Consider the following 52,661-nt stretch of genomic DNA (forward strand, 5'->3'; position numbering starts at 1 on the left):
ATATTATTTAATATAAGCTTTAAACTATAATTACTTTTAAGTTTTAACACTCAAAGTATATTAACGTTGGCTTGCTGTTTAATTTTCAAGGTTCATATTTTGCCGCATTTATTTATCAGCGACATTTAATATCTTATCAACTGTGCCTCACTTTGTCAAGAACTTTTTAGAAAAAAATTTAAAAGCCTTGATTTTTATGTTCTATAAAAGAACTTACTTTCTGTGCGACGTTTATTATCTTATCAAGGCTTAATCTCTTTGTCAAGAGTTTCAAAAACTTTTTTTAATGATTCCGCCCCCAAGAACTAAATCATCTAAATAAAAAACAACTGACTGTCCTGGAGTTACCGCTCTTTGAGCTTCTTCAAACTCAACTTTCAACTCATCTTTATCTGTTTTTTCAATATAAGCTTTTACTGGATAACTATTATATCTGATTTGTGCTTCTACTTCCATCCGTCCCTCAATATTTTCAAAGGGAATAAAATTAATATCTTCCGCAATTAACCCATCACTAAATACTGACTCATCTTGACCAACTATTACAGCATTATTTTTATAGTCTAAAGCTGTAACATAAATTGGATAACCCATAGAGATACCCAGACCTCTTCGCTGGCCAATAGTATAATGAGAAAGTCCTTCGTGTGTACCTACCTGATTACCTTCACTATCTAAGATAGGACCTGATTTAGAAATTTCAGGATAGTTTGTATCTAAAAATCTTACATAATCATCATCAGGCACAAAACAAATTTCCTGGCTTTCTGCTTTATTATGCACAGCAAAGCCCAATTCTTTAGCTTTAGCTCGAATTTCATCTTTAGTATATTCACTTAAGGGAAATAATGTCTGGCTTAACTGTTCTTGATTAAGAACATATAACATATAGCTTTGATCTTTATTTTCATCTGAACCCTTTTTTAAAATATATCGTCCATTTTCTGCTTCTATTTTCGCATAATGACCACTGGCTATATAATCACAACCAATTTCAATCGCTTTTCTGTGAAGTGCCTCAAATTTTATTTCTTTATTACACATTACACAGGGGTTAGGAGTTCTCCCCTGCCTATACTCATCCACGAAATAGTCGATGACTTTTTCCTGAAACTCTTCCTGCAGATTAAATACAAAATGAGGTATCTCAAGCTTTTGAGCCACTCTCTTTGCATCTCTAACAGCAGAATAGGAACAGCAGTGATCTTCCCTATCAGTTGCCTCTTCATAATCAGGGAAAATATGCATTGTTCCACCGATAACTTCATAACCTTCTTCTTTTAACAGAGCGGCAGCAACAGAACTATCCACACCACCACTCATTGCAATCATCACTTTTTTCATTATTTACACCCTTATAAAATTTATTCTTATTTTAATGAATTCAATCTAACAATAATTTCTTTTAATTTTTTAATTACATAATCTATTTCCTCTTTATTATTACCCTTACCAAGAGAAAATCTAATTGAACCTTTAGCATATTTATCTTCTAATCCTATAGCTTTTAATACATGTGACACACTTAATGAACCTGATGCACAGGCAGAACCTGCAGCTGCAGCAATATTATTTAGACTTAAATTAAATAATATAGATTCCCCATCCAGATCTTTAAATGCAATATTTATATTAGCAGGTAAACGATTCTCACTTTCAGGAGCAGGTCCATTGATTTTAAAATTATCAAAATTTGATCTAAGTTGAGAAACAAAATAATCTCTAAGTAAATTTAATTCTTTTCTTTTTTTAGTTAAATTAACAGCAGCAATTTCTGCTGCTTTCCCCATTCCTACAGCAGCAGCCAGATTAGCTGTGCCAGCTCTTCTTTTCCTTTCCTGACTTCCTCCTGACATCTGGGGAGTTAACTCAACACCTTTACGCACAAAAAGAGCTCCAATTCCTTTGGGGCCATTAAATTTATGAGCTGAAAGTGAAAGCAGGTCTACTCCCAAATCATTAACATCTATTTTGAGCTGTCCCACTGCCTGCACCGCATCTGTATGGAATAAAATATCATTTTCAGCCGCAATAGCGGCCAGTTCTTTAATTGGCTGAATACTCCCTATCTCATTATTAGCAAACATAATTGAAATTAAAATTGTGTCTTTGCGAATATTATTACGCAGTTTTTGAGGATCTAACAGACCATCCTGATCTACTCCCAGGTATGTTATTTCAAAATCAAGATGTTTTTCCAGGTACTCACAGCTTTTTAAAACAGCATGGTGCTCAATCGCCGAAGTTATAATATGTTTTCCCTGATCAGAAAGAGCCATTGCTGCACCTTTTAGTGCCAGATTATCAGCCTCAGTTCCTCCAGCTGTAAAAACAATTTCCTCAGCTTTTTTAGTTCCCAATAGTTCTGCAACTGCTTCTCGAGCATCTTCTAGAGCTGCAGCTGATTTTTGACCTGGAAGGTGTGAACTGGCTGGATTAGCAAAAATTTTGCTGTGAAATGGTTTCATTGCTTCCCTTACCTCCTGATTCACAGGAGTAGTTGCTGCATGATCCAGATATATGTCATTCATTTTATTTAACCTCTATTTTCTCTTTTTCTGTTTTTTCTTCTCTTTTTTTCTCTTCTATAGCTTTATCCCGCAGATCTGCAAGAGTCATATTCTCTATCACACCATTAATTGCATCTGCAAGTTCAGACCAGAGACCATGAATTACACATTTATCAATATAATTACAAAAATCATCTTCAATTACACAATCTACAGGAGCAATTGGACCTTCCAAAGTTGTTATTATATCAGCAACACTAATATCTTCTGGTTCATGATTTAGCATATAGCCACCATGAGCTCCTCGAACACTCTTTACTAATTTCGCTTTTCTTAACGTTGCAAATAATTGTTCTAAATACTGCTCAGAAATGTTCTGTCTTTCAGAAATTTCCCGAATTGGAATAGCTTTTCCCTCTTCATGTTCTGCTAAGTCCACCATTGCCCGTAGTCCATATCTTCCTTTAGTTGATACTCTCATATTTTCACCTCATATAAACTTGACATTAATTATCAACTTTCAACTAATTTTAACATATGACTAAAACAGTGTCAATACTGATTCTTCAAATATCTTATATTATTTAAAAACACTCTTTATTATCTTTAAATCATAATCTGCAGCTGTTTTTTCCTGGAGAATATTTTTAAGTTTCTCCTTAATATCTGTTGGAATTATTGCTGTTACAACTGCCCCCTGATTACTATATTCAGTATTTTTTATATCAGATTTTAAAGCTTCTAGTTGCCCTAAAACAATACCAATTTTATCAAAAGAAGTTTTAACTTCAATTAAATAAAATTCTTTTAAGGTTTCAACTCCTGCCTCACTGATAGCCAATCTTGCTGTATCACCATAAGCTCTGATCAAGCCACCAATTCCCAATTTTGTACCTCCAAAATATCTGGTTACAACTATTACTGTATTAAGAAGAGCTTCACCTCTAATGGCTTCTAAAATAGGTGGGCCCGATGAACCCGAAGGTTCACCATCATCATCAAAATACTCAACCGGATCCCGGTCTAATTCTGTACTTTCCACCCGGAACGCCGAAACGTTATGGCTGGCATCAGAATATTTTTCTTTAATTTCGCCAATTCGTTTTTCAGCCTCTTCTCTACCTTCAACTGCAAAAATGCTGCCGTAAAACTTGCTATCCTTAACCTGGTTTCTAACTTCCATATTTTTAGCTGGTCTTTTTTTAAGCATAGACATTAGTTTTCATCCTCTGTTTTACCACTGTTTTTTAAATAATCTAAAAATTTAGCAGTCTTTTTTTCTCTGCCCATCTCTCCTGGTTCATAAAAAGAAACATTTTTCATTTCTTCTGGCAGATAATTCTGTTCTACGTAATTTTTAGAATAACTGTGAGGATATTTATAATCCAGACCATGACCGAGATCCGAAGCTCCAGCATAATGGCTATCCTTAAGGTGAGGTGGAACATCTCCAGCTTTATTGTTTTCTACATATTCTACAGCACTGCTGATGGCTTTAACTACCGAATTACTCTTTGGGGCAGTAGCAATATAAATAACTGCTTCAGCAAGCGGAATTTTTGCTTCTGGAAAACCAATCTGTTCTACTGCTCTGGCTGCAGATTCAGCAATTATTAAAGCAGTTGGATCTGCCATTCCGACATCTTCAGCTGCATGAATTACGACTCTACGGGCAATAAATTTAGGATCTTCACCACTAACAATCATTCTGGCCAGCCAGTAAATAGCTGCATCTGGGTCAGAACCCCTCATACTTTTAATAAAAGCAGAAATAATATCATAGTGGTTATCTCCAGAGCGGTCATAATTTAATATTTTTTTCTGCATTGAATCTTCAATTATTTCTTTGTTAAGTTTTATAGTTCCATTTTTATCAGCTGGGGTGGTTAAGACCGCTAATTCCAGAGTATTTAAAGCTACCCTGGCATCCCCATCGGCAAGTTCAGCAATAAATTCCAGGTCTTTATTCGAAATATCAACATTTAATTTTCCCAGTCCCCGCTCCTGATCACTGAGAGCTTTTTTTAGAATTGAATATACCTGTTTACTATTTAATTTTTCTAATCTAAAAATTCTGGATCGTGACAGCAGAGGAGAATTCACTTCGAAATATGGATTTTCAGTTGTTGCACCAATCATAATTACTGTTCCATTTTCTACAGACGGTAATAATGCATCCTGCTGTGATTTATTAAAACGATGAATTTCATCAATAAAAAGAATAGTCTTATTGTTATACAAATTACGATTAGATTTAGCTTTTTTTATAACTTCCCTAATATCTTTAACCCCAGAAGTAACTGCATTTAATTTTATAAATTCCGCTTCAGTCTGGTTGGCAATTACCTGAGCCAGACTTGTTTTTCCCGTGCCGGGTGGTCCATAAAAAATTAGAGACTGGAGCCGGTCAGCTTTAATAGCCCTACTCAAAAGCTTATTTTCTCCCACAATTTCTTCCTGTCCATAAAATTCTTCCAGACTGCGGGGTCTCATTCTATAAGCCAGAGGACGGTCATTTTTATTTTCTTGAGTGTTCTTGTTTTCAAAAAGGTTCACAATTTCACCTCAATTAATTTGTCTTAATTGTTTCTTTTTCGGTAATTATAATATCAACTGATACATCGTGGTCTTCAACAGGAATAGAATCTACCAGAAAACGATCATAACAAAAACCAACTTTGAGTGCCTTGTTTGCATGTTTGCTTAAAAAACTATCATAATAGCCACCACCATAACCAATTCTATAACCACAATGAGTAAAACAGGCTCCCGGAACAATTATTAGATCAAGATCTTCTGGAACTTCTTCATCTCTAATTTTAGGAACAGGTTCCTGCACTCCATAAACTCCCTCTTTTAAATCAGAATCAAGATCGTTTATCTTTGCTGTTCCGAGATCAATAACATCTTTTTTAGTATATGGTAAATATAATAGAAAACCCTGGTCTAATAATTCTTCCATCAAATCAAAGGTTTCAATTTCTTTGCGCATTGAAGCATAAGCCATAATTTTTTTTACATTTTTTAAATGATTTAGCTCTAAAAAACGATTATTAATTTTTTTGCTCCAGCTGCTGATCTTATTTTGAGAAATTTGTGATCTCTCTTTTAAATATTTTTCTCTTAATTCTTTTTTTTCCTGCATAAAATTCACCTCAATTTTAGTATTAAATTCTAAATCTATAATAGCAGAAAACCAATTTTTCTGCAAAATAAAAATTATCCAGGCCTATAATTAAAATTCTATCAAAAAATATACTAGATAAGAAAAAAGCTAACCTAAAATAGGTTAGCTGAATACTCATCCGCCGTGCCGGTTGATTTGGAATTTTGATCCCTGTCTGCCAAGTGGGTGCCCTCCTACCTGGTTTATAGGTCCATTGAAGGCTTCTACGCCGCAGGTAGAGCTCAGGCTCCCTATGTCTAAGTGTTGGTCAAAATGTTTAATCATTATCGAACACGGCAGATGATATTTACTTTTCTATAAATAATATTAACATATATCGCTAAAATCTGCAAGCAAAAAATTGCTGCAGTAACGCTAAGAACGAATAGAAATCCCAAGTTCCTGCAGCTGTTTTTTATCAACTTTAGAAGGCGCATTTGTCAGCGGTGAAGTTGCCTTCTGAGTTTTAGGAAAAGCGATTACATCTCTAATTGAATCAGTTCGGCCAATAATCATCATTAAACGATCAAGCCCAAAAGCAATTCCACCATGGGGTGGGGTACCATAATCAAAAGCTTCCAGCAGATAACCAAATTTCTCCTGCTGCTCCTCCTCGCTGATAGATAGTACAGAAAATACTTTTTCCTGCAGCTTGTGATTATTTATTCTAATACTTCCTCCACCTAATTCTTCTCCATTTAAAACAAGGTCATAAGCTTTAGATTTTACGGAAGCAGGATCACTATCTAATTTTTCAACATCCGCTTCTGCAGGAGCAGTAAATGGATGGTGAAGTGCAGCCAGACGATCCTCAGTTTCATCATATTCAAACAATGGAAAATCTACAATCCAGACAAATTTATAAACTTCAGCTGGTATTAGATTATTTTCCTTTGCAATCTTTAAGCGTAAATTACCTAAAGCTGCAGCAGCAACAGAAGGTTTATCAGCTACAATTAATAATAAATCTCCTTTTTCAGCGTTCATAACTTTCTTGATTGCTTCAATTTCTTCCTCAGCTAAAAACTTAGCTATCGGTGACTTAAGTTCATCCTCTCTTAAGGCCATCCAGGCTAGACCTTTAGCCTTAAACATTTTTACATATTCCTCAAAACCATCAATGGTACTCCGGGGAGAATCAGCGCCACCTTTAAAGTTAATCCCTTTTACCTGACCACCACTACTGACAGTACCGCTAAAGATATTAAAGTCACTATCCTTAACAACTTCAGATAAATTTTTAAGTTCCATGCCAAAACGCAGATCAGGTTTGTCAGAGCCAAAACGATCTATTGCTTCCTGATAGGTCATTCTCTTAATTTTAGCCGGAACTTCAATATCACCAACTGCAAATAATTCTTTCATTAAACCTTCAGTGACTTCCATTACCTCTTCCTGATTTACAAATGACATTTCCATATCAATTTGAGTAAATTCTGGCTGGCGGTTGGCTCTCAAATCTTCATCTCTAAAACAGCGAGCTATCTGAAAATACCTTTCCATACCTGAAACCATTAATAACTGTTTAAAAATTTGAGGAGACTGAGGTAAAGCAAAAAATTGTCCCTGATTTACTCTACTTGGCACCAGATAGTCTCTAGCTCCTTCGGGGGAACTCTTAGTTAAAATTGGAGTTTCGATTTCCCAGAAATCCTTTTGATCTAGAAAATCTCTGGTAGTTTTAGTAACCTGATGTCTTAGACCCATCAATTTTGTCATTTTAGGTCTTCTTAAATCCAAATATCTATACTTCAGTCTTACATCTTCACCAGTATCTATGTTATCTTCAATCTGAATCGGAGGAGTTTCGGCAGCATCTAAAACCCTCAATTCTTCGGCTTTAATTTCAATTTCACCTGTTGGAAGCTCCGGATTTATATTCCCTTCAGGTCTTGGTTCGACTTCACCTGTAATCGCAACAACATATTCAGAACGAAGAGAGTCAGCTTTTTCGAATAACTCTTCTCCAGCATCAGGATTAAAAACTACCTGTATTATCCCGGAACGATCTCTGATATCAGTAAAGATAACTCCACCATGATCTCTTCTTTTCTGGACCCAGCCCATGATTGTTACTTTAGTTTCGTTATCTCCCTTACTTACTTCTCCACAAAGGTGGGTTCTCTTTAAATCTTTAATTGTTTCACCCATCTTAAATTTCCTCCTTATCTACTAGCTTCTTCATTTCTTCTAATAAATTACTTAATTGAATTTCTTTTTCATCTCCACTTTTCATGTTTCTGATTGTAGCAGAGTTGTTATTTAGTTCATCTTCTCCAATAATTATAGTAAATTCGGCATTCATACGATCAGCTGATTTCATCTGAGAACCAACACCACGATCAAGATAATCCATTTCAGTTCTAAAATTTTGATTTCTTAATTGATCAAGTAGTTTAAAAGATTCCTTTTTGGCTTTATCTCCAATTACTGTTATGTATAGATCAACACCTGATTCTACAGGCAGCTGAATATCTTTTGCTTCCAGAGAAAGTAATAATCTCTCAATCCCTAAAGCAAAACCAATACCCGGCAGATCTCTTTTTCCGATTTCTTCAGCCAGACCATTATAACGCCCTCCACCAAAGACAGTATTCTGGGCTCCCAGAGCATTGTCTTTAATTTCAAAAGCTGTATTAGTATAATAATCTAAACCTCTTACCAGCAGAGGATTAATTATATAATCAAGATTCAGGATATCAAGATACTCCTGCACCTCATCAAAGTGATCAGTACAACTCTCACAGAGATTATCGGTAATTTTAGGTGCTTCTTTGATTACAGACTGACAGTTTTCATTTTTGCAGTCTAAAACCCGCAGTGGATTTCTATCAATTCTACTTTTACAGTTATCACATAATTGATCTTTGCGTTGATTTAAGTAATCTTTTAATTTATCTACATAAGATGGTCGGCACTCACCACAGCCAACACTATTTAAATGAAGCTCTAAGTCATCAAGTCCAAATCCCTGCAGTAAACGCATACCCAGAGAAATAATTTCTGCATCAAGAGCCGGGTCATTAGAAGCTATTGCTTCAACCCCGAGCTGATGAAACTGTCTAAATCTGCCGGACTGAGGTCTTTCATATCTAAACATCGGTCCAATATAATAATATTTTGTAGGCTGAGCCTGACCATAAATTTTATTTTCTAAAAATGACCTGATTACAGAAGCTGTTCCTTCTGGTCTTAAGGTAATACTTCTACCACCCTTATCTTCGAAAGTGTACATTTCTTTTTCAACAATATCGGTAACCTCACCAATACCCCGCTGAAAAAGTTCTGTATATTCGAAAATAGGAGTTCTTATTTCTTGATAATTATAGTTTGAAAATATCTCATGTGTTTTCTTTTCAATATACTGCCACTTTAATGTATCAGGGGGAAGTATATCATTAGTACCTCTTGGAGCATTAAACTTCATTTTATTTCACCTACTATTTTATTTATTAAAATTTTTAACTATTTTTAGAAAATCTACCAGTTAAAGTCATTTAGAACTAAAACTGGTAGATTGTAATCTTGATTATTAAATTAAAAACTAATTTTATTTACTGTTTCCCTGACTACTTTCTTCTATCTTATTATTGGATTCTTCTGCCGCATCTTTGACATCTGTATTATTAGTATTTTCTTCATCATTCTCACCAGGGACTGAAGGTACATTTTTAGATTGCATTTGCTTACTTAAACGCTGGATTTCTTCCATTTCAGCTTTAGCTTTTTCTTCAGCTCCTAATCTGCTGTACATCATATACAGCTGATAATGAGTCATAAAATCATCTTTTGCTGCTGCAGCAACCTTATCCAGCTGGGTAATAGCTGCTTCGTTGTTATTTTGATCAGCCAGGAATTGAGCATAATTAATCCTTAAATTATTGTTTTCAGGAAAAGCTTTAATTGCATTCTCATATACTTCTTTTGCCTGGTCAAATTTATCCTGCTGCTTATAGGACCGGGCTAGATAAGTGTAAAATATGGGATCTGTTTCTTCCTGTTTCACCAGCTCAGAGAACTTTTCTACAGCAGTAGTATAATTTTCATTTTGCAAGGCATGATAAGCACTTAACACAGGATTGTTAATAGTTATTTCAGCAGAGGCTTTTAAATCCTTTAACCATTTATTTATAGCCTCATTTCTTTTTTTATTTTTAATTTCACTTTTTAAATCAGACCTTACATCTGACAGAGCAGGACGTTGACTGGATTCTGAGTCTGTATTATTTTCTGCCGCTTTAGTTTCTGATTCAGGTTCAGGATATTTTTTATTATATAAATCTTTTATCTCCTGTTCACTTACTTTAATTTCTCCAACTGATTTATCAATGGTTTTAGTTATAGTCTTACTTTCTTTCAAATTAGACTTAATATCGCTTCTTAATTCCCCAAGAGTATAACCCTGTTTAGATAAAGCCGCGGTTAACTCTTCCTCAGTCATTTTGTTTTGATCTAAAATATTCTTGTAGTTTTCATCTATTTCAGATTTTGAAACCTCGACATTAATATCAAGTGTTTCTGCCTGAGCCATAATTAATTTTCTTTCAATCAAAGCATTTAAAACATTGTATCTAAAAGGTATAATCTGGCTGCTGCTCAGATTAGATTGTGGTGCCTGCTGCTGTAAAAGTGAATAGTATTCCTGCTGCGAAATTTCCATACCATTTACTTCTGCAATTACAGCCGGCGTCTGATTTGAAGCCTGGCCGCCGCCCCCACTCTGTCTATTCAAATAAGCACCAAAACCCATAAAACCTCCGGAAATGACAAAAATAATCACAACTATATAAACAATAATTTTACTGTTATCGCGTAAAGTATCAAACAAAACCTTACACTCCCCTCTCTTAAATATAATATTTTTTAAAATAAAAATTACTACTTAGAAATTAGTCCCTTATTAAAATATAATCTTTAATAATTTTAACCTATTAAAATTTAGATGTCAAACCTCAACTCATAGCAGGCCAGACTCTATTTCTGAAAACACTTAGAGTACTTTTCGGGCCATGGCCGGGATAAAATGTGCAGTCCTCTGGAAGCTTAAACAATTTCTTTTCAATAGAATTTTTAAGCTGAGCCGGATTACTATCTTCCAGATCAGTTCTGCCAACACCATTTGCAAAGATACAATCTCCGGAAAAAAGCACTTTCTTTTCGGGAAGATAAATTGATATTCCATCCTGACTGTGGCCTGGAGTATAAAAAACCTTTAATTTTAAACCTTCAAAAATAATTTCTTCATTTTCAGTCAATGATCTATCCAGAGGTCTTGAAATAATCTTTTGATTCATAAATAATTGAGATAAATTCAATTTTGGATCCTTAAATTTTAAGTCAGCATCAGGATGAGCCAGGATATCTGCACCTGTTTTATTCTTCAAAAAGTCATTAGCAGCTATATGATCAAAATGTCCGTGAGTATTAATTATATATTTGAGTTCTAAATTGTGATTCTTAAGATAGTCATATAATCTTTTTCCCTCTGCTCCCGGATCAATTATAAAAGCTTTATTATTTTTTGAAACCAGGTAACTTTTAACCATTAATTCACCAACAGTAAATTCTTTTAATTCCATATTCTCACCTATTTCAATAATTAAAAATTCTTTTTGCTATCTACTAAAATTGTAACTGGACCGTCATTCACTAAACTAACATCCATCATTGCCTGAAACTGACCAGTTTCAATTTTAAGCTCTGACTTTTTTGCTTCTTCAACAAAATAATTATAAATTTTCTCTGCTTCGGCCGGCGGTGCAGCTTTAAAAAAACTGGGTCTTCTGCCCTGTCTGCAGTCTCCAAATAAAGTGAATTGTGAAACCAGCATCAAATTTTTATTTAAATCAAGAGCGGATAAATTTAATTTTTCATCTTCATCTTCAAAAATTCTGAGATTAATTATTTTTTCTAAAAGATAATCTGCATCATTCTGAGTATCTTCTTTACCAATTCCCAAGAACACCAATAAACCGGAGTCAATTTCTCCGGTTATCTCAGACTCTACTTCAACTTTAGCACTTTTAACGCGCTGTACCACAGCTCGCATCTGATTCACTCCTCGATTAAGCAGGTTTAGCTCGACTTACATTAAGCACTCCTGATATTGATTCTATTTTTCTCATTATGTCATACATTTGCTCTGTAGAACTTAGTTCCAGTGATAAATTAATAACTGCTCGATTATGCTCACTGGTCCTGGCCATAACTGATAATAAATTAATTTTTTCCTCTTTAATTATATGAGTAATATCATTTAGCAGAGCACTCTTATTAACTGCATCAATTCGGAGATCAACCTGATAGGACTCTGTACGTCCACGCTCCCAGCTGACCTCAATTATTCTTTCAGGCTCACTTTCAGCAAGATTTTTTAGATTTTTGCAGTCTTCTCTATGAACAGAAACTCCTCGCCCTCTGGTAATATAACCAACTATGTCATCACCAGGAACCGGATTGCAGCATTTTGCCATCCTGACAAGCATATCATCCATACCCTTGACTGAAACACCTTTATCAACTGAAGATGATTTATGCTGGCCGTGACCTGGTTTTTTCTCAAAATCTGGTTCAGGCTCATAGTCTTCAAACTTACTTACTACCTGCTTGGGACTAATATTGCTGTAACCCAGTTCTTCTAATAAATCATCAATATCTTTTCTTCCCAGCTCTTTAGTGATTTCTTTCAGTTCTTTTTCTTTTTCTTTTTCACTTAATTCAATATTATGCTTTTCGAGATGCTCATCTAAAATTCGATGACCTTTTTTTATAATCTCATCCCGGCGCTGTTTTTTAAACCAGTGCTTAATTTTACTTCTAGCTTTAGAAGTTTTAACAAAGTTTAACCAATCACGGGAAGGGCCATTACTATTTTTAGATGTTAAAATCTCAACAATGTCACTGTTTTTTAGCTTATATTCCAGGGGAACAATTTTCCCATTCACCTTTGCTCCTACACAGCGGTGACCAACCTCAGTATGAATATGATAGGCAAAATCAACAGGGGTTCCACCTTTGGGAAGTGACACAACATCACCTTCAGGGGTGAATACAAAAACTTCGTCCTCAAAAAGATCAATTTTTAAAGTTTCCATAAATTCCTGTGGTTCCTGTAAGTCTTTCTGCCACTCTAAAAGTCTCCTTAACCAGGATAACTTTTCTTCAAACTTATCATCCCCTACTTTACCTTCTTTATATCTCCAGTGAGCAGCAATTCCATATTCAGCAGTTTTATGCATTTCATAAGTTCTGATCTGGACTTCAAGTGGATCCCCATTAGGGGCAATAACAGTTGTATGCAGGGACTGATACATATTAGATTTAGGCATAGCAATATAATCTTTAAACCTACCCGGCATTGGCTTCCAGATCTCATGAATTATTCCCAGCACCTCATAGCAGTCTTTTACATTCTCTACTAAAACACGGACCGCTGTTAAATCATATATTTCATTAAATTCTACTTCTTTACGTTTCATTTTATTGTAGATACTATAGAGATGTTTGGGACGGCCATAAATTTCAGCATCTATATCATGTTCTTCTAAAGTTGATTTTAGCTTCTCTATAGCCTCTTGAATATCTTTTTCTCTCTGTTTCCGGTTTGCCTGCACTTTATGAGAAACCTCATAATACATATCTGGTTTTAAATACCTAAAAGATAAATCTTCCAGCTCCCACTTTATCTTCGACATTCCCAGACGGTGGGCAAGAGGAGCATATATTTCCAGAGTTTCTCTTGACTTTTCCTTGCGTTTTTCTTTTTTCATATAATTTAATGTCCTCATATTATGAAGACGATCTGCAAGTTTAATTAAAACAACTCTTATATCTTCGGCCATTGCAACAAACATTTTGCGCAAACTTTCTGCCTGCTGATCTGCTTTTGTTTTAAACTGCATTCTTGTTAGTTTTGTGACTCCATCCACAATATGGGCTACTTCAGCTCCAAACTCTTTTTCTATTTCTTCACTGCTGATACCTGTATCTTCTACCACATCATGTAATAAAGAAGCTACAATTGAAACTATATCAAGCTCTAGATCAGCAAGAATAATTGAGACACCCAGTGGATGTTCAACAAAAGGCTCTCCAGAAACCCGGTATTGCTCAGCATGAGCACTTTCGGCATACTGATAGGCCTTTTTAACCATTTCTAAATCTGGATCATCCATATAAGATTGTATTTTATCTAATAAGGTATCTAATTCCATCTATATTTATACTCCTTTATTTATCCAGAAATCAAATAAATATATTACTCAATCAAAAGTGATTTTACTTCATAATCTTTTAGAACTTCTCTCCCGGTAAGTGCATCCAATTCTAATAAAAATGCACAACCAACAACTTCCCCACCCAATTCTTCTATCATTTCTGTGGCAGCAAGAGTGGTTCCACCAGTAGCAAGTAGATCATCTACCAGTAAGATTTTATCTCCTCTGGTAACTGCATCTTTATGTATTTCAATCTCATTTTTACCATACTCTAATTCATAAGATTTTCTTAGTACTTCATGTGGAAGTTTACCAGGTTTTCTGATAGGTATAAAACCTTTATCAAGTTCAATAGCTAAAGGAGTTCCTACCAAAAACCCTCTGGCTTCAATTCCTACCACATAATCAATATCATAATCTCTAAACATATCAGCCATTTTTTCTATGGCTTCCTTGAGTGTGTCCTTATCTCTCAAAAGTGGAGTTATATCTTTAAATAAGATTCCTTCTTTTGGGAAATCAGGTATATTTCTTATTTTGTCACTAAGATTCATTTTTATCCTCCTTAAAATTAGATACATCTGCAATCAGGTCAAATAGATTTTCTTTAAAGATCAAATCTTTAAATACCATAAAATTTTCCATTCGCCTGGATAATCTATTATATCGTACTGAGCCTTTAAAGTCCAATTCGTTTTCATTATTTGCTGCTATTTCTTTCTGCTTCAGATGTTCAATTAATTTACTATTATATTCAATGTCTGACCCAGAAAATAAAAGTATTACCTTAATAGACTGAGCTTCAATATTTTTTTCAAACCCCTGCAGAATCTCATAAAAATGTTCCCACGAAAAGGGTAGTGAATAAAATATCAGATGTGAAAAATCATTTTGCAGTTCGAATTGGTTAGCAAAAAAATAATGTTCTGAATAGTTCTGAGTAAAATCACTATTTTCCTTTTTATGATTAACATATACAGCAGCCTTTTTGAGCCATTTTTTACTAAGTAATTTCTTTAAAGTCCATTTTTTATCTTTGGTATTTCTGTAATCATAAAAAGAATAATTATCCTCTTCAAATACTAAGGCAGTAGAAATATCATTTTGAGGACGATAATCGTCTACTTTTAGCTGAATATTTTCCTGGCCCCGCCAGCGGTTAATTTCTGGCTGAGCTATTAAATCAATTCTGGCAGCAGAAATATTTTCAAATTGATCCCCCATGTTAAAAGCCACAGCCTGAATTCCATTTTCTAAATATATTTTAAGATGTTTATTTTCTTTTCCCATCTGATAACATTTTTTAGATTTTAAGTTTCTAAATAAGAATTTAGGAGCCGGATTTGCAATCCCAAAAGGTCTGAACTTTTCTAAACCCCGTATAAATTCCTTATTCACCCTTGATAGATCAAGATTAATATCAACTTTTCTAGTTTTTAAAAAATCTTCTCTTTCCAAATTTTTAAAAAGGTATTTTTCAAATACATCTTTAAATTCATTTATCTTATCCACCTTAATACTTAATCCAGCCGCTGCTTTATGGCCGCCAAAATTCAGAAGTACAGACTGACAGTGTTTTAAAGCCTGATAAATATTAAGCGCTGAAATGCTGCGGGCAGAACCTTTAGCAGTATTACTTTCTTGATCAACAGCAAATAAGATTACAGGTAAATTATATTTTTCCAACAATCTGGAAGCAACAATCCCAATGATTCCAGAATGCCATTCTGAATCAGCTAAAATAATAGACCTTTTATTTTCTAAATCAATATTTGCAATCTTTTTTTCAGCAGCTTGATAAATTCTTTCTTCCTGCTGCTGTCGCTGTTTATTAATCTCAATTAATTTTTTTGCGATTACTCTCAGTTTTACTTCGTCTTCACCAATTAAAAGTTTTAATGCTTCTTCAGCATCATGGATTCTTCCGGCTGCATTCAATGGAGGTCCAATGATATATCCTATCTGACCCGCGCTTATTTTAGTTTTATCCAGTTTTAATTCTTCAATTAATATTTTAAGGCCAGGGACTTTATCATTCTGAATCAATTTTAAGCCATTTTTAACCAGTATCCTGTTTTCATCTTTTAAAGGCGCGATGTCCGCTACTGTTCCCAAAGCAGCAATCGGTAAAAGCTCAGCTTTCATTTCCTTAACCACTCCGGAATTTAAAGCCTGAGCAAGTTTAAAAGCAGTCCCTACCCCTGCAATTTCCTCTGCAAAATAATTTTCTTCCTGCACCAGGTGATGATTAATAACTGCTGCTGCAGACGGTAATTTTCCCGCAGGAGTATGGTGATCAGTAATAATCAAATCTATCCCAATTTCTTTTAAATATTCAGCCTCTTTAAAAGCTGTTATTCCGCAGTCTACAGTAATAATTAGATCAATTTCTCTTGCTGAAATTTCTTTTAAAGAATTAATATTTAAACCATATCCATCTTTAATTCTATCGGGGAGAAAATAATTAACTTTAATCTTATAGGCATTATAAAAAAATCTATATAAAAGCGAGGTTGAAGTTATTCCATCAACATCATAGTCTCCATAGATCAAAATATTCTCCCTGTTTGCAATCGCCTTATTTATTCTCTTAACCGCTTTATCCATTTCAGGCAGCAGAAATGGATCACTTAAATACTCTAAATCTGAATTCAAATATATATCTCTATCCTGTTGTGACTTAATACCACGCTCAGCCATTAATTTATCTAGAAAACCTATACTTGCGTTTTCTTGATAAGAAAGTATTTTCCAAATTTTATTCATTAATTATCACCAAAACTTATTATTTATTGTTATTTTTAATATTTACCAGACCGGAAAATTGAAATCACTAGCAGCAGACCGAGAATTCCTGCAAAAGAATAGCCAATAAACCCCAGAAGGGGTATATTAAAAACAGTCGGTTCCATATTTGTCTGAATTAATAAAGTAGAACCAATTATCAAGGAGGCAATGATTAAACTCATAGAAAGCCGATTGGAAATTATGTCAATTCTTGAAATGAGATTTTCCAGATTAGTATGTCTAAAATTAATAGTAAAATCATCTTCCACAAGTTTGCTTAAAACAGTTTTTAATTGATTATTTAACTCATGTTTCTTACGCCCAAACTTCCAGATTTCAGAGCCTACTCTGGAGAGAATTTTATTCACCTGCATCCGATCATCTAAAATATCGGAAATAAAACTTTTTCCGACTTCAACTACATTAAAATCTGGATCCAGATCCTGTCCAACCCCTTCACTAACTGCAATTGCTCTAAATAATAAAAAGAAGTCTTGAGGCATTCGAATCTGATGTTCATAAATAAAATACTGCAGATCTTCAAAAACAGCCTTAATTTCAATATTAGCTAAATCACTACCATAATATCGATCAAGAATTTTTTCCATGTCAAGCTGAAATCTTCTGCGGTTGAAATCATCTGGCTTACTACCCAGAATTAAGATTACATCCATCAAAACATTTATTTTTTTATTTATCAGGGCATAAAAAAGCAGTGCCATTAGATCTCTATCTTCTTCTGTGATCCGGCCTACCATTCCAAAATCAACATAAGCAATAGTTTTCTCCCCGGTTATAAAAATATTACCAGGATGAGGATCAGCATGAAAAAAACCATTAATCAAAACCTGTCTCATTAAAGCTTTAGCTCCAAGTTCAGCAATAAATTTGTTATGAGGGTGACTCTGGTCAACTTCCCTAAGTTTCATCCCTTTGATTTCTTCCATAATTAAAACATTAACAGTTGAAATTTCGGAATATACTTCTGGAGCTGTGATATAGGGATTATCAGCAAAATCACTGCGGAAACGAATAATGTTGGCCATTTCCCCTTTAAAGTTTAACTCATCTTTAATTGTCCTTTTAAATTCCTGTATAATTTCTAATGGTCTAATTACTGAGTTAAATAAATTTCTTTCATCAGCCTGTCTGGCCAGATTTTCCATGATCTCTACATCGACACTAATTTTTTTATCAATCCCTGGTCTTTTAACCTTCATAATAGCATTTCTGTTATCTTTTAGAACAACTTTATGTGTTTGAGCAATTGAAGCAGCTGCTGCTGCCTCTTTTTCAATTTTAATTATTTCATTTTCAAATTTATCTTTAAGTTCAATTTTTAAGAATTTTTCTATTTCTTCAAAATCTTCTGGAGGCACTTTATCCTGGAGTTTTCTCATTTCTGCTATAAATACTGGAGGAAAAACATCAGCTCTGGTACTCAAGAGCTGACCCAATTTAATATACGCTGGACCTAACTCCTGTAAAACTTCTCTAATCCTGACAGCAAGCATTTTACCAGTTGGTCTTTCTGCAGTATTTATTCTTTTTCTAAAGGGTAAATATTTATTTAAATCTAGCTGAGAAATTATAAAACCAAGCCCATTTTTAACAAGTATCTGTGCGATTTCACTATAACGTTGAAAATGCCGGTAATGTTTGGGTAAGTTCATATCCATATTATCACAGCCTTTTTTAAAGTTAGAAACCCCTCCATGATTAAGGAGGGGTTATAGTCTTGAGTATTTTCTAGTTATTATCTGCTGATTTTTTCCTGCCAGGTCACTAATAAAGGACTGGCTACAAAGATTGAGGAATAAGTACCAGCAAACATTCCAATAAAGAGAGCCAACATAAATGTCTGAATTGAAGCTCCTCCAAAGAAATAAATAGCTAAAATAGTAATCAAGGTAGTAATAGATGTATTAATTGACCTTGGTAAGGTATCAACAACTGCTGTATTAGCCTGTTTTATAAATGGAACTTTATGCATCAGCTTCATATTTTCTCGAATTCTATCAAAAATAACAATTGTATCATTAATAGAATAACCTATAATTGTTAAAATAGCTGCTACAAAGGGAGTATTTATTTCTCTACCTAAAATAGCAAAAATACCAATAGTAATTAAAACATCATGCATTAAAGCAATTATAGATACAGCTGCAAATCTAAACTCAAAACGGAAAGAAATATAGGCAACTATTGCAATAGAAGCTGCAATTATAGCCAGTAAAGCATTGATTCTTAACTCTCTCCCAATAGTCGGACCAACCATCTCGGATCTAAGCATTTCAGCTGACTTAAATTTATCTTTAATTGCATTATCAATAGCTACAATTTCTTCCGACTCCAGAGTTTTAGTTCTGATTATTACACCATGTTCACCAGCGGATTCAGCCTGTTGAATTTTGCTATCTGCTGCTATTTCAATTCTTTCGAGTACATCTCTGACTTGTTCGGCAGTCACATTTTCGGAAAAACTAAATTCTATTAATGTTCCTCCATTAAAATCAATACCTAAATTTAAACCATTTATTAATAAAAACAATAATCCAATCACAATTACAATAATCGAAATTGTATACCAAATTTTTCTTTTTCCTAAAATATCCACTTTATTACCCCTTTCTGACCCCGAAAGATTTATTTTCACGTAATAATTTACTGCCAGCAAAAATATCAATTATATTTCTGGTAACAAAAAAGGCAGTAAACATACTGACAATAATACCTATACCCAGAGTAACAGCAAAACCTCTAACTGTACCACTGGTAAAATAGGCCAGAATAAGAGCAGTCATAATTGTTGTTACATTAGCATCAATAATAGTTGTATAAGCTCTTTTAAACCCAGCATCAATAGCTGCTCTAAGTGTTTTACCTGATTTCAACTCGTCTTTTATTCGTTCAAAAATGATAATATTCGCATCAACTGCCATACCAATAGAAAGAATTAAACCTGCAATACCAGGTAAAGTTAGTGTTGCCTGTAAGCCTGCCATTGTTCCCATTAAAATCAGACCATAAATTGCAAGAATTACAGCAGCTAAAACTCCCGGGAACCTATAGTAGAATATCATGTAAATAGCTACTAATAATAATCCCAGAAGCCCAGCTCTAATACTTTTCTGAATTGAAATTTCTCCAAGAGTAGGCCCAACTGTTCTGGTTTCAATAACTTCAACCGGAACTGGAAGTGCACCTTCTCTAATCAGTACAGCATCTTCTCGCGCTTCCTGAATTGATTCATAACCTGTAATTTGACCTCTTTCCTCAATTACAGCCTGAACAGTAGGATTAGTAAGCTGCTCATTATCAAGATAAATACCGATTTTTTTACCAATATATTGTCTTGTAATATCAGCAAATTTTTCGGATCCCTCTTCAGTTAAAGTAAAAGAAACTACAGGTCTACCATACTGATCATGATCAGCTCGAGCATCCTTGATAGCCTCCCCGGTCATTAAAACCTCACCTTGAGAATTTTTAAAAGTTAGCATAGCAGTCCTACCAATGGTATTAATTGCTTCATTGGGGTTATCCACTGCCGGTAGTTCAACAATTATTCGGTTACTCCCCTGGCGCTGGATCAATGGTTCAGTTAATCCAAGCTGATTAACCCGCCGCTCAATAACATTTACAATTCCACTCATAACAGTGTCATTTATTTCTCTTTCTTCTGTAGGTTGAGCCTGTAAAACTATATGGGCTCCTCCCTGTAGATCAAGTCCTAAATTTATGCCGTGCTGAAGATATAAAAAGGCAGCAAAGGCAATTATAGCTAAAATAATAATTAATTTAATTCTTCTTTTTTGTTTATACCTCATTAAATAAATGTCCTCCTAACAATAAGCAATTAATTTTCGAATGATAAATTATAATTCTGATGATCAATGATTCTCATTTCAGTCAAAGGCCAGTAAACCCAGAAAGCTTTGCCTGAAATATCTTCATATTCAACAAACCCCACAATACTGGAAAATCTGCTGTCAGCACTATGGTTCCTATTATCCCCTAAAACAAAAACACTTTTTTTGGGCACTTCATACGGACCAAAATCTCCAATCATCTTTTCTGGCAGATAGTTTTCCTTGATGGCTTCTCCATTGATATAAGTGGTCCCATTTTTAATATAGACAGTATCACCCGGGATACCTATAACTCTTTTAATATATTTCTTATCAGGAGCCCCATCAGGTGTAAATACTATTATATCTCCTCTTTCAGGTGGATGAAATCTGTAAATAAATTTATTAACAAATAATCTTTCTCCATCCTGAAGTGTATTAGCCATTGACCTTCCATCTACTACAAATGACTGGGCCACAAATGTAATAATAAAGAAGGCCAGTATTCCTGCTATTACTAAAGATTGCAAAAACTCTTTAATTGCATTTTTCACATTATTTCCCCCAGTTCTCAACTAAATAAATTATTCCTTTTCTTTTTCTGTTTCTGTTTCATCAGTATTTTCTATCTTTTTACTGCTGTCACTTTTTTCTTCGACTCTTGAAATAGCACTTTTAACAAAATCAATATCAACATTGGAAGAAACTCTGACTCTAATATTGTTTTCTTTAAGCTTAATTATTTTACCTTTAATTCCACCTATAGTAACAATCTTATCACCAACACTAAGGTTCTCCAACATGTTCTGATGTTCTTTTTTCTGTTTTTGTTGAGGTCTGATTAAAAAGAACCAAAAAATACCGAAAATTAAGACCCATGGTAAAATCGCGTATAAATATTCCATTAAATATCCTCCTAATTAATTTTTTGCTCTCATAACTAATTCAACAATAATTACAATATTCCTGCTAAATGAGAAATATTATTTTAAAAAGAATGAAAATCTTTTATTTTAATTCATATTTATAATAAAATTCTTCTTTCAAGCTAATAAAATTATCATTTTTAATAGCTTCTCTTATTTCTTCAGCAAGATTGAGCATGAAATACAGATTATGGTAAGTTGTTAATCTAACTCCAAGAATTTCATTTCTTTTGAGTAAATGTCTAATATAACCACGACTATAATTCTGACAGACATGACAGTTACACTCAGAATCAAGTGGAGAAAAATCCTCTTTGTAAGTTGCATTTCTAATAGTTTTTCGACCCTGATGAGTAAAAACCTGTCCGTGACGGGCAATCCTGGTTGGCATTACACAGTCAAACATATCTATCCCATGGTAAATCCCTTCGATTAAATCTTCCGGAGTACCGACACCCATTAAGTATCTTGGTTTATTTTTAGGCATCAAAGGAGTTGTATAATCAAGCATTTTATACATTTCTTCCTTTGGCTCACCAACACTTAAACCACCAATAGAATAACCAGGGAAATCTAACTTTGCTGTTTCTTCTACACTCTGCTTTCTTAGTTCCGGATAAACTCCCCCCTGGATAATCCCAAATAGCGCCTGTCCTTCCGCCCCTTCCATTTCTTTTTTACATCTTTCTGCCCAGCGCAGGGTTCTGTTTAATGAATTTTCAACATATTCCTGCTCAGCTGGATATGGAGGGCACTCATCAAAAGCCATTACTATATCAGAACCTAAATTCTGCTGAATCTGCATCGATTTTTCGGGAGAAATAAAATGTTTAGAACCATCCAGATGAGACTGAAAATAGACTCCCTCTTCTTCGATTTCTCTTAGATCAGCCAGAGAAAAAACCTGATAACCACCACTATCAGTTAAAATTGGACGATCCCAGTTCATAAATTGATGCAGTCCACCAGCTTTAGCAATTAGCTCATCACCGGGCCTTAAATAAAGATGATAGGTGTTTCCCAATATGATTTGTGATCCAATTTCTTTTAATTCTCGGGAGGTCATTGCTTTAACAGTTGCCTGAGTTCCTACAGGCATAAAAATTGGTGTTTCAATTTTGCCATGATCTGTAGTTATCTCACCCAATCTGGCCTGTGATTTCTTGTCTTCCTTAAGTAATTTAAAATCGAACAAACTAATCTTCCTTCCTATTTAATATCAGCATTGCATCTCCCAGACTAAAAAATCTAAATTCCTCTTCCACAGCTCTCTGATAGGCTTTTAAAATAAATTCTTTACCTGCGAGAGCAGAAACGAGCATCAATAAAGTCGATTTAGGAAGATGAAAATTAGTAATTAAAGAATCAATTACTTTAAATTCATAACCGGGATAGATAAAAATATCAGTCCAGCCTTGATATGCACTTAATTGACCATCCCGGGCAGCAGATTCTAAAGTTCTGGTAACTGTTGTTCCAACTGCAGCAACTTTATTACCCTTTTCCTTAACCTCTTTGATTTTTTCTACAGTTTCAGCAGAAATTTCTGCATATTCCTCATGCATTTCATGGTCTTCAATATCTTCACTTTTAACCGGTCTAAAAGTACCTAGACCAACATGGAGAGTAATATAATCCAAGATTATACCATAATTCTGAAGCTCTTCTAAAAGACGATCTGTAAAATGCAGACCTGCTGTAGGGGCAGCTGCCGATCCTCTTTTCTGGCTGTATACTGTTTGATAGCGCTCCGGATCATCTAACTTCTCATTAATATATGGTGGTAAAGGCATTTCTCCCAGCTTATTTAGCACTTCTTCAAAATCATAATTTTCCTGATCCCAGCTAAATTCTACAATTCTGCCGCCAAAATCAGTATATTCTACAACTTCAGCTTTCAGAATATCTTCAAAGTTGATTTTGACACCTTTTTTAGCTCTCCGGCCTGGACGCACTAAAACTTCCCAGCGTCCTTCAGCAAGTTCATTTAACAATAAGAGTTCAATTTCTGTTCCAGTTGGAATTTTTGCTCCATACAACCTGGCAGGTATTACCCTGCTGTTATTCATAATAATCATATCTCCAGGTTCCAGATACTCTTTTAAATTTTTGAAGATGTCTTCTTCAATTGTATTTTCCTGTGGATTTAAAACCATTAATCTCGACTCATCTCTCTCAGGAAGAGGTTTTTGGGCAATTAACTCCTCCGGTAGATGATAATCAAATTCTTCTACTTTCATTTAAAAATTACCTCCAAAATCATTTAACTAAATCAAATAATTAATTATTGATTATTCTGTTGGATATTTAGATGTTGATAGGCCTTTGCTGTTGCAACTCTACCTCTGGGAGTTCTTTCTAAAAACCCGAGCTGCAGGAGATAGGGCTCATAAACATCTTCGATCGTTTCAGTTTCTTCACTAATCGCAGCTGCCAGTGTATTTAATCCAACCGGGCCACCACTAAACTTAAGCATAATTGTTTTCAACAACTTATGATCAATTCTATCCAGCCCCAGTTCATCGATCTCAAGCAGTTTTAAAGCAGCATCCACAACTTCCCTGTTAATTATACCATCTGCTTTTACTTCTGCAAAATCTCTTACTCGTTTTAAGAGACGATTGGCAATTCTGGGAGTTCCCCGGGAACGACGAGCTATCTCCAGTGCTCCATGATCAACAATTTCTATATTCAAAATATCTGCTGATCTAATGACAATTTCCTGCAGCTCATTTTGATCATAAAATTCTAATCTATTGATCACACCAAATCTATCTCTCAAAGGAGAACTAAGTCTGCCAGCTTTAGTAGTAGCTCCTACCAGAGTAAATGGTGCCAGATCAAGCCTGACTGAACGAGCACTTGGCCCCTTACCAATAATTATATCCAGACAGTAATCCTCCATAGCAGGATATAAGACCTCTTCTACAATCTTATTTAAACGGTGAATCTCATCAATAAACAGGACATCACTGGGCTGTAAATTTGTCAGGATAGAGGCCAGGTCTCCAGGTCGCTCAATCGCCGGGCCTGATGTCTGATGAATATTTACATGTAATTCATTTGCTATAATATTGGCCAGGGTAGTTTTCCCCAGACCAGGTGGCCCATAGAGCATTACATGGTCAAGAGCTTCCTTGCGGTCACGAGCAGCCTGGATGAAAATCTTCAATTTTTCTTTAGATTTACTCTGACCAACATATTCTTCCAGGTTGAGAGGTCGTAACCCCTTATCAATAGAATTATCATCCTTTTTTTGTTTGGGAGAAACAACTCTTCTTTCATTTTCCATTATTATCTCTCCTTACCAAGCTGACTTAAAGTTAATCTGATTTTCTCAGAAAGGTCCACTTCCTCATTAAATTCTACTTCTCTCAGAGCATTATTTATCTCTGAAATTTTATAACCTAAAGCTGTCAGAGCATCTACGATATCCTGTCGTTCTTCCTCAGAGGCAAAATCTTCCTCTTCAGCTTGACCATTTTTACTCTGCAGATAAGCAAAGTCTTCTAATTTACTCTGCAGTTCTAAAATCAACCTCTGAGCAGTTTTAGGCCCAATACCAGAAATTTCTTTCAAAACACCTTCACTTTTCTGCATGATGGCAGAAATAAATCTGGAAGCAGGCATTGTATTAATTATATTTAAACCAGCACTGGGACCAATACCATTAACAGTTATTAAGATTTCAAATAATTCTTTGCCCATTTTCTCAGGGAAAGCAAATAACTTTAATGTATCTTCTCTCACATAAGTGTATGTAAAAACTTCTATTTCTTCCCCAATTCTGGGCTGCCTTTTAAAGCCTGCCAGCTCTAACTCATAACCAACTCCATTATTTTTTAATATAATTTTTGTGCTTTCAGAGTCAATTACCTCTCCCTCTAAATAGCCAATCATAATCTTTCCTCCCATCCAGAATGAGCACTGTAAACATGGCCGTGACAGATAGAGATAGCCAGGGCATCAGCCGCATCATCTGGTCTTGGTATTTCAGATAAATTGAGCAGAGATTTTACCATCTGCTGCACCTGCATTTTATCAGCTCTTCCATAGCCTACTACTGCCTGTTTGATCTGCAGCGGAGTATATTCGGCCACTTTTATCCCGGCCTGAGAACCTGCCAGCAAAATTACCCCTCTAGCCTGACCAACCACAATTGCTGTTTTGACATTTTTATTAAAAAATAATTCTTCTACTGCCATTTCTTCTGGTTCAAACTCTTTTATTAAAGCTTCAATATTTCTATGAATAATTTCCAGTCTTTCTACATCACTTTTGTCAGCTGAAGTTTTGATAACTCCATATTCTAAAACCTCAAAGTGATTTGTTTCTTTATCTACCAGGGCATAACCAATAGTTGCCAGCCCCGGATCAATACCTAAAATTCGCAAATGCCACACCCCATTCAAACTAATGTTTGAAATAATTATATCACACATAATAAATTATTAAAACAAAAAAATAAAGACACTGCTGAACAGTGCCCTTATTAAAATCTAAATCTATTTTATAACAAATTAATTAAAATTAGATTAACTTTTAATTAATCTTCTTCAGCTTCTATTTCGGCTCTTATATCTTCTGGAATATTAAAATTAGAATATAAATCCTGAATATCATCATGATCTTCTAACTGATCAATTAACCTCAACATCTTTTTGGCATCACTCTTATCTAAAGTAACCTCATTATCAGGAATCATGGCTAAATCTGCTGATTCAAATTCATAACCTGCTTCTTCCAGAGCTTCTCTGGCAGATTCATAATTACCTGGATCAGTATAAATAACAGCTTCTTCTTCTCCATATTCTAAATCTTCTGCTCCAGCTTCTAATGCTTCTAATAATAATTCTTCTTCTCCAACCTCAAAGTCATTGAGATCAATTACAAGTTCACCTTTACGCTGAAACATCCAGGAAACACAACCATTAGAACCTAGATTACCACCATTTTTATCAAGAATATGACGCACTTCAGAAGCAGTTCTATTTCTATTATCTGTCATAATATCAAGATATAAGGCAACTCCGCCTGGTCCATAACCTTCATAAACAAAAGACTCGTAAGTCATACCTTCTAAATTACCTGTACCACGTTTAATTGCTCTCTCAATATTATCATTCGGCATATTATTATCTTTAGCTTTTTGAATAGCCATTCTGAGATCTGCATTCATTTCTGGATCTCCGCCACCTTCTCTGGCAGCTACAGCTATTTTACGACTTAATTTAGAAAACAATTTACCTCTTCGCTTATCTTCTTTTTGCTTTTTATGCTTTATATTAGCCCACTTGGAATGTCCGGCCATATAATAACCCTCCTTAGATCAGATTACACTTCTTCAATCAGTTTGCAGTTTATTGTACCATAAATTTTATCATTTTTCAATATTATGAGTCTCTAAAATATTTGTTAAATCTTTAAGTAAAGTATAGATCATCTCTAATTCTTTTTCATCTCTATTTAAAAGTAAATCAGTGATATTTGAAATCTTAATACTGGCCTCCGAACTCAAATTATAATTAATTAGTAATTTATCAACTCCAACGTCAAGAGCATCAGCGATATTTAATAAGGATTTTAATGATGGCTCCTTTTCTCCTCTTTCCACCTGACCAATATATGTATAATGCAGACCAGCCTTTTCGCCCAGATTTTCCTGTGTTAAGTCCTTTATTTTTCGGTATTCTTTAATCTTTTTCCCAATATATTCTTTTTGCATTCTGCTCACCTCTAATATATATCTTAAAGTTTAGAGCAGCTGTTTTGAAGATAATATAAGTATTATAATCAAGTAAATAGGTATTATTAAAGCATTTAAGTATTTTAAGAGGCTTTTTATCCAGTTCATAAGAGTCATAGTCTAATAATCAAAAAACCACAGCCAGTTAGCTATGGTTTTGAAAAATTATTTATTGATGTGCCTTCAAATCATGGATTAAAGAAATTAATTTTTCTTTACCACCATTATTCCAAGCTTCTATAAAATTAACAATTTTTTCCCTGTCATAGTTATTTAAGTTTTCTCCCAGAGAATCTAAATCATGATGATCCAGGTCTTTCATTAAATCTATAGCTTTTTTAAGAGGATACTGAATTTTATAATATATCTGATCAACCATTATTTATCTCCTCCAGCTTTTTTGCTAAACTTTCCAATTTAGGCATTGTTTCTCTTTCAATATATCTTATGTAACCCTCAAGTGTTATAATTCTATTATCCAGAACCTTATTACTCATTTCAGGAGAATAATTATCAAATTGTTCTGTTTTATTAACTGCTGTATCAATATATTCTATTGCATCTATTAGTTCTTTCTCCATTTCAACACCCCTTTTTTGAGTTTTATAAAAATTTAAAAAATAATAATTGGCAAAAAAAATAAGTTAACCTATAAGCCGAGTTCTGTATTAGATGATCATCTATCTGGGGAAACAGTTACCTGAACCCTCAAGCGTCCTTACCCGGAGAAAAGCGGATCACTTTTATATTCTCCCTATTTGGACTTACTCCAGATGGGGTTTACCTGGCATTCCAGTTACCTGAAACCCGGTAAGCTCTTACCTTACCTTTTCACCCTTACTCATTAAGAAAAGGTTTTTAAAGAAAACCCTTTCATAAAAGCGGTATATTTCTGTGGCACTAGCCTGGGAGTTACCTCCACCGGGGGTTACCCGGCATCCTATCCTGTGGAGCTCGGACTTTCCTCATCTTAAAAGATGCGATCATCTGGTTAACTTATTTTTTTTACCATATAAAGTATACCACCAGAATTATTATATGTCAAGCAATATACTCAAGTTAAAAAAGACCGGAGTAATAGTGGTTACTGATAGTTCCAGGGCTGTGTATTCACCTCAGACTTAATAAAATTTACTTCTTTTTTTAATTTTGAAGAAGCTATACTGGTTAATCTCTCAGATAATAATTCTTTAACAAATTTTTCACTTCCATAATGGCCAAAATCGACAAGAGACAGCCCAAGTGCTTCTGCAGTCTGTGCTTCATGAAACTTAACATCACCAGTTAAATATAAGTCTGCACCCTGATAATGAGCATTTTTAATAAAATCTGCCCCACTACCACTGCAGAGAGCAACTTTTTTAATTTTCCTTTTTGCCCTGACAACCCTTATCTGATCCAGTTTATAAACTTCCTTGATTTTCTGTAAAAAATCATCCAGTTCAATTTCTGATTTTAAATCTGCAATTCTACCAATTCCTTTTTTACTTTCTAAGTTTTCCATTTTATATAAATCCCAGGCCGGCTCTTCATAAGGATGGACTTTTAATAATTCTTTTATAATCAGATTCAAATCTTCGGGGGCTATAATTGTTTCAAATCTGTATTCTGCAACTTCATTTAAACTCCCTCTGTCACCCAGATAAGGATCAGCTTCAGCCAGAGGTTTAAAACTGCCCTTTCCCTGCTGATAAAAGCCAGTATGGCTGTAGTTTGCATATTCTCCAGCACCTTTAGCAAACAGAGCAGATCTTACTTCCTCAAAATTATCTTCCGGAATAAAAGTCACCAGTTTATAATAATTTTGACTGCTGGTTGTGCTTAAACTAGATATATTTTCTACATCTAACATTTTAATCAGATAATCATTTAAACCGGCTTCTGCAATATCTAAATTTGTATGGGCAGAAAATAAAGAAATATTGTTTTTGATTAATTCAAAAATTAATTTACCACTCTGATTTTGAGTATTAACAGATTTAATTCCCTTAAATATAAAAGGGTGATGAGTAATTATCAGCTGACAATTTTTTTCTACTGCTTCGGTTAAAACTTTCTTATTAAAATCAAGAGCCAATAATACATTTTCTACTTCCTGAGAACCATCCCCAACCTGCATGCCAACATTGTCCCAGTCTTCTGCCAGTCTGGCTGGAGCAATTTCTCCCATTAACTGTACAACTTCAGCTACTTTTGCCATAAAATGACCTCCTTAATATTTTGTCAATATATTCTTATTTATAAATCAAAAAAACCCTGCTCTAATTAAAGAACAGGGTGTTTATATTCTGGTGGGCCCACCAGGATTCGAACCTGGGACCAACCGGTTATGAGCCGGTTGCTCTGACCAGCTGAGCTATGGGCCCTCTACAAAAAAACAAATCGTTTATTTGTGACGACAAGAATAATTATATGATAGAAATCAGCACAGGTCAAGAGTTATTTTAATATTTTCAGGAGAAATATTAATGATAATATTGTAATATCTCATAAATACTTCCAATTACCCATTTATGCTCTTTAATCCAGATAATCCTTTAACTTTTTACTGCGGCTTGGATGTCTTAATTTGCGCAGTGCCTTAGCCTCAATCTGTCTGATTCTTTCTCTGGTAACACCAAACTCTTTACCCACTTCTTCCAAAGTTCTCGGACGACCATCCTCTATTCCAAATCTAAGTTCCAGAACCCGTTTTTCTCTATCAGTAAGAGTATCTAAAACTCCATCCAGCTGCTCTTTAAGCAGTATATAAGATGCCGCTGAAGCAGGGGCAGGAGAATCAACATCTTCAATAAAATCTCCAAGGTGACTGTCTTCTTCCTCTCCAATTGGAGTTTCTAGAGAAACAGGTTCCTGAGCAATTTTCATAATCTCTCTTACCTTATCAGCTGAGATATCCATTTCTTCACCGATTTCTTCAGCTTTAGGTTCTCTTCCCATTTCCTGAAGCAGTTGTCTGGAAACCCGGATTAATTTATTGATCGTTTCTACCATGTGAACTGGGACTCTAATCGTTCTTGCCTGGTCAGCAATCGAACGTGTTATAGCCTGTCTAATCCACCAGGTAGCATAGGTACTAAACTTATAACCCTTGGTGTAATCAAATTTTTCCACTGCCTTCATTAATCCCATATTACCTTCCTGAATTAAATCAAGAAAAAGCATTCCACGACCAACATATTTTTTAGCAATACTAACTACAAGTCTCAAGTTAGCTTCAACCAGCTGCTGTTTGGCCCATTCATCACCCTGTTCCATCCTTTTGGCCAGTTCTACCTCTTCATCTGCAGTTAAAAGATCAACTTTACCAATTTCCTTTAAATACATCCTTACTGGGTCATCTATACTGGCACTCTTAGGAATGCTCAGATCAAGACCACTATTTTCATCATCTTCATCTTCCTCATCATCTTCTAATTTAGAATTAACTATCTCAATATTCATGTCACTAAAAATATCATAGATTTTCTCTATATCTTCTGAATCTAAATCAATGTCTTCCAGGGCATCCATTATTTCTTCATATGTCAGTTCCCCTTCTTTTTTACCACGATTGACAAGATCCTTAACTTCATCTATTTTAGCAGGACTTGTATCTTTTTCAGCCACTTTAGTCCCTCCTCTCAATATTGTAATTCAAACTGTAAAAGGTCAATAAAATACGATTTAATTTATCCAGATTTAATTCTTTTCTGCTGAGCAGACTGCATAATTTCTTTTTATTTCTGGAAATCCTCTTAGAACTTAAATAATCTGCCAGTTCTAAAATATGATCTCTACCTAAAGAATTATCCTGTTTGACAAGAATTTCTGACCAGTAAGATAACAATTCATCACCTAAGTTATCCTTAACTTTATCTAATTGAACAGAATTACTGATCACACTGCCTTTAAAAAGATGTTCTGCCAGCTGAGCAGTTCTACCATTAAAGTCATTTTTCGAAAGTCTGGCAGCCAGCTCTTCTCTTAAAGCAGGATTACTGATAAAATGAGCCAGAATTTCTTCTTCAACTTTTTGATAATATGATAATTGCGAGTATAAGTCAAATTCTTTTTCTACTTGCTTATCTTGTTTTTCTCTATTTCTTTGATAATTCCTGCTTTTAATTTTCTTAAATTCTTTTTCCACTTCTTCTGCCAGTACATCAGCCTTAAACCTGGTTTTAGCTGCTGCTCTCTCGATATAAATTTCTCTTTCTAAATTATCTTCTACTTCACTTAGAAGTTCAACAATAGATCTTAAAACTTTTTTTCTGACTCCAGGTTCTGAAAGATTTTTATTTTTAATAATCATATTTATTTTAAAATCTATTAAATTTACTGCATCCTCAATCAAACTATTAAAAGCTGCTTCACCTGCATTTTTTAATAATTGATCTGGATCACTGCCTTCCTCAAGTTGAATGACTCTAACATTAATCCCTGTCCTGCTTAGTATATCAAGACCCCTTAAAGTTGCTTTATTACCTGCTGTATCAGCATCATAAGCAATATAGGCATTTTCGGCATATCTTTTAATCAACTTTGCCTGTTCTTCGGTAAAAGCAGTACCTAAAGAAGCAATAGAATTTTTAAATCCATTTTTATGAGCCTGAATAACATCTGTATAACCTTCCATAATGATACAGCTATTTTGCTCTCGAATCAAATCTTTAGCAAGATGTAAACCATATAGATTCTTCTTTTTACTAAAAATAGGTGTTTCGGGCGAATTTAAATATTTGGGTCCATAATTATCCGCTCTGTCTAAAATTCTACCACCAAAAGCGATTACTTCTCCTCTATTATTAAATATTGGGAAAATAACTCTATTCCTAAATTTATCATAATGTGAATTATTTTTTCCTTCACTGATCAAACCTGCTTTTTTAATTAAATCAACACTAAAACCCTTTTTCTGCAAAAAATTTAATAAAAGCTGCCATTCATCAGCTGCATAACCAAGATTAAATGTTTCTATATCAGTCTCATTAAATCCCCGTTCTTTTAAATAATTGAATGCTTCTTTTCCCATCTCAGTCTCAGTTAAAAGATAATTATAAAAACGAGCAGCTAAATTATTCAGAGAAAAAAGTTGTTCCCTTACTTTATAGTGCTGTCGCTGTTGATTACTCATGTCGGGCAATTCCATACCTGTTCTTTCAGCCAGCATTTTTAATGACTCAACAAAAGTTAAATTTTCAATTTCCATCACAAAGTTTATTGTATCACCACCAGCACCACAGCCAAAACAGTGATAAAAATTATTATCTGGGTTGACAAAAAATGATGGTGTTTTTTCACTATGAAAAGGACATAAACCCTTATATCTATTTCCTGATTTTTTCAGTTCAAGATAATCAGAAACTAAGTCAACAATATCAACATTTTCTTTTACCTCATTTATAAACTCATCTGAATATCTGGCCAATTTATCCACCCTGACCTTAAATTTATTTACTCAAAAAATAATTTACTGTTGTAATTATATTTCTCTAAAAAAATAATTTATCCTTCATTTATTTGCAAAAGTAAAGCTTAATTTATCAATTTTTGTCGAACCATGGCGTTGGAATAAAATATTTTCTGCCGAGATTAATAGCATAACGGTCTGTCATTCCAGCTATATAATCAACCACTGCCTGCTTATGATTTTTCTCAAATTCTAAATATTCATCCGGTATATAATTAATATTCTCCATAAAAAATTCGTAGAGCAATTTTAATAATCTTTTTGCCTTACCCTCTTCACTTTTACCTTCAGAACCAATATAAACATTTTCAAAAAGAAAACTCCTTAACTTTTCCGATGCTGCTTTAACCTCAGCTGAGCGCTTTATTTCATTCTCCTGCCAGCTGGAGTTAATTAAATCCCTGACCATCACATCTATTCTCTGAGAATGAGTATCACCTAAAATAGAAGTTGCAGCTGGCGGTAAATCATCCTGGCTGATAATTCCAGCCCTCAGTGCATCATCAATATCATGATTAATATATGCCACCCGATCTGCAATTCTTACTATCTGTCCTTCCAGGGTAAATGGTTTATTGCTGCCAGTATGATTTAAGATTCCGTCTCTGACCTCAATACTTAAATTAAGACCTCTACTGCCGCTGCTTCGTTTTTCTATGAGATCAACCACCCTCAGGCTCTGAAGATTATGATTAAACTCAGCTCCAGTAATTTCTGTTAAGGCAGCTTCTCCAGCATGGCCAAAAGGAGTATGCCCCAGGTCATGTCCCAGGGCAATAGCTTCTACTAAATCTTCATTTAATTTAAGTGCCCTGGCGATTGTGCGAGCAATCTGAGAAACTTCCAGAGTATGAGTCAGCCGGGTCCGGTAGTGATCACCCTCAGGTGCAATAAATACCTGAGTTTTATGCTTAAGCCTTCTAAAAGCTTTTGAATGAATAATTCGATCCCGATCACGCTGAAAAATTGTACGTATTTCAGAGCCTGTTTCTTCTTTTAATCGCCCTCTGCTGGCTGAACTCAGGCAGGCAAAATCTGAAAGTTTATCTTTTTCCCATTCTAGCTGTTCAACTCTGGAAAACATAATATCAGCTCCTATTCATTGAAATATGACAGTACCTCGACAGCAGTCTCCTCTATAGTTTTGTCTGTAACATCGATTATAGGACATCCAATTTTTTCCATTATTGAATCGGCATATTCAAATTCTTCCGTAATTCTTTCTTTTGCCGCATAGGTTGCATCATCACCAAGTCCCATTTTCTTTAATCTTTCAATCCGAATATCATTTAACATTTCTGGATCTATAGTTAAACCAACTACTTTTTCAGCATTATCTTCTAAAACTGAAGGATGCACTTCCACCTCAGGTACAAGCGGCACATTGGCAGTTTTATAACCTAAGTATGATAGATGGACAGAAAGAGGAGTCTTTGAAGTTCTGGAGACTCCTACCAGAACAATATCTGCTTCAGCAATCCCTTTGGATTCATTTAAGTCATCAAATTTAAGAGTAAATTCCATTGCCTTAATTCTTTTAAAATATTCTTCATCCAGTTTATATTTTAAAGCAAATTCCTCTCTGGGTTCTACGTTCAACCTATCAGCAACCATATTTAAAGGTTTTTTCATCATATCAATATATTCCAAATTGTTTTCTGCTGCTGCTTGATTTAAATGCTCTCTCATTTCAGTTTTAACAAAAGTATAGGCAATAATTGCATTTTCAGCTTTAGCTTTTTCTATTATTTCATCAATTCTCTCTAGAGAGCGAACAAAAGAAAATGTCTTTATTCTAATCTTATGCTCCGGAAATTGACCCACAGCTGACTCCATTAAATGTTTGGCTGTTTTACCAGTTGAATCTGATACTGCATAAGCCACAACTTTTCTCTTACTCATAATATTCACCCCGTTAAATTAAATTATTAGTCTAGAGCTATTTCTTCAATATCCATTACCTCTGACATTAATTCTGCAATACGGGTTAATAAAGCCAGACGATTATTTTTAAGCTCTCTTTCGTCAACCATCACCATTACATTATCCAGGAAAGCATCAATATATTCCTTTAATTCTACCAGCAGGTAAAAACCTTTTTGATACTGACTGGAAGCAAAAAAGTTTTTGATTTCTGCTTCTCGCTGATTAAACTCTTTATATAATTCTTTTTCTTCAGCTTCAAACAATAATCCTGCCTCAATTTCTACTTTATTTTCGGCCTTTTCGCCAAGATTTTTTGCTCTTACTAAACCCCGAATTAAATCAACAAATAAACTGGGGTTCTCAGACCTAAATTCCATTAATTTATGTGCTCTCTGATAAAGATCAAGCAAATTATGATCGTTGATATTTATTACTGCGTTAATGATGTCATACCTCACATTTTCTTCTGCGAGTAAATTTCCCAGCCGCTGTTTAATAAATTCTTTTAAATCAGAAGCCGCAGAATCAAGTTTATCGGGATTGATTGCAACAATCTCCATTGAAAACTTAATAATCTCATCAACATTAACTGCTAAATTATTATCCAAAATAATTCTCAGCAGACCGGTAGCCTGTCTTCTTAAAGCAAAAGGATCCTGAGAACCGCTTGGAATATTACCCAGCAGAAAATGACTGCTTAAATTAAATAGTTTTTCAGCCATTGCAAGTACAGTACCACTTTTAGTTTCTGGTAATTTATCTCCAGCAAAGCGCGGCAGGTAATGCTCAAAAATAGCCTCTGCTGTTTCCTCTGCTTCACCTTCTAAAAGAGCATATTCCTTACCCATTAGCCCCTGGAGATTTGCAAATTCATTTACCATTTCTGTAGCCAGATCGTTTTTGCAGATTTCAGCTGCCCTGACTGCCATTTCTTTTCTTGCAGACTTAAAATCTAAAAGATCAGCCAGTCGGACAGTTATCTGTTTAAGTTTTTCTGCTTTCTGATAAACACTACCTATATCTTTCTGAAAAACTATATCTTTGATATCCTGACTTCTGTTTAGAAAACCATATTTTTGATCTTCAGCAAAGAAAAACTGAGCATCATCAAGTCTCCCTTTTAAAACCATTTCATTTCCAGAAATAACCTGGTCAAGATAATCGCGGCCTCCATCACGCACACCGATAAACTCAGGCTGCAGATGATTATCCCCGGTCATTACTGGAAAATAACGCTGATGTTTTTCCATAGCTGTTATTAAAACTTCCGCCGGCAGCTCTAAATATTCCTCAGCAAAGCTTCCTTTAAAAGCAGTGGGAAACTCAATTAAATCTGTTACCTCTGCCAGCAGGGAATCTTTTATCACTGGCTGAGCTGATAAATCAAGCTCCTTAATTTCTTGCTTAATGATTTTTTCCCTTTTTGCCTGGCTGACTATAATAGAAGCAGATTCCAGAGCAGAAAAATAATCTTTAGCTTTGTTTATCTCCACCTGACCTTCACTTAAAAAGCGGTGACCAATACTGAAGTTAGAACTTTTAACTCCTGCAATTTCAAGATCAATTTTTTCTGAACCAAATAAAACTAAAAGCCATTTAATTGGACGAATAAATTCCATCTGCACACTACCCCAGCGCATTGCCTTTGGCAGAGGTACCTGTTCAACAATCTTCTTTAAAATCTCAGCTAAAATATCGGCTGTATTTTTTCCTTTTTCCAGTTTTTCCGCATACAAATACCCATCTTTTTCTACCAGCTCATCGACTTCTACTCCCTGACCACGGGCAAATCCTTCCCCGGCTTTGGTAGGGTTTCCAGCATCATCAAAGGCAATATTTACTGCAGGTCCCCTGACAATTTCTCGCTGATCTTCCTGTTTTTCAGCTAAATCATTAACTGCAAGTACAAGTCTTCTGGGAGTAGAATACACATTCATATTTTCATAATCTAAATTATTATTTTCAAAGACTGCCGCTGCTGTTTTTAGATAATCTTCCCTAAATCTCTGCATAGAGGCAGCGGGCATTTCTTCAGTTCCTATTTCGAAAATTAGATTTTTTGCCATCATTATCACTCCTGCTCTCCTGAGTCTAAATAGCTGGCTGCACATGCATGAGCCAGTTTTCTAACTCTTTTGATAAATCTAGTTCTCTCAGTTACACTAATTGCTCCCCGGGCATCCAGAAGATTAAAGGTATGTGAACACTTAAGAGTATAATCATAGGCAGCTAAAGGCAGTTCTGCTGCCAGAGAGTTTTCAGCTTCTGCTTCATAAATATCAAATAAATCAAATAAACGCTCAATATCTGCCACTTCAAAATTATACTTAGACTGCTCAACCTCATTTTGATGATAGATTTTACGATATTTAACACCTTCAACCCAGGTTAAATCATATACATTTTGAACCTCCTGTAAATACATAGCTATTCTCTCTAAACCATAGGTTATCTCTACTGTGACTGGATCGGCTTTAAAACCACCCACCTGCTGGAAATAAGTAAACTGAGTAATTTCCATCCCATCAAGCCAGACTTCCCAGCCCAGACCCCAGGCTCCAAGTGTGGGTGACTCCCAGTTATCTTCTACAAAACGAATATCATGTTTTTCAGGTTCAATACCCAGCGCTCGTAAACTATCTAAATAAATTTCCTGAATATTATCAGGTGAAGGTTTCATAATTACCTGATACTGAAAATATCTCTGCAGGCGATAAGGATTATCACCATAGCGACCATCAGTAGGTCGACGACAGGGCTGAACATAAGCTGTATCCCAGCCTTCTTTTCCCAGTGAACGCAAAAAGGTAGAAGGACTCATTGTTCCTGCACCTACCTCAGTGTCGTAGGGTTGTTCAATTATACATCCCTGTTCACTCCAAAATTTATCCAACGAAAATATAATTTCCTGGAAATTCATAAACACACTTCCTCTCGTACTCTTTTTAATATTTTTCATTAAAATAAAACCTTATCCTTCAGGACAAGGCTCAAATTTAATCAATTATTTTTCATTTTCCTGATTGTATAAAGAAATGATAATGATTTCGGTTTTAAATCAAGGTGATAGATCAGAAATTTTTCTGTTAACTCATTAATTTTCTCTAAAATTTTCTCAGAAAATTGGACAGGCTTTAATTTAGAAATTTCGGCAAAGGTAATTTTATACAGGGCCCTCATTTCATTTAGAGAAAAAAGAGTATATTTATAATTACTATCTTTAAAACAATTTTTACAGATTGAGCCACCCTCTTCTACACTGAGTGGAGTTGAATTATTAAGATCAACTTTTTCCCCACAAACTGTACAGTTCTCAATTTCTGGTTTAACCCCCAGCAGCAGCAGTAATTTTGCCTTGAAAACAGTTAAATAAAATAAAAGTTCTCCCTTTTTCGCCTCTGCCATTTTCTCTAAAATAACAGCTAAAAGAGAAAAAAGAGCCTGATCGGCTTCATCTTCCAGCCCGGCCCGTTCTACATATTCGGAAACAACACTGGCATAAGCCATATAATCAAGGTCTTCTCTTAATTTTGTGTTCATTGCAATAGATTCGATATGATTTATTTTAGCCAGTGATTTCCCCTGATATAAAGTGAAATCATGATAACTAAAGGGCAAAACAAGACCGGAACGAGATTTATTCCCCTTCCGGGCTCCTCTTGCTACAGCCTTTAATTTACCTTTTTTTCTGGTATATAAAGTGATCAGACGATCTGACTCTCCTAAATCAAATTGCTTTAAGACTAATGCTTCTGTCTCAAAAGTTGCCACTTAACTCAACTCCCGGTTACTCTTCGTCGTCTGTTACAATTGTTACTCCCGAACTCGCACCAATTCGGTTAGCACCGGCATCAAGCATTTCTAAAGCCTGTTCAAAGTTTTTAATTCCGCCAGAAGCCTTAACACCGACATCTCGACCAACAGTTTTGCGCATAATACTAACATCTTCAACTCTGGCTCCATAATCACCAAAACCTGTTGAAGTTTTTACAAAATCAACTCCTGCATCTTTTGCAATCTCACAGGCCTTAACAATCTCTTCTTCATCTAAATAACAGCATTCCAAAATAACTTTTACAATGATATCAGAGCTAACACCTGCTTTTTTGGTCGCATCTACTACAGCCTTAATATCAGCTTTAAAAATCTCATAAGCTCCAGATTTAAAGGCTCCAATATTCATTACCATATCAATTTCCTGGGCACCATTTTTGATAGCATTTCTGGTTTCATAGGACTTAACTTCGGTAGTATTTGCTCCCAGAGGAAAACCAACTACAGTGCAGACCTTAACTGAACTTTCTTCCAGTAATTTTGCAGTTAAGGGGACATATATAGGATTTACACATACAGATGCAAATTCATGCTCTTTTGCTTCCTTACATAATTCTTTAATTTCGTCCACTGTCGCCGTCGGACTTAAATTTGTATGGTCAATCATTTTAGCCATATCACGAGGTTTGATCGCCATTTTAAAACCACTCCTTAAATTCTTGTATTTTTGCTTTATCAATAGTTATATTCTACAAACTTTATCATTGTCCTGCAAAATTTTATTTATAACCCATTCTTTTGAGCAGATTATCTTTTTCTCGCCAGTCTTTTAAAACCTTAACCCAGAGGTCCAGATAAACCTTAGTCTGCATTAGATCTTCTATTTCTTTTCTGGCCTGCTGTCCAATTTTCTTTAACATCTTACCATTTTTACCAATTATGATCCCCTTATGAGATTTTTTCTCCACATAGATATTGGCTCTGATATAATAATCGTCATTTTTTCTTTCTTTAACCTCTTCAACTAAAACAGCTACCCCATAAGGTACCTCTTCTCTAGTCAGATAAAAAATCTTTTCCCGGATCATTTCTGCAAAAACAAATCTTTCTATCTGGTCAGTTATCATATCTTCTGGATAATACTGGGGACCTTCAGGTAGTTTTGAGAGAATTTCAGATAACAAATTATCCACATTTTTGTTGTTTAGAGCAGAGATTGGAATAACTTCTTTGCCAACTTTTTGGCTGTAATCTTTCTGTTTTTTAACCAGTTCTTTATTTGAAATTTTATCTATTTTATTCATAACATAGATAATTTCTTGTTCACTATTTTTAATCTGTTTATAGATTAATTGATCATTTTTACCCCAGTAGGTACTTCCATCTAAAATAAAAATAATTACATCAATTCCATCTAAACTATTATATGCTTGATCCTGCATAAATTTATCCAGCTCATTACGAGGCTGATGAATACCAGGGGTATCAATAAAAATTATCTGTCCATCATCCTCTGTATAAATTGCTTTAATACTATTTCTGGTAGTCTGTGGTCTGGGAGAAATTATGTTAATTTTTTCTCCCACTAAAGTATTAACTAGAGTTGATTTGCCAACATTTGGTCTTCCGATAACTGTTACAAAGCCTGATTTATAGCCCATTGTTTTTCTCCATGGCGGAATCATTAAAAGCACCTGGCAGCAGCTCTGTACTGGTCATTGTCAGTTCTTTTCCTTCTTCAGTCATCATTACTACCTCAATTTTACCATCAGCGAATTCATTTATTACCTGACGGCAGGGCCCACACGGAGTTACAGGATTTTTTGTAGAACTGACAATTAATAGAGCTTCAATATTTCTTTTACCCTGTGATACAGCAGTAAAAATTGCCGATCTTTCAGCACAATTTGTTAAACCAAAAGATGCGTTTTCAATATTAACTCCTGTATATATTGAACCATCTTTCATTAAAACAGCTGCTCCTAAAGGAAAATTTGAATAGGGCACATACGCATTTTTTTGAGCTTCTAAAGCTTTTTTAAACATTTTTTCTTTAATTTCTTTTTCCATAAACTAACACCTCACAATATTACTTTAAATTTAATTAATATTTCTATAGTTTTTAATAAGTAATTTCAGTCCCATTTGGAACTACCTCAATCCAGGTCTGACCTGGATTGAGCTTAATTTGTTTACCAGCAGCATTAAAATAAGTTATATCTCCCCTGTTATTTTTCCAACTGCCTTCAATTACCAGACCATCACGAAAAAGCTGCATTTTCCCACCTGATTCCAGATCAATATCCTGTCTCCCCTGACTATCCTTGGTGGAAGTCCTAACATGCTGAACTATAATATTTTTAGCCTTCAGTTGTTCACCATTTTCTAAAAGGTGCGGATTATCTTTACTATTTAAAAATCTCAAATAATTATTTTCCAGACTATTATATTCATATAGTACTTTATATGAACCCCAGTAATCAATACTGATATTTTCCGCTTTTTTAAAATCACTGACTACAGAAGCGGTTAAAAAGTTAAACTGTTCCGGATATTCTTTTTCTGATAAATTATTTAAATAATTTTTTAATGGTTCTTCTCCGGAATATAAATTATGAGGAGCTCTTCTTTTACTACTTCTCCAGAAATACTGGCTCTGATAAATTTGATCTAAGTGCAGTACACTGTCATCAGCTAAAAGTTCAAATCCATCCGGACTTGCCCCTGCATGCAGAAATAAAGCGTCATATGATTGAGCAGTTTTAATTAAAGCTGGTCTGGCACTTCTAATGGGACCAATTTTTCCTGGAACTTCCGGCCAGTAAATTGCCAGAAATCTTGTTATCCCACCTTCTAACATAAATTCATATACTATCGCAGCCTCCCCTAAACCACTCTGCGGCCTGGCTGCCGGAGCATTTTCAATAGAAACAGCCACTGCTCGTTTATAATAATTTTGAGAAATTGGTAGGCCGGTAAAAGGAGAAACAGCACTGTAATTGTTTTTCAGGCTCCGCTCTTTTTCTAGACTTTCAGCTGCATATTCTTCTTCAATACTCTGTATTTCTTCTTCTAAATCTTCCTGCCCTAACTTTTCCTGCTGAGTAGATTTTTTTTCAGTTCGCTGCACCTGTTCTCCACCTTCAGGACTACAGGCTGTAAAAACAAACAGAGAAGTTAACAGCAGAATCAACAGGATAAACAACTTTGACTTCATCTTCTCACCTCTACAATATTATTCAATATCTTCTAATTTTAATTCAGCTTCACTTATCAATTTAATTTTTCTAATTCTATTATCGACAATACTTTCAATAACAAATGTTACATCCTCCAGTTCCAGTTTTTCGCCCTGGACCGGTAGGCGGTTTAAATAATACAAAACCAGTCCACTTACAGTCTCATAATCATCACTTTCTGCCAGAGGTTCCTTTAAAAATTCATTTAATTCTTCTATATCTACCCTACCATCAAGAAGTAGTTTATTATCATCAAGCACTTCAATATAGCTTTTTTCCAGATCAAACTCATCCTGGATATCACCAACAATTTCTTCCAGTAAATCTTCAATTGTAATTAAACCAGAAGTCCCTCCGTATTCATCTACAACAATTGCCATGTGTTCTTTCCTCTCCTTCATTTCTGACAAAAGCTGATTAATCGGTTTACCTTCTGGAATAAAATAAATTGGTTTAACAAATTCCTCAATATTTACCTCTTTTTTTTCCTTTAATATTAATTCTAAAAGATCTTTAATGTAAATCAAACCAATAATATTATCAATCGAATCTTCAAATACCGGAATTCGGGAATGGCCTTTTTCAACTCCCAATTTGATTAATTCAGTTAAAGAGGCATTTTTTTCTATACATACCATATCAATTCTGGGTACCATAATTTCTTTAACCAGGGTATCATCAAAATCAAATACGCTCTGGATCATTTCCTGTTCAGTCTCTTTAATTACGCCTTCTCTCTGACTAACATCAACAAATCTCCTGATTTCTTCTTCACTTAAAAAGGCTGAGGAAATTAAACTTTTATCCTTAACAAAGAGATTTACAATCTTTGTGAAGAGATAGATAAAAGGTGACAAAATTATTTCCAGATAATATAAAGGAACAGCAGCAATTTTAGCATAATCAGAAGCTCTATTATTACCAAGTGATTTAGGAGTAATTTCTCCAAAAATTAAGATTAATAAGGTTACAACACCAGTAGCAATTCCAACTCCCTTACTTCCAAAAAACTCAATTGACAGAGCAGTTGCTATGGAGGAAGCTGCAATATTTACCAGATTATTACCAATTAAAATGGTCGTTAATAATCTTGTCTGATTCTGCAGCAGTTTATCAACTTTTGCAGCATGTTCATCTCCCCTTTGAACTTTTTCCTTGATTTTAACTCTATTAACAGACATAAAAGCTGTCTCAGATCCAGAAAAAAAGGCAGAAAAAAATATTAAGATGAAAAATGAAAATAATTCTAAATACATTATTGATTCCTCCACGGTCAACTAAGTTATTAGATACTAAAATAATAAAAGATTATAAATGTAATTATAATACCGAGAATGGTGCCCAGTAAAATTTCTCTAAACGAATGAGTACCTGCTTCTAATCTGCTCTGTGCTGTTAAAAAGGCAAGGACTGCCGCCAGTGAAAAAGCAATTAAACTCTGGGTTAAAAACCAGATAATAAGCACAGCAGAGGCTGCCAGGGCTGAATGACCACTAACAATTCCACCTTTAAGTGGAGTTCCACTGCTAAAAATCGATTTTAAAGCTATAATCAAAATAAATATTAATGACAGATTGATAAATATCAAATGCAGAGGCTCATGTCTGATATTAAAAATAAGATTCAATGATAATTCCTGAGCCCTATTAAAAAAGATTAGATAAGCAATAAAAACCGCATTACCTGCTGCAATAACAACCGCAGCTGCACTGATGTTTTTAGCAATTCTTGCTTTAAAACTATAATCTTGAGTTAAGATATCAATAATAACTTCCACTGCTGTATTTACCAGCTCAGCAAAAAGAACCAGAGAGATAGAGAGAATAATCAGTCCCAGTTCCAATCTACTTAAATCAAAGAAAAGACTAAAAGCCAGTACAAAAATTGCAGCTATCAGATGAATCTGCATATTTCTCTGAGTCCTGATTGCATGGATAAAACCGGCAATTGCATGATTAAAACTATTTATAGTTTTTAAAATCCACATTGAATACACCTAATCTCTGCTAATATCCAGTTCAGTTAAAACTCTTTCCTCTTTTTGCCGCATTTCATCTTTTTCTTCCTGGCCGTGATGGTCATAACCAAACAAATGCAGCATACCATGAACTGTCAAATAAGCAAGTTCTCTTTTTAAAGAATGACCATATTCCTCTGCCTGGACAGCAGCCCTCTGAGCAGAGATTATTATATCACCAAGTATGTCCTGATCAATGGGAAAAGATAGTACATCTGTTGCTTCATTTTTATCTCGATATTTTTTATTCAGCTCTTTAATCTGCTGATTACTAACAAATGCAACACTCACTTCTCCCCCACTGTATCCTTCAAGTTCAGCAGCAGTTTTAACTACTTTTTCCAAAAGTGAAAACATCTCCTGGCTGATTTCCACTTCATTTTGCTGATCATTAAAATCTACATTAATCACTATTATTCCCGCCTTTCATTTCTTTCAGCAATTTTTCCGGATATTCTACCCGTTGATGATAAATACCGGTTAAGACTTTAACAAAACTTTTAACTATTGTATCTAAATCACTCAATGTTAAGTTTGACTGATCAAGCTGATTTTCTATTAATTTATCTTTAACCAGACCTCTAACAAATCCTTCAATGCGGTCATGATTATTTTTGTTGAAATTCTTGGACCTCAGTGCTGCTTCAGTAATATCAGCCAGCATAATAATCGCTGCCTCTCTACTCTGAGGTTTAGGGCCATCATAGCGAAAATCTTTTTTTTCAATATCATCATGTTTATTATCCTGTAGAGCCTGCTGATAAAAATAGGAAATTAAATTTGTCCCATGATGCTGTTTAATGATATCAATAATTTTTGCAGGTAGTCCATTTTTTTCTGCCAGTTCTACTCCATCTTTAACATGTGACTTAATTATAAGTGCACTTAAATTGGGAGAAGTTTTATCATGAGGGTTTTCGCCTCCAAACTGGTTGTCAGAAAAAAAGTAAGGCCTCTTTAATTTACCGATATCATGATAATAAGCTGCAGCTCTTGCCAGTAATGAATCTGCTCCCACATCTTCGGCAGCTGTTTCAGCCAAATTACCAACAATCACACTATGGTGATAGGTGCCCGGTGCCTCAACCAGCATTCGTTTTAATATCGGTTGACTCGGATTAGAAAGCTCTAATAATTTTACAGAACTTGTCATATCAAATAAGTCTTCGAGATAGGGCAGCATCCCATTAGCCAGCACTCCTACCAAAAGACCATTAACAATCCCGCCTCCAATTGACCAGATTAAATATGTCCAGTCCTGACTCTCCTGCATTAAGGAAAGACCAGCGATTAAAAACACCAAAATAAAACTCACATTTAAACCAGCTCTTATAATATCCCCTCTTTCTTTAACCTTAGTTACACTAAAGATCCCTATTAAACCGGCCAAAAAAGAGGTTAAAACAATATTAAAGTTCATCTCATAAACTGGGGCAATTAATAAACTAATAAATAAAGTGGTAATCAAAGCTGTGTCACTGCCAATCAAGACAGTTAAAAGTATTGACGCCATTGCGGTTGGTACCATAAAATCAACAAACGGATTCTGAAAAAGTGTTAATATTTTAGCAAAGAAAACTACACTTAAAATTAAAAGTTCAATTAAAAGCAGCTTACTGTTATCCTGCCAGACCGATTTCTGATATTTATAAAAATAAAATCCAAGCAGTAAAACAAGAATCAAACTGATCAGAATTCTACCAGTAATGTTGTAGTAATTAATTCCACTTTTCTGCAGTCCAAGTCTTTCTAAAATCTCTATATCTGCTTCAGTAACAACATCACCCTTACGAACAATTATCTCACCCTGTCTAACAGTCTGTTCTACAGGTTCAACTTTGGAGATAGCTTCCTCTCGCCTGCTGGCAGTTGCCTCCTGATTCAAAAACATATTAGCAGCAATTACTGTTTCAGAAATATCAGCCAGAGCCAATCTTTTGCTGCGGGAGATATCCATCTCCATTGCACTCTGACGAAGTTCTGTACGTGCTGCTGGCAGATCAGAGGGTAAAATTCTACTTTCTAATTTATTCTGTAGAAGATTACGAGCTCTCTTCTGAAGCTCTTGCAGTTCTTCATCAGTTAAAGTAATTAAAGTAGCTAAACTGTCACCGCTAATTTCAAAAGAAATTTTTTCCCTGACCAGGCCGATTATTTCATTTACTTCTTTCTGACTAAAGTTTTTGATTTCAGCCGCTGTTAACTTGTTACTGCCAGTCTCAGAATTCTGGGCCCCAGTATTTTTATTTTCCTGACTCTGCTGATCCTGACTCGACTCTGTTTCTAAAGAAATTTTATTCTGATAGAAAAACTTTCGTTGTTCTTTAACAGCTTCAAATAAATTATTAACCTTATTTAGCACTTCTGCCTCTACAGTACTATCTTCTTCATAAACTCTAGGAGCTGTATCAGCAGCCCGCTGTCTCAACTCAGAAGTTCTGCTCTCATCAATAAAAGTAATTGTTCTGGGAGCAGTTATATCACCCTGGCTTACCTGACCTGCTCTTAAGTCAACCTGATTGGGAATCAAATCCAGACTCAAAATCAGGGCAATTAAGATAAAGAAAATTACAGCCCAGATAACTTTATAGCTATTTGTTGAAAAATCAAGATATTCTTTTCTCCAATTACGGAGTCTGACTCTCAATTTTTTCATAAATTTCATATTTAGCTCCCACTTTCATAACTTTCATATGCCTTAATAATCTCTTTAACCAGATCATGTCTAACTACATCATGTCGGCTGAGATAAACAAAATCTATCCCTTTAATCCCTTTCAATATTTTTTGAACTGTAGCCAGACCGGAACGTTTTTTGCTCGGTAGATCAATCTGAGTTATATCACCGGTAATGACTGCTTTAGAATTAAAACCAATTCTAGTTAAAAACATCTTCATCTGCTCTAAAGTAGTATTTTGAGCCTCATCTAAAATCACAAAAGAATCATCAAGAGTTCTACCTCTCATATAAGCCAGTGGAGCCACCTCAATAATGTCTTTTTCCTGATATAATTTAGCCTTTTCCGGTCCCAGAATATCATACAGCGCATCATATAATGGCCTCAAATAGGGATCAACTTTTTCCTGCATATCTCCCGGTAAAAACCCTAAATTCTCTCCCGCTTCAATTGCAGGTCTGGTTAAAACAATTCTATTAATCTCATTATTCAAAAGGCTCTTAACTGCCATAACCATTGCCAGATAAGTTTTACCTGTACCAGCAGGACCAATAGAAAAAACAATATCCCTATTTTTAATCGATTCTAAATAAAGCTTCTGCCCCATGGTTTTAGCTTTTATCTTCCGACCTTTATAATTTTCCAGTATTACTTCATCATAAATGCTATTTAAATTAATATCTGGATTTCTTTTTAAAAGCTCAGCTGCGTATTTTAATTTCCTGGGTGATAATTCTTCCTTTTTATCTGTTAAAGAAAGTAATTTTTTTATTATCTTTTCAGGTTTTTTAAGGTCATGGTCACCCTCAATTTTTATCTGATTACCTCTGCCGCTTAATTTTAAAGAAAGTATATCTTCTAAAAGCTTTAAGTTACGGTCATTATGACCGAAAAAATTTTGTGCAAGCTGATAATCATTAATTTCAATTTTTTTCTCATTTTGACTCAAGTTATAACTCCTCCTTATTACTTTTACTTATTTATTATATCATATTTATTTCTTTAAACAAATTTCGCCAAAAAACTGCAGCCGGAGGGAGGCCACAGTTTTTGAAGAAGATTTAATTTTGATCCCTTTTCAGGGCTTTTGGTTTAGATAAAATTTCGTTATAAATAACAGCTTTTTCCACCTCATTATACTGGGCAAATATTTCTCCCAGTGAACTGTTTTTATTCTTCCTTCTTTCTTGCCAGGAATTTTCTCTTTTTATTTTGTCTTTATTATTCTTTTTCCTTTTGTCTTCTTTAATTTCAGCACTAGATTCTGATTTTTGATTTAAAATTCTTTCTTTACTTTCAGCTGCAGTTTCTCTTTCAGCTTCTGCAATTCTTTTTTTAACCTCATCCTGATCATAATCAGGATTCATTTTGTTGGAATTTGATTTTTTTTCTTCCCCTGCCTGATCAATAGTCAGATCAAACCTTTTTCCAATAAAATCAAATCCTCTTTTAAAGAGCGAAAATATTTGAAATAGAATAATGAAAAAAATTATAAATATAGGTAGTACATAAATTAGATCTCCCATGCTTCACCTCCAGCACCAATGGCTGTTTTAAAAGAATTAATTCTCACTCTGATTTTTATTTTCATTTTCTGAAGTATCAGAAATGCTGGTTCTCATTTTGGTATCAGATTCTATATTTTTCATCTTCATGTAATCCATTACTCCCATATTTCCTTTTTTAAGTGCTTCGGACATTGCCAGTGGGACTTCTGCCTCAGCTTCGACCACCTTGGCTCTCATTTCCTGGACTCTGGCTTTCATTTCCTGTTCTTCTGCTACAGCCATTGCTCTCCGTTCTTCAGCCTTAGCCTGAGCAATTTCTTTATCTGCTTCTGCCTGATCAGTCTGCAGTTGAGCACCAATATTTTTACCAACATCAACATCCGCAATATCAATAGATAAAATTTCAAAAGCAGTCCCGGAGTCAAGCCCCTTGTCTAAAACTGTTTTCGAAATAGAATCAGGATTTTCCAGTACTTTTTTGTGTGATTCTGCAGAACCAACTGTAGTAACAATACCCTCTCCAACTCTTGCCAGTACAGTTTCTTCTCCTGCTCCACCAACCAGACGCTCAATATTGGCTCTAACCGTAACTCTTGCAGTTGCCATAACCTGAATCCCATCCATGGCTACCGCTGTAACAACTGGAGTCTGTATTACTTTTGGGTTAACACTCATTTTCACTGCTTCCAGTACATCTCTACCGGCTAAATCAATAGCAGCAGCTCTTTCGAAAGTCAGATCAATTTCTGCCCTCTGAGCCGCAATTAAAGCATCTACAACCCGGTCAACATTTCCTCCAGCCAGGTAATGTGCTTCCAGCTGATCACTGCTTAAACCTTTACCTGCCTTATGAGATTTAATCATCGGTCCTACAATTGAAGATGGTACTACTCTTCTTAAACGCATTCCGATAAGATTAAAAAACCCAACCTTTACTCCAGCAGCGGTTGCCGAAATCCACAATCCAAGTGGGATAAAGTAAAAAAACAAAATAAAGAATAATATTAAAGCAACTAAAATTAAAATTGAAAATATCTCCATTATTTATTCCTCCTCTGATATTTCTCGAACAACAATCCTGGAACCAGCTACTGCAATAACCTTAACTCTTTTACCTTTTTCTATAAATCCACCTTCACTAACTGCATCGATCCTTTTACCATCAATTTTTATGGTACCGGCCGGCCGTAATTTGGATATTGTTTTTGCTTCGCGATTTAAATAATCTTTTTTAGAAGTTGAAGAATAATAATTTTCAGAATCACTTTCTAAAGAAATGGACCTCCATAAATGACTGCTTCCAAATTTTCTGACCATAAATATTGCAATGACCAGAGTTATTAGGATTACTGCCAGCAGCACATTTATTGCAATCGAAGTATTCGGAAAAATAAAAAAGAGACTGATAAAAATTGCTGTAATCCCACTAATTCCGGCAATACCAAAGCCCGGGATAATAAACACTTCTGCCAGTATTAAAATTACTCCAATTATAAAAAGTACCACAATACCAGTTCCAATTGCACCTGTAAAAATATGACTGGCAAAAAAGATCAATAAAGAAATTATGCCAACTGTTCCTCCCAGAGCAAAACCTGGAGTCAGGGCTTCAAAAATCAGAGCTGAAAAAGCAATAATTAAAAGCAGTGAACTAATATAGGGGCTGCTGACAATTCCCATTATCTTTTCTAAATTGCTCTTTTTAACCGTAACTATTTCATTTAGATTGATATTTCTGGCTGCTGCTACCTCCGCCAGGGAAGAAGCACTGTAATCCGCAATCTGATATTCCAGGGCTTCAGATCCCGTTAATGTTAGTAGTTTACCTTCTTCTATGATTCCTTTAATTTTTATTGAGGCATCAACCATTGCTTCTGCTATTTCTGGATTTTTCCCCCTACTTTCAGCTGTAGCTGCAAATTCTTTCCTTAAAGCAGAAATATATTTTTCCTCCTTCGGTCTTGTTTCTGCAGCACCAATACTGGCCGAGGGAGAAATATATAATTCATTTCCTGCCAGAGCAATTAAAGCTGCCGCTGACCAGGCTCTACCGCTGACAAAAGTAATTACTTCTACTTCTGACTCTAAAATCCTATCTCTAATTTTTAAAGCTGGATCAACATAGCCACCAAGGGAATTGATTTCTATAATTACAAGATCGTATCCGGCTTGCTCCGCTTTAGTTAAATTATGATTAACAAAAGTATATTCTGCATTATTAATTTGACTATCCAACTGCAGGTGCATTACTTTTGCTTCAGCAGATTCTGGATTAGAAAAACCAAAAACCAATAAAAAAAGTAAAAAAATTAAAATTTTTCTCTTCATATTTAGACCTCCAGTTAAGAGGAATAAAGAAGGGGAATCCCCTCCTTTATAGATTTTTCAAAAGTTAATATTTAACTACTCAATTTTTCTTTGACTTTAGAACTGACCATAGAACCATCAGCACGGCCCTTTATTTGGGGCATGATTTTTCCCATTACCTCTCCCATATCAGACATGTTTTCGGCTCCAGTTTCTTCTATTATCTGATCAACCAGCTCTTCAACTTCTGCTTCTGACATCTGTGCTGGTAGATATTCCTGCAAAATTTCAATTTCCTGATTCAACTTTCTCATTACATCTTCTTGACCCGATTTTTCAAAATCCGGTAGAGAATCTTTAATCTGTTTTACCTGTCTGGCAATCACAGCTATCACCTGCTGATCATCGAGTTCTTCACCAGTTTCAATTTCTTTATTTTTAATCTCTGATCTGGTCATTCTAATAACAGAAAGACGTTCTTTATCTTTTTCCTTCATAGCTTTTTTCATATCTTCCATTAATTGTTTTTTTAATTGACTCATATTTACAACTCCAATCTTTTTAAGCTAATTTTTTATCCAGGAGGCCACTGCAGTTTTCTTCCACCCAAAAGATGAAAATGAATGTGATATACTGACTGACAACCATCATCACCACAGTTGCTGACCAGCCTGTAACCTGATTCAGCAATATCATATTCAGCTGCCATTTTTTTTGCCACCTGATATATATGTCCAATTAATTCATTATCTGCCGGCTGCAGATTATTTAAATCAGCAATATGTTTTTTCGGCACAATCAACAAGTGCACAGGAGCCTGAGGATTAATATCCTCAAAAACAACAACCTGATCATCCTGATAAACAAAATCCGTATCCATCTCACCTGCAGATATCTTACAAAATAAGCAGTCTTCCAAGAAAACCCCTCCTTCAAAAAATAAAAATAAAGTTATTTAAAGCCAAAGTTAAATTTTTACTCAGGCTATTAACTATATTCTCTTAAAAGAAGAAAACTCCTGCTAATTTACAATTTTTCCTTTTAAATGATAGGGGTCAACAGACTCTTCCAGCTTAACATTAACCAGCTGATTCATTAATTCGTCTGAACCTGACAGCAGAACTTTAAGATAGTTATCAGTATAACCTGTCAACAAATCTGTTTTATGATCCCTAACTTCTTCTATCAGTACCTTTTTTTGCTGTCCAATAAATTTTTCTTGATAATTAAGCATCAGCGATTCATTGAGCAGACGCAGTCTTTTGCTGTATTTTTTAACCAAGTTTCCATTAAGCTGCTCCATTTCTGCTGCCGGTGTACCCTCCCGGGCTGAATAAGGGAAAACATGAACTTTTGTAAAGCCAATCTCTTTAACTACCTCTAGTGTCTGCTCAAAAGTCGATTCTGTCTCTCCTGGAAAACCAACAATTACATCTGTAGTAATTGCCAGTTCCGGTATTTTTTCTCTTAGTTCTGCTACTGTATCTTTAAATTCAGCCACAGAATAAGGACGCTGCATAGCCTCTAAAATCTGATCACTTCCACTCTGTAAAGGTAAATGTAAATGCGGACAGAAAATATCTTTCTCAGCAATCAATCCCAGCATCTCCTGGTCAATTTCTGTACCCTCAATTGAACTCAAACGTACTCTTTTTAACTCCTCTATCTCAGTTAAACTCTTCATTAATTGAGTTAAGGCTTTACTGTTTCCCTGTTCACTACCATAGGCTCCCAGGTGGGTTCCGGTTAGAATGACTTCTTTAACTCCCTGCTGACTCAGTCTTCTAATTTCTTCAACCACATCTTCTTCCCCGCGGCTGCGAACTGGACCACGGGCATAGGGAATAATACAGTAGCTGCAGAATTGATTGCAGCCATCTTCAATTTTAACATTAGCTCTGGTTGTGTTAGAAAGTCTTTTTAATTCTAAATCCTCATATTTCTTTAGTTCGCTGTATTCTTTAACATCATTTTTAATTGATTTACCGGCCAGCATCTCTTCAGCCCTATTTAAAATTTGGGCTTTGTTGTTACTGCCCATAATAAAGTCAATTTCTTCTATCTCACTTACCTCATCTGGAAAAGCCTGAGTATAACAGCCAACAATAGCCACTATGCTGTCAGGAGAGCTTCTTTTTGCTCTGCGGGCAATCTGTCTTGTTTTGCGAGCTGCCTCATTGGTCACAGTACAGCTGTTGACAATATAAACATCCGCTTTTTCGGAAAAATCAACAACCTGATAGCCGTTATCTATAAAAATATCAATTACAGCCTCAGTTTCATACTGATTTACCTTACAACCCAGGGTGTAAAAAGCTGCTTTTTTAATCATCCTATTGACCCTCCTCGGGGCAAGCCCACGAGGATTCCTGCTTCATAGAAGTGGTAACCCACCATCTCCACAGGCTTAAAATTCCGTAAGTCCTACGGTATATCCTCTAACTTGCCCTTTTTATTTTTAAACCTTCATTTAAAATATTTATACTGGCGTTAATATCCCTGTCATGAACTTCCCCACATTCAGGACATTTCCATTTTCTTATTTTTAGATCTTTAAC

The 52,661-nt window shown here is 34.9% G+C and carries 52 protein-coding genes, 1 tRNA gene and 2 other RNA genes; all 55 read right to left on the bottom strand.

Translation table 11 applies throughout. The features are described 5' to 3' along the window. Positions 1 to 270: 270 nt before the first annotated feature. On the bottom strand, positions 271 to 1,344 hold the full coding sequence (mnmA, locus tag DFR79_RS11420; protein WP_133515614.1) for a tRNA 2-thiouridine(34) synthase MnmA: 1,074 nt from the start codon (positions 1,342 to 1,344) through the stop codon (positions 271 to 273). 26 nt (positions 1,345 to 1,370) lie between these two features. Beyond that, positions 1,371 to 2,531 (bottom strand): cysteine desulfurase family protein, encoded by a 1,161-nt coding sequence (locus DFR79_RS11425; protein WP_133515615.1) that lies wholly within the window; start codon positions 2,529 to 2,531, stop codon positions 1,371 to 1,373. A 1-nt stretch (position 2,532) separates the two neighbouring features. Then, positions 2,533 to 2,991, bottom strand: a complete 459-nt coding sequence (locus tag DFR79_RS11430; protein ID WP_133515616.1) for an RrF2 family transcriptional regulator — start codon at positions 2,989 to 2,991, stop codon at positions 2,533 to 2,535. Between the two features lie 99 nt (positions 2,992 to 3,090). Further along, positions 3,091 to 3,726 carry an IMPACT family protein gene (locus DFR79_RS11435; RefSeq protein ID WP_133515617.1) on the bottom strand — a complete coding sequence of 212 codons (636 nt, stop codon included), beginning with the start codon at positions 3,724 to 3,726 and terminating at the stop codon, positions 3,091 to 3,093. Continuing rightward, positions 3,726 to 5,066 carry a replication-associated recombination protein A gene (locus DFR79_RS11440; protein WP_133515618.1) on the bottom strand — a complete coding sequence of 447 codons (1,341 nt, stop codon included), beginning with the start codon at positions 5,064 to 5,066 and terminating at the stop codon, positions 3,726 to 3,728. Before DFR79_RS11440 ends, DFR79_RS11435 begins: the two co-directional genes overlap by 1 nt. 13 nt (positions 5,067 to 5,079) lie before the next feature. Continuing rightward, positions 5,080 to 5,655, bottom strand: a complete 576-nt coding sequence (locus DFR79_RS11445) for a 5-formyltetrahydrofolate cyclo-ligase (protein WP_133515663.1) — start codon at positions 5,653 to 5,655, stop codon at positions 5,080 to 5,082. A 153-nt stretch (positions 5,656 to 5,808) separates the two neighbouring features. Then, positions 5,809 to 5,982, bottom strand: a non-coding RNA gene (gene ssrS, locus DFR79_RS11450) — 6S RNA. 69 nt (positions 5,983 to 6,051) lie between these two features. Beyond that, positions 6,052 to 7,827 (bottom strand): aspartate--tRNA ligase, encoded by a 1,776-nt coding sequence (aspS, locus tag DFR79_RS11455; protein WP_133515619.1) that lies wholly within the window; start codon positions 7,825 to 7,827, stop codon positions 6,052 to 6,054. A gap of 1 nt (position 7,828) precedes the next feature. Beyond that, entirely contained in the window at positions 7,829 to 9,103 is a 1,275-nt protein-coding gene (hisS, locus tag DFR79_RS11460) for a histidine--tRNA ligase (protein WP_133515620.1), read from the bottom strand. 123 nt (positions 9,104 to 9,226) lie between these two features. Next, positions 9,227 to 10,504, bottom strand: a complete 1,278-nt coding sequence (locus tag DFR79_RS11465; RefSeq protein WP_133515621.1) for a SurA N-terminal domain-containing protein — start codon at positions 10,502 to 10,504, stop codon at positions 9,227 to 9,229. 124 nt (positions 10,505 to 10,628) lie between these two features. Beyond that, positions 10,629 to 11,255, bottom strand: a complete 627-nt coding sequence (locus DFR79_RS11470; protein WP_133515622.1) for an MBL fold metallo-hydrolase — start codon at positions 11,253 to 11,255, stop codon at positions 10,629 to 10,631. 20 nt (positions 11,256 to 11,275) lie between these two features. Next, positions 11,276 to 11,725, bottom strand: coding sequence for a D-aminoacyl-tRNA deacylase (gene dtd, locus DFR79_RS11475; protein ID WP_133515623.1), 450 nt, complete (start codon positions 11,723 to 11,725; stop codon positions 11,276 to 11,278). A gap of 16 nt (positions 11,726 to 11,741) precedes the next feature. Continuing rightward, positions 11,742 to 13,889: a RelA/SpoT family protein gene (locus tag DFR79_RS11480; RefSeq protein WP_133515624.1), complete on the bottom strand. Its 2,148-nt coding sequence runs from the start codon at positions 13,887 to 13,889 to the stop codon at positions 11,742 to 11,744. 44 nt (positions 13,890 to 13,933) lie between these two features. Continuing rightward, positions 13,934 to 14,446: an adenine phosphoribosyltransferase gene (locus tag DFR79_RS11485; protein WP_133515625.1), complete on the bottom strand. Its 513-nt coding sequence runs from the start codon at positions 14,444 to 14,446 to the stop codon at positions 13,934 to 13,936. Further along, positions 14,436 to 16,658, bottom strand: a complete 2,223-nt coding sequence (recJ, locus tag DFR79_RS11490) for a single-stranded-DNA-specific exonuclease RecJ (RefSeq protein ID WP_133515626.1) — start codon at positions 16,656 to 16,658, stop codon at positions 14,436 to 14,438. Before recJ ends, DFR79_RS11485 begins: the two co-directional genes overlap by 11 nt. Positions 16,659 to 16,693: 35 nt before the next feature. Next, entirely contained in the window at positions 16,694 to 18,358 is a 1,665-nt protein-coding gene (locus DFR79_RS11495) for an ABC1 kinase family protein (RefSeq protein ID WP_133515627.1), read from the bottom strand. Positions 18,359 to 18,435: 77 nt separating this feature from the next. Continuing rightward, positions 18,436 to 19,296 carry a protein translocase subunit SecF gene (secF, locus tag DFR79_RS11500; RefSeq protein WP_133515628.1) on the bottom strand — a complete coding sequence of 287 codons (861 nt, stop codon included), beginning with the start codon at positions 19,294 to 19,296 and terminating at the stop codon, positions 18,436 to 18,438. A 4-nt stretch (positions 19,297 to 19,300) separates the two neighbouring features. Continuing rightward, complete coding sequence (gene secD, locus DFR79_RS11505) at positions 19,301 to 20,509, bottom strand: protein translocase subunit SecD (RefSeq protein WP_133515629.1); 1,209 nt, start codon at positions 20,507 to 20,509, stop codon at positions 19,301 to 19,303. A 29-nt stretch (positions 20,510 to 20,538) separates the two neighbouring features. Next, positions 20,539 to 21,084 carry a signal peptidase I gene (gene lepB, locus DFR79_RS11510; protein WP_133515630.1) on the bottom strand — a complete coding sequence of 182 codons (546 nt, stop codon included), beginning with the start codon at positions 21,082 to 21,084 and terminating at the stop codon, positions 20,539 to 20,541. Positions 21,085 to 21,114: 30 nt separating this feature from the next. Then, the gene (yajC, locus tag DFR79_RS11515) at positions 21,115 to 21,435 is read right to left on the bottom strand and encodes a preprotein translocase subunit YajC (protein ID WP_133515631.1); all 321 of its coding nucleotides are present in this window, start codon (positions 21,433 to 21,435) and stop codon (positions 21,115 to 21,117) included. A 103-nt stretch (positions 21,436 to 21,538) separates the two neighbouring features. Beyond that, the gene (gene tgt, locus DFR79_RS11520; protein ID WP_133515632.1) at positions 21,539 to 22,651 is read right to left on the bottom strand and encodes a tRNA guanosine(34) transglycosylase Tgt; all 1,113 of its coding nucleotides are present in this window, start codon (positions 22,649 to 22,651) and stop codon (positions 21,539 to 21,541) included. A 1-nt stretch (position 22,652) separates the two neighbouring features. Continuing rightward, positions 22,653 to 23,696 carry a tRNA preQ1(34) S-adenosylmethionine ribosyltransferase-isomerase QueA gene (gene queA / locus DFR79_RS11525; RefSeq protein WP_133515633.1) on the bottom strand — a complete coding sequence of 348 codons (1,044 nt, stop codon included), beginning with the start codon at positions 23,694 to 23,696 and terminating at the stop codon, positions 22,653 to 22,655. A gap of 44 nt (positions 23,697 to 23,740) precedes the next feature. Further along, positions 23,741 to 24,748, bottom strand: coding sequence for a Holliday junction branch migration DNA helicase RuvB (gene ruvB, locus DFR79_RS11530; RefSeq protein ID WP_133515634.1), 1,008 nt, complete (start codon positions 24,746 to 24,748; stop codon positions 23,741 to 23,743). Positions 24,749 to 24,750: 2 nt separating this feature from the next. Further along, positions 24,751 to 25,356: a Holliday junction branch migration protein RuvA gene (gene ruvA / locus DFR79_RS11535; RefSeq protein ID WP_133515635.1), complete on the bottom strand. Its 606-nt coding sequence runs from the start codon at positions 25,354 to 25,356 to the stop codon at positions 24,751 to 24,753. Continuing rightward, positions 25,353 to 25,850: a crossover junction endodeoxyribonuclease RuvC gene (ruvC, locus tag DFR79_RS11540; protein ID WP_133515636.1), complete on the bottom strand. Its 498-nt coding sequence runs from the start codon at positions 25,848 to 25,850 to the stop codon at positions 25,353 to 25,355. The genes ruvA and ruvC overlap by 4 nt, the downstream gene beginning before the upstream one ends. A gap of 152 nt (positions 25,851 to 26,002) precedes the next feature. Continuing rightward, on the bottom strand, positions 26,003 to 26,767 hold the full coding sequence (locus DFR79_RS11545) for a YebC/PmpR family DNA-binding transcriptional regulator (protein ID WP_133515637.1): 765 nt from the start codon (positions 26,765 to 26,767) through the stop codon (positions 26,003 to 26,005). 69 nt (positions 26,768 to 26,836) lie between these two features. After that, positions 26,837 to 27,181: a helix-turn-helix domain-containing protein gene (locus DFR79_RS11550; protein ID WP_133515638.1), complete on the bottom strand. Its 345-nt coding sequence runs from the start codon at positions 27,179 to 27,181 to the stop codon at positions 26,837 to 26,839. A 190-nt stretch (positions 27,182 to 27,371) separates the two neighbouring features. After that, entirely contained in the window at positions 27,372 to 27,581 is a 210-nt protein-coding gene (locus DFR79_RS11555; RefSeq protein WP_133515639.1) for a hypothetical protein, read from the bottom strand. Then, positions 27,574 to 27,783 carry a hypothetical protein gene (locus tag DFR79_RS11560; protein ID WP_133515640.1) on the bottom strand — a complete coding sequence of 70 codons (210 nt, stop codon included), beginning with the start codon at positions 27,781 to 27,783 and terminating at the stop codon, positions 27,574 to 27,576. Before DFR79_RS11560 ends, DFR79_RS11555 begins: the two co-directional genes overlap by 8 nt. Before the next feature lie 55 nt (positions 27,784 to 27,838). Continuing rightward, positions 27,839 to 28,201, bottom strand: an RNA gene (gene rnpB / locus DFR79_RS11565) — RNase P RNA component class A. An 85-nt stretch (positions 28,202 to 28,286) separates the two neighbouring features. Next, positions 28,287 to 29,402, bottom strand: coding sequence for a Nif3-like dinuclear metal center hexameric protein (locus DFR79_RS11570; RefSeq protein WP_133515641.1), 1,116 nt, complete (start codon positions 29,400 to 29,402; stop codon positions 28,287 to 28,289). Positions 29,403 to 29,491: 89 nt separating this feature from the next. Then, a tRNA-Ile gene (locus DFR79_RS11575) sits at positions 29,492 to 29,568 on the bottom strand. Between the two features lie 154 nt (positions 29,569 to 29,722). Beyond that, positions 29,723 to 30,811: an RNA polymerase sigma factor RpoD gene (rpoD, locus tag DFR79_RS11580; protein ID WP_133515642.1), complete on the bottom strand. Its 1,089-nt coding sequence runs from the start codon at positions 30,809 to 30,811 to the stop codon at positions 29,723 to 29,725. 1 nt (position 30,812) lies between these two features. Next, positions 30,813 to 32,621 (bottom strand): DNA primase, encoded by a 1,809-nt coding sequence (gene dnaG / locus DFR79_RS11585; protein WP_432207096.1) that lies wholly within the window; start codon positions 32,619 to 32,621, stop codon positions 30,813 to 30,815. A gap of 106 nt (positions 32,622 to 32,727) precedes the next feature. Then, positions 32,728 to 33,738, bottom strand: a complete 1,011-nt coding sequence (locus DFR79_RS11590; RefSeq protein ID WP_133515644.1) for a deoxyguanosinetriphosphate triphosphohydrolase — start codon at positions 33,736 to 33,738, stop codon at positions 32,728 to 32,730. Positions 33,739 to 33,749: 11 nt separating this feature from the next. Beyond that, complete coding sequence (locus tag DFR79_RS11595; protein ID WP_133515645.1) at positions 33,750 to 34,556, bottom strand: pyruvate, water dikinase regulatory protein; 807 nt, start codon at positions 34,554 to 34,556, stop codon at positions 33,750 to 33,752. A 26-nt stretch (positions 34,557 to 34,582) separates the two neighbouring features. Next, positions 34,583 to 36,646 (bottom strand): glycine--tRNA ligase subunit beta, encoded by a 2,064-nt coding sequence (gene glyS / locus DFR79_RS11600; protein WP_133515646.1) that lies wholly within the window; start codon positions 36,644 to 36,646, stop codon positions 34,583 to 34,585. Between the two features lie 5 nt (positions 36,647 to 36,651). After that, positions 36,652 to 37,500 (bottom strand): glycine--tRNA ligase subunit alpha, encoded by an 849-nt coding sequence (locus DFR79_RS11605; protein WP_133515647.1) that lies wholly within the window; start codon positions 37,498 to 37,500, stop codon positions 36,652 to 36,654. An 80-nt stretch (positions 37,501 to 37,580) separates the two neighbouring features. Next, positions 37,581 to 38,351 carry a DNA repair protein RecO gene (gene recO / locus DFR79_RS11610; protein WP_133515648.1) on the bottom strand — a complete coding sequence of 257 codons (771 nt, stop codon included), beginning with the start codon at positions 38,349 to 38,351 and terminating at the stop codon, positions 37,581 to 37,583. Between the two features lie 16 nt (positions 38,352 to 38,367). Beyond that, complete coding sequence (gene deoC, locus DFR79_RS11615; RefSeq protein WP_133515649.1) at positions 38,368 to 39,051, bottom strand: deoxyribose-phosphate aldolase; 684 nt, start codon at positions 39,049 to 39,051, stop codon at positions 38,368 to 38,370. An 82-nt stretch (positions 39,052 to 39,133) separates the two neighbouring features. Then, positions 39,134 to 40,015, bottom strand: coding sequence for a GTPase Era (gene era, locus DFR79_RS11620; RefSeq protein ID WP_133515650.1), 882 nt, complete (start codon positions 40,013 to 40,015; stop codon positions 39,134 to 39,136). Continuing rightward, positions 40,005 to 40,424, bottom strand: a complete 420-nt coding sequence (locus DFR79_RS11625) for a cytidine deaminase (RefSeq protein WP_208107542.1) — start codon at positions 40,422 to 40,424, stop codon at positions 40,005 to 40,007. Before DFR79_RS11625 ends, era begins: the two co-directional genes overlap by 11 nt. A 52-nt stretch (positions 40,425 to 40,476) precedes the next feature. Then, the gene (locus tag DFR79_RS11630) at positions 40,477 to 41,571 is read right to left on the bottom strand and encodes a DUF3048 domain-containing protein (RefSeq protein ID WP_133515651.1); all 1,095 of its coding nucleotides are present in this window, start codon (positions 41,569 to 41,571) and stop codon (positions 40,477 to 40,479) included. Between the two features lie 18 nt (positions 41,572 to 41,589). Then, positions 41,590 to 42,849: a hemolysin family protein gene (locus DFR79_RS11635; RefSeq protein ID WP_133515652.1), complete on the bottom strand. Its 1,260-nt coding sequence runs from the start codon at positions 42,847 to 42,849 to the stop codon at positions 41,590 to 41,592. A gap of 29 nt (positions 42,850 to 42,878) precedes the next feature. After that, on the bottom strand, positions 42,879 to 43,580 hold the full coding sequence (locus DFR79_RS11640; RefSeq protein ID WP_133515653.1) for a diacylglycerol kinase: 702 nt from the start codon (positions 43,578 to 43,580) through the stop codon (positions 42,879 to 42,881). Positions 43,581 to 43,589: 9 nt separating this feature from the next. After that, positions 43,590 to 44,021 carry an rRNA maturation RNase YbeY gene (ybeY, locus tag DFR79_RS11645; RefSeq protein ID WP_133515654.1) on the bottom strand — a complete coding sequence of 144 codons (432 nt, stop codon included), beginning with the start codon at positions 44,019 to 44,021 and terminating at the stop codon, positions 43,590 to 43,592. Then, positions 44,014 to 46,275, bottom strand: coding sequence for an HD family phosphohydrolase (locus DFR79_RS11650; protein WP_133515655.1), 2,262 nt, complete (start codon positions 46,273 to 46,275; stop codon positions 44,014 to 44,016). The genes ybeY and DFR79_RS11650 overlap by 8 nt, the downstream gene beginning before the upstream one ends. 2 nt (positions 46,276 to 46,277) lie before the next feature. Next, positions 46,278 to 47,237 carry a PhoH family protein gene (locus tag DFR79_RS11655; RefSeq protein WP_133515656.1) on the bottom strand — a complete coding sequence of 320 codons (960 nt, stop codon included), beginning with the start codon at positions 47,235 to 47,237 and terminating at the stop codon, positions 46,278 to 46,280. 112 nt (positions 47,238 to 47,349) lie between these two features. Further along, positions 47,350 to 47,814, bottom strand: coding sequence for a hypothetical protein (locus DFR79_RS11660; protein WP_133515657.1), 465 nt, complete (start codon positions 47,812 to 47,814; stop codon positions 47,350 to 47,352). 36 nt (positions 47,815 to 47,850) lie between these two features. Beyond that, positions 47,851 to 48,837: a flotillin-like protein FloA gene (gene floA, locus DFR79_RS11665; RefSeq protein WP_166638041.1), complete on the bottom strand. Its 987-nt coding sequence runs from the start codon at positions 48,835 to 48,837 to the stop codon at positions 47,851 to 47,853. Positions 48,838 to 48,840: 3 nt separating this feature from the next. After that, entirely contained in the window at positions 48,841 to 50,124 is a 1,284-nt protein-coding gene (locus tag DFR79_RS11670) for an NfeD family protein (protein ID WP_133515659.1), read from the bottom strand. Between the two features lie 71 nt (positions 50,125 to 50,195). Further along, entirely contained in the window at positions 50,196 to 50,645 is a 450-nt protein-coding gene (locus tag DFR79_RS11675; RefSeq protein WP_133515660.1) for a GatB/YqeY domain-containing protein, read from the bottom strand. Between the two features lie 32 nt (positions 50,646 to 50,677). Continuing rightward, complete coding sequence (locus tag DFR79_RS11680; RefSeq protein ID WP_133515661.1) at positions 50,678 to 51,022, bottom strand: histidine triad nucleotide-binding protein; 345 nt, start codon at positions 51,020 to 51,022, stop codon at positions 50,678 to 50,680. Positions 51,023 to 51,124: 102 nt separating this feature from the next. Then, positions 51,125 to 52,435 carry a tRNA (N(6)-L-threonylcarbamoyladenosine(37)-C(2))-methylthiotransferase MtaB gene (gene mtaB, locus DFR79_RS11685; protein ID WP_133515662.1) on the bottom strand — a complete coding sequence of 437 codons (1,311 nt, stop codon included), beginning with the start codon at positions 52,433 to 52,435 and terminating at the stop codon, positions 51,125 to 51,127. A 106-nt stretch (positions 52,436 to 52,541) separates the two neighbouring features. Then, a partial coding sequence (locus tag DFR79_RS16440; protein WP_166638042.1) for a zinc ribbon domain-containing protein occupies positions 52,542 to 52,661 on the bottom strand: 120 nt, incomplete at its 5' end.

The organism is Halanaerobium saccharolyticum (assembly GCF_004362045.1).
GTDB classification, from domain to species: Bacteria; Bacillota; Halanaerobiia; order Halanaerobiales; family Halanaerobiaceae; genus Halanaerobium; species Halanaerobium saccharolyticum_C.

Excerpts from the sequence above, each read along its gene's own strand:
- mnmA (WP_133515614.1), bottom strand. The coding sequence starts at position 1,344 with ATGAAAAAAGTGATGATTGCAATGAGTGGTGGTGTGGATAGTTCTGTT.
- DFR79_RS11425 (WP_133515615.1), bottom strand. The coding sequence starts at position 2,531 with ATGAATGACATATATCTGGATCATGCAGCAACTACTCCTGTGAATCAG.
- DFR79_RS11430 (WP_133515616.1), bottom strand. The coding sequence starts at position 2,991 with ATGAGAGTATCAACTAAAGGAAGATATGGACTACGGGCAATGGTGGAC.
- DFR79_RS11435 (WP_133515617.1), bottom strand. The coding sequence starts at position 3,726 with ATGTCTATGCTTAAAAAAAGACCAGCTAAAAATATGGAAGTTAGAAAC.
- DFR79_RS11445 (WP_133515663.1), bottom strand. The coding sequence starts at position 5,655 with ATGCAGGAAAAAAAAGAATTAAGAGAAAAATATTTAAAAGAGAGATCA.
- aspS (WP_133515619.1), bottom strand. The coding sequence starts at position 7,827 with ATGGGTGAAACAATTAAAGATTTAAAGAGAACCCACCTTTGTGGAGAA.
- hisS (WP_133515620.1), bottom strand. The coding sequence starts at position 9,103 with ATGAAGTTTAATGCTCCAAGAGGTACTAATGATATACTTCCCCCTGAT.
- DFR79_RS11470 (WP_133515622.1), bottom strand. The coding sequence starts at position 11,255 with ATGGAATTAAAAGAATTTACTGTTGGTGAATTAATGGTTAAAAGTTAC.
- dtd (WP_133515623.1), bottom strand. The coding sequence starts at position 11,725 with ATGCGAGCTGTGGTACAGCGCGTTAAAAGTGCTAAAGTTGAAGTAGAG.
- DFR79_RS11480 (WP_133515624.1), bottom strand. The coding sequence starts at position 13,889 with ATGGAATTAGATACCTTATTAGATAAAATACAATCTTATATGGATGAT.
- DFR79_RS11485 (WP_133515625.1), bottom strand. The coding sequence starts at position 14,446 with ATGAATCTTAGTGACAAAATAAGAAATATACCTGATTTCCCAAAAGAA.
- recJ (WP_133515626.1), bottom strand. The coding sequence starts at position 16,658 with ATGAATAAAATTTGGAAAATACTTTCTTATCAAGAAAACGCAAGTATA.
- DFR79_RS11495 (WP_133515627.1), bottom strand. The coding sequence starts at position 18,358 with ATGGATATGAACTTACCCAAACATTACCGGCATTTTCAACGTTATAGT.
- secD (WP_133515629.1), bottom strand. The coding sequence starts at position 20,509 with ATGAGGTATAAACAAAAAAGAAGAATTAAATTAATTATTATTTTAGCT.
- yajC (WP_133515631.1), bottom strand. The coding sequence starts at position 21,435 with ATGGAATATTTATACGCGATTTTACCATGGGTCTTAATTTTCGGTATT.
- queA (WP_133515633.1), bottom strand. The coding sequence starts at position 23,696 with ATGAAAGTAGAAGAATTTGATTATCATCTACCGGAGGAGTTAATTGCC.
- ruvB (WP_133515634.1), bottom strand. The coding sequence starts at position 24,748 with ATGGAAAATGAAAGAAGAGTTGTTTCTCCCAAACAAAAAAAGGATGAT.
- ruvA (WP_133515635.1), bottom strand. The coding sequence starts at position 25,356 with ATGATTGGCTATTTAGAGGGAGAGGTAATTGACTCTGAAAGCACAAAA.
- DFR79_RS11545 (WP_133515637.1), bottom strand. The coding sequence starts at position 26,767 with ATGGCCGGACATTCCAAGTGGGCTAATATAAAGCATAAAAAGCAAAAA.
- DFR79_RS11550 (WP_133515638.1), bottom strand. The coding sequence starts at position 27,181 with ATGCAAAAAGAATATATTGGGAAAAAGATTAAAGAATACCGAAAAATA.
- DFR79_RS11555 (WP_133515639.1), bottom strand. The coding sequence starts at position 27,581 with ATGGTTGATCAGATATATTATAAAATTCAGTATCCTCTTAAAAAAGCT.
- DFR79_RS11560 (WP_133515640.1), bottom strand. The coding sequence starts at position 27,783 with ATGGAGAAAGAACTAATAGATGCAATAGAATATATTGATACAGCAGTT.
- DFR79_RS11570 (WP_133515641.1), bottom strand. The coding sequence starts at position 29,402 with ATGGCAAAAGTAGCTGAAGTTGTACAGTTAATGGGAGAAATTGCTCCA.
- DFR79_RS11590 (WP_133515644.1), bottom strand. The coding sequence starts at position 33,738 with ATGTTTTCCAGAGTTGAACAGCTAGAATGGGAAAAAGATAAACTTTCA.
- DFR79_RS11595 (WP_133515645.1), bottom strand. The coding sequence starts at position 34,556 with ATGAGTAAGAGAAAAGTTGTGGCTTATGCAGTATCAGATTCAACTGGT.
- glyS (WP_133515646.1), bottom strand. The coding sequence starts at position 36,646 with ATGGCAAAAAATCTAATTTTCGAAATAGGAACTGAAGAAATGCCCGCT.
- DFR79_RS11605 (WP_133515647.1), bottom strand. The coding sequence starts at position 37,500 with ATGAATTTCCAGGAAATTATATTTTCGTTGGATAAATTTTGGAGTGAA.
- deoC (WP_133515649.1), bottom strand. The coding sequence starts at position 39,051 with ATGGCGATCAAACCTCGTGATATGGCTAAAATGATTGACCATACAAAT.
- era (WP_133515650.1), bottom strand. The coding sequence starts at position 40,015 with ATGGGCTATAAATCAGGCTTTGTAACAGTTATCGGAAGACCAAATGTT.
- DFR79_RS11625 (WP_208107542.1), bottom strand. The coding sequence starts at position 40,424 with ATGGAAAAAGAAATTAAAGAAAAAATGTTTAAAAAAGCTTTAGAAGCT.
- DFR79_RS11630 (WP_133515651.1), bottom strand. The coding sequence starts at position 41,571 with ATGAAGTCAAAGTTGTTTATCCTGTTGATTCTGCTGTTAACTTCTCTG.
- DFR79_RS11635 (WP_133515652.1), bottom strand. The coding sequence starts at position 42,849 with ATGTATTTAGAATTATTTTCATTTTTCATCTTAATATTTTTTTCTGCC.
- DFR79_RS11640 (WP_133515653.1), bottom strand. The coding sequence starts at position 43,580 with ATGTGGATTTTAAAAACTATAAATAGTTTTAATCATGCAATTGCCGGT.
- DFR79_RS11650 (WP_133515655.1), bottom strand. The coding sequence starts at position 46,275 with ATGAAATTTATGAAAAAATTGAGAGTCAGACTCCGTAATTGGAGAAAA.
- DFR79_RS11660 (WP_133515657.1), bottom strand. The coding sequence starts at position 47,814 with ATGGGAGATCTAATTTATGTACTACCTATATTTATAATTTTTTTCATT.
- floA (WP_166638041.1), bottom strand. The coding sequence starts at position 48,837 with ATGGAGATATTTTCAATTTTAATTTTAGTTGCTTTAATATTATTCTTT.
- DFR79_RS11670 (WP_133515659.1), bottom strand. The coding sequence starts at position 50,124 with ATGAAGAGAAAAATTTTAATTTTTTTACTTTTTTTATTGGTTTTTGGT.
- DFR79_RS11675 (WP_133515660.1), bottom strand. The coding sequence starts at position 50,645 with ATGAGTCAATTAAAAAAACAATTAATGGAAGATATGAAAAAAGCTATG.
- mtaB (WP_133515662.1), bottom strand. The coding sequence starts at position 52,435 with ATGATTAAAAAAGCAGCTTTTTACACCCTGGGTTGTAAGGTAAATCAG.